The organism is Micromonospora sp. NPDC005163, assembly GCF_053599835.1.
In genome coordinates this window covers 56,036-113,706 of record NZ_JBSFYP010000018.1, presented here as the reverse complement: position 1 = coordinate 113,706, position 57,671 = coordinate 56,036, and the positions used below count along the sequence as shown (strand labels likewise).

Genomic DNA, 57,671 nt, shown 5'->3' with positions numbered 1-57,671 from the left:
CGCTCAGCGACGTGATGAAGTCCGACCTCGCACCCGAGCACGGTCCGGCCCGCGCGGTCAACGGCGTCACCCGCCGACTGGCCGACACCACCGCCGCCGCGGAGAAGCTGAGCTTCCGCGCCGAGATCGGCCTGCACGAGGGGCTTCAGGGGCTGGTCGACTGGTGGCGGGCCGAGAAGTGAGCAGCACCCGGATCCCGGTGATGATCCCCCGCCTCGGTGAGGAGGAGGCGCAGGCCGCCGCCGACGCCGTACGGTCGGGCTGGGTGGCCCAGGGGCCCCGGGTGGCTCGGTTCGAGCAGGAGTTCGCAGCCCTGGTCGGCGCCGGCCACGGCGTGGCCGTCAGCTCGTGCACGACCGCACTTCATCTGGCGCTGGTGGTGCTGGAGATCGGCCCGGGCGACGAGGTGATCGTGCCATCGTTCTCGTTCATCGCCACCGCCAACGCGGTGCGCTACGTCGGCGCCACCCCGGTCTTCGCCGACGTCGACGTCCGCACCGGCAACCTGACGGTGGCGACGATCGACGCGGTGCGCACCGCCCGGACCCGGGCGGTGATCGCGGTGCACCAGGGCGGCGTGCCGTTCGACGTCGCCGCGCTGCGGAACGCCACCGGCCGCTGGGGGCTGCCGCTGATCGAGGACGCGGCCTGCGCCGCCGGGTCGACGGCGTACGGACGGCCGGTCGGCGCCGGCGCGACGATCTCGGCCTGGTCGTTCCATCCCCGCAAGTTGCTGACGACGGGCGAGGGTGGCATGGTCACCGTGGACGATCCGGAGTGGGCGGCCCGGCTGCGCCGGTTGCGGGAACACGGCATGAACGTCTCCGCGGCCGACCGCCACGCCAGCTCCCAGCCGGTCATCGAGGCCTACCTGGAGACCGCCTTCAACTACCGAATGACCGACATCCAGGCGGCGATCGGTCTCGTGCAGCTCGGCCGCCTCGCGGATCTGGTGGCTCACCGGCGCGCGCTGGCGGCCCGCTACCACGAGCTGCTGGCGGACCTCAAGGGTCTGGCCCCGGTCCGCGACCCCGAGTACGGCGAGACCAACTTCCAGTCGTTCTGGCTGCTGATCGACCCGGAGTACGGGACCGGCCGCGACGAGGTGCTCGCCGAGCTGGCCGCCGCCGGAGTGTCGGCCCGACGCGGCATCATGGCCGCCCACCTGGAGCCGGCCTACGCCGACGTGTCGCCCGCGCCGCTGCCGGTGACCGAGCGGCTGACCCGCGACTCGCTCATCCTGCCGCTGCACCACGCGCTGACCGAGGACGACCAGGACCACATCGTCGCCGTGCTCCGCAAGCTGGCCGCCCGCTAGGTCGGGCCGTCACGGGGCGACCGAACCCGGGGCAGGCGGGCGCGTACCACCACGCCCGCCCCGGGTGGTCACCACCTATGCGGGTCTGGGGACCAGCTGCGCCGTCGGGGCGCCGTCGATCGTGCCCACGACGTTGTTCGTCCAGTCGGCGAAGGTGACGTAGCATCCGGACCCGCACCGGCTCGTGTAGCCCCAGTGCGTCGGCCCGAATACGTTGTCGCGCAGTCGCAGCCCCTCACCGTCCTGGGCGTACAGCCCGAAGGCGCCGAGCGAGATGAAACTGTCGTGGACCTGGTAGTTGCGCAGCCGGGAGCCGCCCGAACTCTGGGTGAACAGCACGGCGGTGATGGCCTGCCAGTAGTTGGGGATCTCCGCGCCGGTGTAGGCGTTGACGCCCGGCTCGAGCCGGCTGTGGCTGATCTCCAGCGGACCGGTGCCGCCATAGGGGAAGACGCCCCCGGTGTGGGCCTGGGAGGGGTCGGCCAGGTGGGCGATGTAGTTGTCGTGGAGCCAGCTGTACTCGATGGTGGTATCCGCCCCGCAGAGGCACATGCCGCCGGTGTTCGCCACGTCGACGCGGCTGAGCTGGATCGTGCAGGTGGGGCAGTCGTTGATCGCGTGATCGGTCAACGGTGCACTCTTCATGCCCAGGCCCACCGGTTCGGGCCGGATGGTCGTGTTGCTGATGTTGAGGCGAAGGCTGCCCGAGGAATTCGCGTTGACCAGGATGGCCCGATTGGCGGAACCCGGTGGCGGCGCGATGATGGAGTTCGTGATGTTGACGGTGCCGTGACAGTTCGTGCCGATGTAGATGAAGGCATGGAAGTACTTGTGGTCGAGATTCACGGTGCCGTTGCACTCGTACAGGTCCCACTCCTTGCTCCCGGTGTCGTGCGGGAACACCTCCTGGTAGCCGGCCGGCACCGGCAGGCGGGCATCGGACTGGCGGTACCTGCCGACCCCGGGTGCGCCCACCGAGAAGCGCTGGGGGTACCTGCCGCCACCGGTGCTGTCGGGGTTGCCGGTGACGGTCGGAGTCGGTGCGGGCGGGGTGGAGCTGGGCGTCGGCGCCGCGGTCGGGGTGGGACTCGGCGAGGTGGGGCGGGGGGATGCCGTCGTGGGTCGAGGGGTAGGACTGGACGTGGCGGGAGCGCCGGGATTGAAGACGACGTCGACCCAGTAGTTGGTGGCCCGGTAGCCCCGGTTCGGGAATCCGCCCGCGCCGTACCGGTACACGCCGTTGGCGCCCTGCGACCCGTCGGCCGGCGCGCGCAACGGGCCCCGGCTGCGATCTGCGGCGAAGTAACGGTCGTCGGCCGAGTACTGCCCCACGTTGGTGTGGTACGACACCACGTACAGCGCATTGGCCTTGACGGCCACCGAGGCCGAGAAGGCGGCGTACTGCCATCCGGACGGGCTCTCGTTGGTGAACCGCACGGTGGCGAGCCTGGTGCCGTTGATCGCCCAGAGGCTGCCCGTGTGCACGCCGGTGTTCCTCCTCGACTTGTAGAACCGGACGCCGAGGACGCTGCCGTCCTGGGTCGCGGTGAATTTCACCCCCAGTTCCACGGCCTGTCTGTCCGGGTCGGTAACCGTGCCCGGTACTGCTGAGCTGCTCCACAGCGAGTACGTTCCGGAGGGTGCCGCCGCGGGCTCCGCGCCGCCCGGGCTGGTCGCGTAGCGACCAGCCAGCGCCGTCCCAGAGATCGCCACCGCGCCGGCAACGGCTAGCACGATGACCGCTCGCGAATTCCTGACCATGTGGTTCCCTTCTCCACAAGTGGTGTCACTCGACGCGGGGCGGGCGAACGCCGGTACGGAAGATGCGGTGTCGCGGACGTCGACGGCTGGTGCGTCCGACGCGATCCAGCCACAGCCCCAGGTGAGACTCCTCGCGTCGTCTGCCCTGGCCAGCGGCGGACGCGCGCGGGGGCCCGCCGCACGGTTCACGGGGGCGGCGAAGGCGTTGGGCTCAGCACCGCGTTCGCCGGGCGATCCGGGAGGATGCTCGCCTGACAACCCCTGCACGGGACACACCAACACAACGATCGAAATGCCGCTAAGTCACCGGTATCGACGTTGGACCATGGGTGACCTGCGCGGACGGCGTGAGCGAGGGGCTCCTCCCGGTGTCGGGAGGAGCGGGCTCCGCTGTCGGGTCACGGTGCGCCGCACGTCGGCGGGCAGGTGACCTCAGGTGACGGGCTGCGGCGCGGTGGCGACCACGAGGTTGGTCAGGAAGGCCACCGTGGCAGGGGCGCACTCCCGCCGCCCCGCCAGCAACTCGTCCAGCCATGCGTCCCGGACGATGCCGGTGGTCCGAAGCGGTGCGAGGACGTCCGGCTCGCTGCGCCAGTGCTCGACCACGAGCGCCGCCACCTCGGCCGCGCCCAGCTGCGCCCGGCCGGAATGGCGCAGCCGCTGCCGTACCTTGCCGGACAGCTTCCGCGCGGTGACCCGGGCCGCCGCCGCGCGGTCACGGATGCCGCGTTGCCCCAACCGGGCGGGAACCAGCCCGGAATCCAGCGGCACCGCGGCCAGTTCGGCATCGAGCCGGTGGATGAGCTGCCCGGTCAGCAGGCCGCTCCCCTTCTGGTCGGGCGACACGGAGTGCGCCAACTGGATGAAGCGGCGATCGAACATCGGGTTGATGAAGAAGCGGTTGACGGCCGCGACCGAGCCATGCGCTCCCGCCCATCGCTGCATGCGCTGGTAGAGATAGAAGTAGTCGGTGGCCTGCAGCCATTGCGGCGGAGCGCCGTCGAAGGATGCCGTGATCCGTTCGAGCGCGTCGGTGCGCGCGGCGGCCACGAAGCCCGGTTCGAGTGCGCGGGCGTCGACGGCCTCGTTCGCGTAGAGGCGCCAGTTCGCCAACTGGCCGATCAGGTGGGGCGAGGTGGTCGCGTCGCGGGGCTGGCCGAAGTAGTAGAACCCGCGGCAGGCTTCCCCGCCGAGGCCGGAGAGGCGATGCCCCTGCTCGAGGTGGCCCTCGGCGAGGAGCAACGGGGCCAGGGCCAGCGGGCTGGCCATGCAGTCCAGCGCCGCCGCCGCTTGTAGCGCCGCGGAGTGCGCCGCGGCCGGCGTGACCGGTGGCTGCTCGTCCAGCCAGTGGACATGCAGATCCAGCCCACCCAGCGCGCTCAGCCGCTGGGCCAGCGTGGCGTCCGAGCCGCCCCGCACATCCAGGGTGAGCGCGCGCAGCCCTCGGCGAGTCTCCGGGGACAGCGCCGCGAGCAGGACGCGGGTGTCCTGGCCACCGGTCAACTGGAGCACGGTGCTGGGATGGTCAGCGAGGTAGGCCCCGAGGAACTCCCGCAGCATCCCGGCCATCTCGTCGGCGACCTCGGGCAGGGACGGTGCCGGGCCGTCCAGGGCGAGCGACTGCTCCACGTAGCGGTGCGTCTCCACCCGGCCCGCGTCCAGCACCGCCAAGCATCCGGCGGGCACCTTCTCGACCTGCGCGAAGACCGTGCCGAGCCCCACCTGCCAGCCCACCAGGCCCTGCAGGCCGAGCGCGCCGTGGTCCAGCCCCGCCCCGGCCAGCGCGCCGAGCGCGAGCGCACTCGTCGACACCGCGGCCACACCATCGCCCTGCCACCAGAAGAGCTGCCGGAAGCCGAGCCAGTCCGTGGCCGCCACGATCGGCTCGCCGGGCCCGGAGCGGTGCGCCGCGGCGAACGGGGGCACCAGCGCGGCGAGCGCGGCGCCGTCCGCCTTCGTGCCCCGGCCCAACTGCTCGGCCAACTCGGCGGTGGCGACATCGGCGGTCCGGGTACGAGCCGCCCGGCCCAGGCGCAGTGTGAAGGCGTTGCCGCTGTCGTCGACCCGATCGCCCGGGTCCGCGCCCTGGAAGGCGAGCCAGCCGTCCTCGGTGGACAGTATCCGCGCGTCGGCACCGAGGCGGGTGAGAGCGTCGGCCCGGGACGCCTCCTCGGTCGCGGTCAGCCTGCCCGGGGCGTACGAGACGGCGAGGAACGACTTCATCTCGGCAGCACCGTGGGCGGCGTTGCGATCTCACCTTGGGCAGACATGGCGGCCAGCGTAATCTCCGTCAACACCCAAGGAAAGCAGTACCAATACGGCAAAGGCCATATGGGGTAACAGATTTCCGGCATGTCGGTGTCGACTTCCCGACCAAGGAAAAAAGCTACCCTGCTCCCCCGCCGTGGTTGACTTTCGCCGTGGTGGCCGGAATCCGGGCGAGGCAGACCCTCGCCGCTGCCTGTGCGTCGGCGGACAACAGCTTCGGCTTTCTCCGGCTGATGTTCGCCTTCGCCGTGCTCGTGTCCCATTCACTGCCGCTCGGCTTCGGCGCGGACGACCCGGGCGCCGGCCGCACGAACGGCCAGACGGCGCTCGGCGAGATCGGAATCCTGGGCTTCTTCGTCATCTCCGGCTTTCTCATCACCCGCAGCGGCACCCGGGTTCCGGTGCTTCGATACCTCTGGCACCGTGGCCTCCGGATCCTTCCGGGCCTGTGGGTGTGCCTCGTGGTGACGGCCTTCGTCTTCGCCCCGATCGTGTCCCTGTGGGAGCGCGGCACGCTCCACGGCCTCTTCGCCGCCTCCGACGGACCGTTCCAGTACGTCGTCAGCAACGCCTTCATCGCGATCGGGCAGTACGGCATCTCCGGCCTGCTGCTGGACACCCCGTACGGGCAGCGCACCGGCACGTCGGTCTTCGACGGCTCGCTCTGGAGCCTCATCTACGAGGTGCTCTGCTACCTCCTGGTCGCCGGGTTGGCGGCCGTCGGTGTGCTGCGCCGGGCCCGGTGGCTCGTGACGATCCTCGCGCTGGCCGGGGCCGGCGTCCTGCTGCACGACCTGCTCCGGGCACCGGAGATCCCGGGGCCGCAGGGCGTGCACGGCCCGGTCTTCGGGGTCAGCGGGCTGGACAGCTACTCCCTCGTCTACCTGACCTACGTCTTCCTCCTGGGCGCCGTGTGCCAGCTCTACCGGGAGCGGCTCGTCCTGCACGACGGCCTCGCCGTCGCCGCCGCCGCGGTCGTGCTCGCCACCACTCAGTTCGGCGCGTTCGCGGTGCTGGGCTACCCCGCCTTCGCCTACCTCGTCCTGTGGCTGGCGGTCCGCCTGCCGCGCTGGACCCGCCGGGTCGGCCGCCGGCACGACTACTCCTACGGCTGCTACATCTACGCCTTCCCGGTCCAGCAACTCCTGGCCCTGGTGGGCGTGCCGCGGCTCGGCCTGGTTCCCTACGTCGCGATCTGCACCGTCGCCACGGTCGCGCTCGCCGTTGGATCCTGGCACCTGGTGGAGCGGCCGGCGATGGCGCTGAAGGCCTGGTCGCCACGCCGTCGTGACACCACGACGGAGGTCCCCCAACGAGCGCCGGAGCCGGCGACCGGGAAGGTCCCCGCCGCGGTCGGGGCGGAGGAGGCGACTACCGCACGACCGCCGGCGACCAGGCATCGCGGATGAACAACTCGGCAATCCCACCGCCGTCCGCGCGCACGACCCAGAGGTCGCTCGTCGACGGTCCCTCCCCGCTGCGCGGCAGGCCGTAGATCACCCGGCGGTCGTCGAGCCACTCGATCTGGTCGTCCACGCTGCGCTGCTCGGACAGGATGGTCGACCTGGCGGTGGCGAGGTCGTACACCGCGATCCGCCAGTGCCCCGGCGCCTGGCCGGCCCGCGTCTTGACCGCGATCCGGGTGCCGTCCGGCGAGAGCGAGGGGCACTCCGCGTCCTTTCGAAGCGCGACGAGTCGCTGTTCGCGAAGGCTGCCCCGGACCAGCCAGGTCCGGCCGCCCGACGCCGCCGTCGCGTAGAAGGTGTCCCCGTCGGCGAACGTGACCCCCCAGAGATTGCGGTCCGCGGTCGTCACCCTCCTGCCGTCGACGATCAGCTGGAAGTGCTCGATGTTGGTGGAATGCCCGTCGGCAACCCTGGTCACGAGAGTCTCGGTGGAGAACTGGCCGGGGGTGGAGTAGCTGTGCCCAGCGACGAAGGTGGTCGTCGCCACGAGCGACCCGTCACGCGACAGCCGGGTGCGGCTCGGCACGCCGGAGAGCGGCAGCTCGCGGATGACCCTCCAGTCGGGACCGAGAACCTGGGCGCGGTACGTGGTGACCAGGCCGGGCCTGGCGTACAGGCACACCGCCTCGCCGCGCCGGGCGTAGACGCGGTCGCAGGCGGCCGGGGTGAACGTTCGGGGCCCGGCCGGGTCGCTGAGCGGGACCACCGCCACCCGGCCGTAGTCGTTACCGGCCGCGGTGCTGCGGAAAGCGACATGGGCGTCGGCGGTCACCGCCGTGAGGTCCGGACCGGTGGGCATCTGCGGCGCCGTCGCCACGACCTGGCTCTGCTCCCGACGGACGGAGTAGATGTAGCCGACCGTGCCGAGCAGGGTGACCAGGACGATGACGGCCAGGGTCCAGAGGCGTACCCGCCCGCTCATCGCTGATCCTCCGCCGCCGCGTCGACGCCGGGCACCGCCACGGGATCGAGGCGGTCCTGCCCCGACAGCAGCAAAGCGGCCATCACCACTCCCGTCATCAACAGGCCGGCCAACAGACAGAGTGCCGCCTGGCGGCCCAACAGCTGCCACAGACTGCCGAAGGCGAGCGCGCCGGCGAACCGTGCGATCACGACGACGGTCTGGGCGGCGGCGATACCGCTCCCCCGCGCGTCGCTGGCCACTCTGCGGCTGACCAGCGCGGCGAGCACGCCGTCGGTCGCGGCGTAGAACGTACCCAGCAGAACCAGGGCCGTAGCCGTCACCCCCAGGCCGCCCAGCGGCGCGGCGGCGACCAGGTACGCGACGAGCAGCGCCAGGTGGCCCCCGACGAAGACGCGCGAGCGCCCGACCCGGTCGGCGAGGCGGCCCAGCGGGATCGCCAAGGCGAGATAGGCGACGTTCGTGCCGACGAACAGCAGCGGGAAATAGCTCGCCGCGAACTGGTCGCGATCCTGCAGGGACAGGTAGACGAACCCGTCGCCGATCGTGAACAGGCCCAGCACGCCGGCGGCGATCAGCGGACGCCGGAGCCGGGGACCGGTCAGTTCCCGGAGCACCCGCCGTACCGGCAGGGCCGCCGTCGGTCGGCGGCGCCGGTCCGGCACGAAGAGGACCATGACGGCGACGCCCAGCACGGCGAACGCGAACGACGCGACGAATACCGCCGAGTAGCCCCCTGGCAGGAACCACAGCAGCGAGAACGCCACCAATGGGCCGGCGGCCGCTCCGATGGTGTCCAGGGTCCGGTGGACGCCGAACGAGCGGCCCAGCGTGCGCGGATCCGACGCATCCGCGATGAGCGCGTCCCGTGGCGCCGTACGCAGCCCCTTGCCCAGCCGATCCGCGGTCACCACCGCGGTGACCGCGCCGAGCCCGTGCGCGGGCAGCATGGCCAGCCGGCTCGCCGCCGAGAGGACGTAGCCGGCGGTGGCGACCCACTTCGGCCGGTCGGACCGGTCGCCGACATACCCGCCGAGGATTCTGACCAGCGCGCTGGCGCCCTGGTAGAGCCCGTCGACCAGGCCGTACGCCAGCACACCGAGCCCGAGCTCGGCGGTGAGATAGACCGGCAGCACCGCAGCGACCATCTCCGACGAGACGTCGGTGAGCAGGCTGACGACGCCGAGCAGCACCACGGTGGCGCCGACCCGGGGCAGCCTGCTGCCGCGCTCGCCGGCCGGATCCGCGCCTGGGCGGTCCCGGACCGATACGTACATGGCGGGGTCGCGTCAGGCCACTGACCGCAGCGCGGCCGCGAGCGCGCGCGCGACGGTTGCCTGCTGGTCGGCGGTGATCTGCGGGAACAGCGGCAGGGACAGGATCTCGGTGGCCGCCCGCTCGGCATGCGGGAAGCTGCCCGGACCGTACGGCAGGTCCGCGAACGCCGGCGTCAGGTGGACCGGACAGGGGTAGTGGATGCCCGCGCCCACGCCGGCCTCGTTCAGCCGCCGCAGGACCTCGTCGCGGCGCCCGGCGCCCCCGGGGATCCGCACCACGTAGAGGTGCCACACGTGCTCGTTCCCGGCGAAAACGACGGGACGCGTCACGTCAAGGGACGCGAGCAGTTCGTCGTAGCGAGCAGCCGCGGCCCGGCGGGCGTCGTTCCACGCGGCCAGGCGGGTCAGCTTGGCCCGCAGCACCACCGCCTGCAGCGCGTCGAGCCGGCTGTTGACCCCGATCAACTCGTGGACGTACTTCGCCAGGCCGCCGTGACTGCCCAGGGTGCGTACCACCGTGGCCAGGCCGGCGTCGTCCGTCAGCACCGCCCCGGCATCACCGTACGCCCCCAGATTCTTGCCCGGGTAGAAGCTGGTGGCCGCGACGCCGCCGGTGCCGGCTCCGGCGCCGGTGCGGGTGGCACCCTGGCACTGCGCGGCGTCCTCCACGATCGCGACGCCGCGGCCGGCGAGTCCGGCGCGGAGCCGCTCGACCGGGGCGAGCTGCCCGTAGAGGTGGACGGGGACCACCGCCCGGGTGGCCGGGCCGACGGCGGCCAGGGCGGCGTCGACGTCGACGAGGTAGGTCGCCGGGTCGATGTCGACGAGCACGACGCGAGCCCCGATCCGGGCCACGGCCTCGGCGGTCGCGACGAACGTGTTCGCCGGCAGCACCACCTCGTCCCCGGCCCGCACGCCGGTCGCCCGCAGGGCCAGCTCGACTGCGTCCGTGCCGTTGGCAACCCCGACGCAATGCTGGACGCCCGAGAACGTAGCGAACTCCCGCTCGAAGGCCGCGACCTCCTCGCCGCCGACGAACGCCGTGTTCTCGATGACGCGCTTGAAGCCGGTGCTGACCTCCTCGGCCACTTCGACGTGGGCGGCCCGCAGGTCGACGAGTGGAATCATCTGGCGCTACTCCATCTGCCGCGATCGCGGCGGGCAGGGGTCGATCAGCGACCGGGCGGACCCGACGGTGACCGGACGGCCCGGAGCCTCGGTCGGCAACCGGTCGGTGCGGGTGACGATCGGTGCGGCTGGCGTTCGTACCGGCCGACCCGGCAGGCAAGCTACCAAGCGATGCGGGCGGCGGAAGGACCGTGACGGGTATCCGGCAGAACGGTTCTCGTCACGCCCCAGGCCATACCGACTGGGCTAGTGTGCCAGCGACGGCGGCGCGGCGAAGCCGCCGCACGGCCACGGGCAGTTGTCCATTCAGTCGGATTCCCGAGATCCCCGTCGACACGGGATGGATAAAGGTTTCTCCCGTCGAATGGACGAAGCCCGGTAACGTGGCTGCGGCAGGCCCGGGTCATTGTGCCCCATGGCACGGAGCGTGCCGTGCGGAAAAGGAAGGCGGACAGTGTCGACGGCAACCACATGGCGCGGCGTGAATCTCGCCGAACCTGATCTCCGGCCGGCGGCTGGTGCTGATGGCATCGCCTCTCCGTACGTTCCTGGTCCTGTCGACGAACGGCTCAGCGGATTACCCGGCGAATCCGACGAGCGTCGGCTCTACCGGCGCATGCGCTTTATCCGCCGCTTCGAGGAAACCCTGCTCTCGCTCTTTGAAGAGGGCGTCCTAAATGGCACGACACACGCGTGCATCGGTCAGGAGGCCGACGCGGTGGCGGTGATGGAGCACCTGGTCGAGGAGGACCACGTGTTCAGCAACCACCGGTGCCACGGTCACTACCTCGCCCGCACCGGCGACGCGCTCGGGCTGCTCGCCGAGATCATGGGCAAGGAGGCCGGGATGTGTCGGGGCATCGGCGGTAGCCAGCACATCTGCGCGCCCGGCTTCAAGTCCAACGGCGTCCAGGGCGGCATCGTCCCGGCCGCCGCCGGGATCGCCCTCGCCGGCCAGCTCGACGGCAGCCGCCGGGTGAGCGTTGTGTTCATCGGCGACGGCACCCTGGGCGAGGGGTCGCTCTACGAGACGTTGAACATCGCCGCGCTCTGGCGGCTGCCGCTCCTCGTGGTCTGCGAGGACAATCAGTGGGCGCAGAGCACGCCGATCGAGGCCAACCTGGCGGGCAGCATGCCGGGCCGGTTCGAGGCCTTCGGCATCCCGGTACGCGAGATCGACAGCACCGACGTGCTGGAGTTGCGCGCGGCCGCCGGGGCGGAGGTCGACGCGGTCCGCGGCGGAGCCGGTCCCCGGGTCCTGCTGATCCACACCTACCGGCTGTGCCACCACTCCAAGAGCGACGACGAACGTCCCGCCGAGGAGATCGCCGCCCGGTGGGCCGTCGAGCCGTTGCTGGTCCACGGTCGACGGCTGCGCGACGACGAACGGCGGATCGTCGACGGCGAGGTGGAGACCGCGCTGGCCCAGGTGGTCGCGACCGCGAGGGCGCTGCGGTGATCTTCGCCAAGGAGTTGAACGAGACGTTGCGCGCCTGCCTCACCGCCGACCCCCGGGTGCTCGTGCTCGGTGAGGACATCGCCGACCCGTACGGCGGAGCGTTCAAGGTGACCCGCGGGCTCTCCACCGCCTTCCCGGACCGGGTCCGCACGACGCCGATCAGCGAGGGGGCAATTGCCGGGATCTCCGCCGGGCTGGCCCTGGCCGGCTACCGGCCCATCGCCGAGATCATGTTCGGGGACTTCCTCACCCTCGTCTTCGATCAGGTGGTCAACCACATCGCCAAGTACCAGGCGATGTACGCCGGCCAGGCGACCTGCCCGGTCATCATGCGCGCCCCCTCCGGCGGCCACCGGGGATACGGTCCGACGCACAGCCAGAGCCTGGAAAAGCACTTCCTCGGCGTGCCGCATCTGCGGGTGGTCGCCGCGTCGCTGCTGCACGATCCCCGGACGGTCTTCGACGAGTTCCTCAGCCAGGACAGCCCGGTCCTCTACGTGGAGCACAAGCTGCTCTACCCGCAGCACCTGACCGTGCCCGAGGACGGTCGGTGGGGCGACCTGCTGGCGACGCGGGACGCCAGCCCCGGCATGCTGCCGACGGTGTGCCTCTCCGCGGTGCCCCGCGAGGAGTGCGCGGTGACCGTGCTGGCCTACGGATACCAGGCCATGCTCGCCGCGAAGGTGGTCGAACGGCTCGCCGTCGAGGAAGAGATCTTCGTCGAGCTGCTGGTGCCCGCTCAGCTCGCACCGATGGACTGGGCGCCGGTCGAGCGCTCCGTCGGCGTCACCGGACGGCTGGTCACCGTGGAGGAGGGCAGCCGCCGTTGGTCGTGGGGCACCGAGGCGGCCGCGACGATCTCCCGCCGGCTGTTCCGGGAGCTGCGTTCCCCCGTCGACGTCGTGGCCAGCGAGCCCACCGTCATCCCGTCGGCCAAGGGCAAGGAGAGCCGGGTCCTGGTTGGCGAGGGCCGGATCGAGGCGGCGCTGCGCGCCGCGGCCGGCTGAGTTCAGGGCCTGTTGAGGAGAGAGTGTGAAGCCGGTAATCGTTCCGACCAGCGACGTCAACAGTGAGCACGGCGTGCTCGTGGCCTGGTTCGTCGACGACGGGGCCAAGGTGGAGGCGGACACCCTGCTCGCCGAGATCGAGACCAGCAAGGCGGTGCTCGAGGTCGTCGCCCCCGAGGCCGGCATCGTCCTGCAGTTGGCCGAGCGACTGCAGGAGGTCCCCCTCGCCGAGCCGATCGCCATGCTCTTCGAGACGTCGGCCGACCTCGCCGAGTACGTGCGGGAGCGGGAGACCCGGGCGGCGGCCGCGGCGGCGGCTCCGGCACCCGTCCGGGCGAGCGTCAAGGCCGTGCGGCGGGCTGCGGAACTCGGCGTCGACCTGGCCACCCTCCAGCTCGGACGGCTGATCACCGTCAAGGACGTGGAGGGGGCCGCCCGGGAGACCCGTGTCGGGCCCGACGACCTCCCGGCACCGCTGGGGGCCGAGCCCAGGGTGCAGCGCATCCTGCTCATCGGCGGGGCGCTGGGTGCCACTCAGGTCCTCGACATCCTGGCCGGATCCGCGACGCAGCGGGCCGTAGCCATCGTGGACGACGACCGGCAGCGGTGGGGCGCAGACGTGCACGGCGTGCCGATCGTCGGCGGAACGGACCGGCTCGCCGCGCTCTTCGCCGAGGGCGCCTACGACGCCGCGATCATCGCCATCGGCACGTCGGTGGAGACCCGACGTCGCTTCCGGGAGGTCTGCGCGGAGGCCGGGATCCCCCTGGCGAACGCCATCGATCCCACCGCCAAGATCGCCACCGACGTGGTCCTCGGCCAGGGGAACATCATCTGCGCCTTCGCGCACCTCGGCACCGGGGTGCGGATGGGCGACAACAACTTCCTCTCCGCCTACAACTCGTTCGACCACCACAGCCGGATCGGCTCCGACAACGCCACCGGCCCGTCCTGTGTCTCGTCGGGGAAGGTGACGGTCGGCGACCGGGTACGCCTCGGGATAGGCATCTTCATCGAGCCGGACGTCGTCCTGGGTGACGGGGTGGTGGTCGCGTCCGGCGCGGTCATCGTCCGATCGGTGCCGGCCGAGCACGCCGTCAAGACGAAGGTCGTCACGACGACGGTGGTGCCGCAGCGACGGCCCGGGCGGTAGCACCGCCCGGGCCGGGTTGGTCCGTCAGATGCCGCGCCGCTTCCACGACTGCCACCAGAGCCACTCCCGGCCCTTGGCGGCGACCGCGGTGAGCACCAGCGGCTGAAGGTACGGCATGACGGCCGGCCCGATCCGCTTCCGCAGGCGCAGGCCGCGGTACTCCGGCAGCGCGCGGTACTCCGGCCAGCAATCCGCGGCGAACGCGATCAGCTCGCCCTCCGGCACGCTCGCGGTGCGCCCCCGGTCGTAGGCCCGCACCGCGCGCCGCAGGGCGTGGCGGGCAAGGCGCCGGCGCACCATCGCGTCGAGCCGGTGGGCGTCGGGCAGCAGATCGCCGCAGCGCCGCATCACCGCGTCGTACGCGGTCCTACGCTGGCGCAGGTCGTCCAGTTGGCCGGCGTAGTCCGTCTGCGACATGTTCGCGCCGTGCAGGCGGTAGTACGCCTGGTCCGCCCCGCGCACATAGCCGACGTCGGCGTGCGCGGCCAGCCGCATCCACATCTCGATGTCGCCGGCGTGCGGCAGTTCGGGATCGTAGCCGCCCACCTTGCGCTGCAGATCCGTACGCACCACGACTTCGGGCGAGGTGATGCAGCCGGTGGCCTCGCGAAACCGTCGCTCCAGCCACCAGTGCCCCGGCCAGACGGTGTGGCCCAGGTCCCGGGTGCGGGCCGGCGGCGGCGGACCGGGGTGGGTGAAATGCAACGGGTGCCCGTAGACGAAGCCGACGTTCGGGTTGGCGTCCAGCACGCCTGCCGCCCGAGTCAGGGCGCCCGGCGTCAGGAGGTCGTCGGCGGAGAGCAGCACGGCGTAGTCGCCGTCGGCCCACTCCAGCAAGCCCTCGTTGTAGGTGGCGATGTGGCCACGGTTGGTCTCGTGGACCCGGACCTCGACCCGTGGGTCCGCCGCCGCGATGGCACGCGCCTTCGTCGCCGAGTCGTCCGGCGAGGCGTCATCGATGATGAGCACGCGTACGTCGACGTCAGGCTGGTTTTCGAGCACACTGCTCACGCATGCCTGGAGATAGTCCCCGTACCGGTAGCACGGAATGACCACACTGACCGTACTCACTGACACCCTTCCGTTGGCCCGTCCGCGCCCGGTGCCGCGGGCCCGCACCGGTACCGGTGCGGGCCTGCGGCCGTTCACGGAGTCGTCGTGAAAACCACATCAACCCAGTAGTTCGCCGCATTCCAGCTGGAGGTCGGGAAGGCGACACCGGAACCGGCTCGGAAGAGGCCGTTCCCGCCGTTCGGTGAGTCGGCGATCGCCGTCAGCGGGTAGGACACCGTCGGTTGGGTGAACTGGTTACCCGTGTAGGCGTAGCGACCCACATCCGTGTGGTACGAGACCACGTACGGTGTGTTGGCCGTGATGGCGACCGGCTGGTTGAACAGCAGCGTCTGCCAGCCGGTGCTGCTCTCGTTCGTGAAGGTCCCGGTGGCGAGCTGCGCGCCGGTGTTCGACCAGAGGGTGCCGGTGTGCGTGCCGGTGTTGGCACTGCCCTTGTAGAACCGCACGCCCGTCACGTAGCCGTCGAGTGCCGAGGTGATCCGCATGCCCAGCTCCAGGGAGTTCACCTCGGAGGCGTTGGGGATCGCCGGTACCACGGAGTCGTTCCAGACCGAGCAGGGGCAGCTGACCGACGTGCCGGTGGTGAAGGTCCAGGTGTACGGCGCCGCCATTGTGTTGCCCCAGGCGTCGGTCGCCCGCACCGAGGCGGTGTAGGTGGTCGACGGGGTCAGGGCGTGCTGCGGCTGGACGGTCAGCTTGCGCGTGGTGTTGTCGTAGCGGAAGCCCGCCGGGACGGAACCGCCACTCGAGGTGAGCGAGTACTCGATGCTCTGCGGGTCAACGTCGTGGCTGAAGGTCGCGGTCGGCGTGGCATTGAGCCCGACATCGGACGCGCCCGCCGCCGGGGTCTTCGCGGTGATCGTCGGTGGCGCGGTCTCGGCCCCCACCGTGTCGACGAGGACGTCGACCCAGTAGTTCGTGTTGTTCCAGCTCAGGTTCGGGAAGCCCCCGCCCGAGCCGTACCGGTAGACGCCGTTCGCGCCGTCCACCCCCGACTGCAGCAACCGGACGGCCGTCAACCCCGCGCCCTGGTTGGCGAAGTAGTTGCTGGTGTACGAGTAGTGCCCGGTGGGCGTGTAGTACGACGCCACGTAGGTGGTGTTGGCGGCCACCGGCACGGGGTTGGCGAAGGTCAGGGTTTGCCAACCGCTCGCGGTTTCGCCGGTGAACGTCCCGGAGGCGAGCAGCTGGCCCGAGGCGGTCCAGAGCTTGCCGAGGTGGGTGCCGGTGTTGGTGCTGGCCTTGTAGAACTTGACGCCGGTCACCAGGCTCGGCGCGCCGACCCGGAACTTCACCCCGAGCTCGTTCGGCGAGGTGTCGAAGGAGTCGACTCCGGTCGGCACGGCGGTGGCCGGGAACGCCGTGCAGGGGCACTGCTGCGGTCCGACGGTCACGCTCCGGGTGGTGACCGCCCCGATGTTCAAGCTGTCGTCGGAGGCCCGCACCATGATCTGTGCGGTGCCCTGGGTGCTCGGCGTCCACGTGTAGGACCAGGTTCCCTGCCCGGTGGCCGCCGCCCAGGTGTTGCCGCCGTCCGTGGAGACCTCCACGCGGCCCAGTTGGCCGCCGCCGACCTCCGTCGCGGTCCCGGTGACGGTCACCGGCGTGAGGACCGCCAGGGTGCTACCGGCCGCCGGCGCGGTGATGGTCACCGCCGGTCCGGTGGCGTCGGTGGACCTGACGGCGGCGAAGAGGTTGGCCTGCCGGGTCAGCGGCTGGGCGTCCATGTCGGCGAGGAGGTTGACGGTCGCCTGCTGCATGCGCTGGTCCTCGGTGGAGGGCAGCATCGTGTGAAGGCTGCTCAACCCCCACGACCACTGCACCGTGCCCGCGCCGAAGACCAACGCGCCGGAGGACTGGTCGCGATAGGCCACCAGGCTGTGCGTGGCCGTGCCGTTCCCGTAGTCGTTCCCCTCGTCTAGCAGCAAGGTGCCGTCGGTGATGGCCAGCGTCGTCGACGAGAACGCCACCGCGCCCGGCGGGCGGACCGAATTCTCGACGTCGGAGTCCCACTCGTAGCCGAGCGTGCCGACGGGGAACGTGGCCACCTGCCCGGGCGCCAGGTTGTTGATGGACGGGATGTTCCGCCAGAGGCGAAGGTTCCGGTACGCGGCCGGGACGGTGATCGCGTCGTTGCGGTAGCCGTTGACGGTGAAAATGGTTCCGGTCAGCTGGTTGGGCGGGGTGGCGCCGCCGGAGCCGGCGCCCACCGAGTCGACCCAGGTGCCGGTCCACTGCCCGCTCGGGTCCGCGATCCCGTTCGGCGGGTTCTGCCGCATCTTGGTCATCTTGTAGCAGACGAGGGTGCGGTTGTCCCCGCCGCCGCTGGCAACCGACGGCTCCAGCCGGGTGCGCCAAAAGATTTCGTTGCCGCTGAAGAAGGCCAGGTTGACGCCGGCCTCGCGGGCGGCGACCACATTGTTCCACTGGGCCTGGTTCCAGTACTCGTCATGCCCGGAGGACATGAAGACCCGGTGGTCGAGCAGGCTCGCCGGCTTGGTGCTCACGTCGATGCTCGAGGCGTAACTGACGTCGTACCCGTTGCGCTCGAGCCAGTAGATCATCGGGTACTCGGCCGAGAGGACGCCGTTGTCCCCGGCGATCCGCATGGGACGGTTGTAGCTCACCTTGTAGGCCCGGCCGTCGTACGCCGGCCCGCCCCCGCCGTAGAGGTCCTGACCGCCCCAGTCGTTGTACGCCTGCCAGGTCTGGTCCGAGGTCTGCACCAGGATGTCGGAGTGGTTCGCCGGATCCACGACAACGAACGGCACGTGCGCGAAGCCCGCGCCGTTGGGCTGGTCGAGCGTCGCGAGATAGACCCCGGAGACGGCGTTCGACGGCACCGTCCAGGTCACGTTGGTGGTCCAGTTGCCGCAGTCCACCAGTCCGGTGCCCGCGTCGTGCAGGCACGCCGGCTGGGTCCGGGCGGGGAAACTGCTCGTCGGTGAGGTCGGCATCCTCCGCGCACCGTCACCGCCGTAGTAGCCGAGCCGGTAGATGTCGACCTCGAAGGTGGTCGGGGACTGCACCTTCAACTGGAGCGTCTCGCCCGGCTGCACACTCATCCGGGTGCCGAATCCCTCGATATCGCCCCAGGCACTTTCGCCGTACCAGTCGTCAAGCGGTGTGCCCAGTTTCGAGTTCTCACAGACAACAGGGTTGGAGCCGGTGCCACAAGGATCGGACACGGCTGAACTCGCTGACGCGGGAATCAGCACCAAGGCTGCTCCCGTGGCGGCCGCTACCGCGGCCCGAAACACCCGAGACCTCATTACAGATCGCCTGCTTCTCAAAGGAGGGCCGCCGGACGCTACTGAGCGTACGTAAGCGCCGGGGAGATACCAGATCTGCAGGTGTCGCGCCGCGACACCATTCGGTCAGTATCGCGCCGAGTCTCGGCGGATGATCGTTCCCGACGCGCAGCCACTCGGCTCGCCACGCGCAGCCGACCGGACGGAATCCGGTCAGGACGGTCGGGGCACCGCCTTACCGGTGGGCGTACCGTCAATCGAACCCACGACATTGTTGAACCACTCCGCATACGTGACCGAGCAGTCCGCACCGCATTGGCTGGTGTGCCCCCAATGGGTGGGGCCGAAGACATTGTCGCGCAGCCGCAGGCCGATCCCGTCCTGGGCGTACAGGCCGAATGCGCCGAGCGAGATGAAGCTGTCCCGCACCAGGTAATCCCGCAAAGTGGAGGTGCCCTCACTCTGCGTGAACAACACTGCGGTAATCGCCTTCCAGTAGCCCGGCACCTCCTTTCCGGTGAAGGCGTCGACCCCCGGTTCCAGGCGGCTGTTGCTGATGGTCACCGGTCCACTGCCGCCGTACGGGAAGACGCCCCCGGTGTGCGCCTGGGACGGGTCGGCGAGGTGGGCGATGTAGTTGTCGTGGAGCCAGCTCCGCTCGATGGTGACGTTGGCTCCGCACAGGCACATGCCGCCGGTGTTCGCCACGTCCACCCCGCTGATCCGGATCGTGCAGGTGGCACAGTCGTTGATCGCGTGATCGGTCAGCGCGGCGTTCTGCTGCCCGCCGGCGACCGGCTCCGGCCGGATGGTCGTGTTCCTGATGTTCAGCGTGAGGCGGCCGGCAGAGTTGGCGTTGACCAGGATGGCCCGGTTGGCCGAGCCCGGCGGCGGGGCAATTATCGAGTTCGTGATGTTGACCGTGCCGTGGCAGTCGGTGCCGATGTAGATGAAGGCACGGAAGTAGATCCGGTCCAGGTTGACCGTGCCCTTGCAGTCGTACAGGTCCCATTCCTTGCTGGCCCCGTCGTGCGGTTCGTACACCCGGTAGCCGCGTGGCACGGGCAGCTGGGCGTCCGACTGCCGGTAACGCCCGACGCCCGGTGCGCCGACTGAGAAGCGAGCGGGATAGCGGCCACCACCGGTGGGGTCGGCTGCCCGCGCCGTGGCGGAGGCAGGTGCGGATCCCGCCGCGGTGGGGGTCGGCGCGGGAGTGGCCGGCGTGGTGCGGGTCGGCGCGGACGTGGCCCCGGCAGCGGTGGCCGCCTGGCACCGCGCCGGGATCGCGCAGCCGGTCGGCTCGGCCACGCCGCGTTCCAGTGCCACCACCGTGACGGCGGCCCCGACCAGGAGCGCGCCGGCCGCCGCCAGGACCGGCCAACGCCTGCCGGTGCTACGCCTCTTCCCGGGCATCGACACCCGACCTCCCTCCGGCACGCCCGACCTAGGTCCGTTCCCAGGCCGTCCAGTAGCTGTTCGGGTTGATCACGTAGTCGACCGTCGGCTCGGGGATGTGCTCCACCCGGTGGCGCCGGCTGAACCGGTAGATCAGCTCCCAGTCCTCCTTCGGCGCCACGGTGGAACTGCGGCGCAGCCGGCTGAACACCAGGTCCGACGACCGTCTCGCCACGAAGGGGTTGGAATCCAAAAAGCACTTCTCCCAGGCGAGCTTGCGGTCGAACGCCACGGAGAGGATGTCGCGCTGGAGCCCGTCCGGCGTCACCCGGCGCATCGCGGTGTAGACCCCGTCCGGCCGTGGGCGCGACGGGTCGTCGTCCTGCAGCCGAGCGAGCGCGGTCTGCAGGTGATGCGGATGCCAGGCGTTGTCGTCGTCGAGGAACGCCACGAACCGGGAATCCGCCAGGCCCATCCCGATGTTGCGGCTGATCCCCAGCACGTTGATGTTGCGGCGCAGGCTGACCACGTGCAGGCGGGGGTCGGCCGGCAGTTCGGGGATCTGGCCGCCGCCGTCGTCGACCACGATGACGACGTGGTCGGTCACGGTCTGGGCCAGCACCGACTCCACCGCCCGCCGCAATCCATCCGGCCGTTTGTAGGTCAACACGATCGTCGCCACCAGGGCCCGGGGCTTGACGCCGCCGGGCAGCGTGGCCAGCAACCGGGCGATCTCGGACCGTTCGAACCGGTAGAGCCCGACCGCGGTGTGCCCGAGCAGCACCTTGTTGCGCAACTCCTCGAGAGGCAGCCAGCCAAAGGTGGCGCGCAGGCGCCGCTTCACCCAACTCATCTATGAGTCTCCACTCAGCTCCGTGTGACCGTCGCCAACGGCTTTTCACCGTGAGGCTCCGCCTCGCGGCCGGGTTGCGACCGGTCCGCCCGGCCGCTTCGCAGCAGCGGCCGGACGAAGGGCAGATAGACCGCCACTGCGGCCAGCCCGATGATTGCCAGCGGGAGGAAGCCGCCGCCGAGGACGAGGTGCATCCCCCAGGCCAGGGCGCCCACCGCCACCCCGCCGAGCGCCGGCCGGACGCAGGCGCGCAGCATCAGCGCGGGCCGGATGCCCAACCGGGACAGCACCACGACGAAAACCGGCGTGACGAGCAGACCGGCCACCACCACCTGCCCGGCGGCCACGCCCGCGATGCCGAGCCGGTGGGCGAACAACAGGAGCACCGGAGTCAGGCTGAACAGCCACCAGGCCTGCATCAGCATCAGGGTCTTGCGCACCCGGGTGGCCAGGCAGTCGTACGCCAGGTCGACGGCGACCCGGATCAGGCCCAGCCCCACCAGGAACTGCAGCGCCACCGCCGCCCCGGCCCACTGGTCGCCGTACACCAGGCGGACGACCGGGTCGGCGAGCACCCCCAGCAGCACGCAGCAGGGCACGGCGGCGGCCAGCACCATGGCCAGCGCCCGCTGGAAGCCGGCGGCGAACGCCTCCGGCGAATCCGCGAGGCGGGAGAAACCGGCGTACGACACCCGGCGGACGGTGTCCGACACGATCCGGACCGGCCAGCTCGACATGTTGAAGGCCATCGCGTACAGGCCGAGCGCGGCCGGACCGAGCACCGAGCCGACGACGACGGAGTCGACGTTGACGATGCCGAGGGTGAGCAGACTCGCCGACGCCAGGGGAAGCCCGAACCGCAGCAACCGGACGGCCTGCGTCCGGTCCCAGCCGAATCGCAGCATGTCGGGGGCACAGAGCGCGAACCCGACCAGCGCCACCATGTTGCCCGCGAGCGAGCCCCACGCGAAGGCTATCGCCCCCATCCCGGCGGCGGCCAGGGCGATCGTGACGGCGGTGTTCACGAGGAAGTTGGCGACGTCGACAACGGTGCGCCGGAACTGCTGGAACTCCCGGTTCAGCTTGCCGATCGGCACACAGGCGATGCCGTCGATGACCACGGTGAGGCAGAGCAGCCGCAGCATCGCCGTCGCCTCTGGCGACCCCAGCAGGCGCGCCACCGTCGGCGCCGTGACGAAGAGCACGAGATAGAAGGCGCTGCTGGAGATAGTCGACAACGTCAGGACGGTCGGCGCGAACCGCTTGATGTCGCCGTTCCAGCGCACGAGGGCCAGGCTGACGCCCATCTCGTTCAGGGAGAGCAGCATCGCCAGGACCAGCGACCCGACGGCGTACAGCCCCCACTCGTACGGCCCGAAGAACAGCCGCGCCAGCACGACGCCGGTCGCGAACGTGCCCCCTCGACGTACGATGGTGTTGATCATGCTCCATCGGGTCGCCGCGGCGACCTTCTGGTTCAGGTCCGTCACAGAGCCGGGTCTCCCCTCTTGAACTCCTCGGAGCGGGCGATGCCGAGGTACGCGCCCGAAAGACCGAGAAACAGGAACGACGTCCCGGCCACCATCGGGAAGCTAAGCGTGTCGAAGGTAAAGGTCACCACCAGCATCACGAATCCGACAGCTACGAAGGCCTGGCCGGTCTCCCGGCGGGCCGGATCGGTGAACCGCCGCCGGCCGGCGCCGCCGCAGTGCAGCGTGGTGACGTAGACGAGAACGATGCTCACCACGCCGACGACGCCCATCTCCAACAGGGCAAGCAAATACTGGTTGTCGGTGTAGCGGTACATCAGCGGCAGGAAGGTGCCGAAACCCCGGCCCGTCCAGAGTCGCTCGACGATGTAGGCGTTGACGCCCGCGCTCGTCGCGGTGCGGGACTGGGTGCTGTTGTCGCCGCCGTTCAACATCGCGGTGAAGAGGCCCATGATCGTCACGAAGAGGCCCGGCAGCGCCAGCCTCGCCACGGCCAGCGACGGCAGCACGGTGGCGAACGTCCACCCGATCCGCCGCGCGTTCCAGGTCGGCAGGAGCACGAGCAGCACCACGCCCAGACCCACCACGGAGGTCCGGGAGACGGTGGTGATGGCGCCCATCGCGATCAGCACGACCGGCAACCAGCGGCGCATCGCCTTGCGCTCACCCCCGTGGAATGCCTGCTGGAGGGCGAACGGCAGCGCCAGGGCCATGACGGCGGCGAGTTCGAGGGTGTTCGCGGCGGTCGCGGTGGGCCGGACGAAGGCACCCCTGGTGACCAGTTCCTGGGCGCCGCTCGACATCCCCGGGATCTGGATCCAGGCGGTCAGGCTCGTCCCCAGCACGAACTCGCCCAGGGCGACGACCGCGATGACGGTGCAGCACCGCACGAAGACCCGCAACAGCCGGTCGAGGTGGTCGTAGTTCCGGATCGACGTGGCGAGGAGCACGATGGACGTCCACACCAGGAGCTGGATCAGCCCCCGATCGGCGGCGCTCACCTCCAGCGGCTCCGCGTCCCGTCGGGCGGCGGCGACGTAGCTGAGCAGCACGGCCACCGCGACGCCGAAGAGAGCGAGCCGGGGCGCCCGGGTGAACGGCGCCGGCCGAGCCCGCCGCATCAGCCAACTGGCCAGAAACCACACCAGGCCGACGAGGACGAACAGGCTCGCCACCGTCCCGGTTGCCCCGATGCCAGGGAAGACCAACCGGGACGGCACGAGCATCAGGAAAACGACGTAGAGGGTCAGCAGCGAATGGGGTCCGAGGCTGGCGAGGCGCTGCTGGGAGAGGTAGACCCGGCTGGCTCGCCGCGGCGCCGGGACCGCGGCGGAAAAACTAGGTTCCGTTAAGCCGGTCGACATTCTGGCCTCTGTGGTGGGACCTCTCCGAGGACCGGTACGTGGTGGACGGCGGCCCCGACGGCGAGGCTTTCCACGCCCCGCTCTCCGGCCGCGGAGCCGGCCCCGTCCCGGGCCGCCTGAGGATCACCGTCTCGTCGGCTCCGACGCGATTGCCGCGACCCTCGACGCCGTTCGTGGCCACCGCGGGCTTTCCCTGGGCGGCACGGTCGTCCCGCTCGGGGTTCGGCGGCCGCTGCGGGGGCCGGGCCGGGGCCGGTCGGCCGGGCACGTTGGCGGAGCCGCCGGCAGCGACCGGGGCGGGCGCGGCGGCGGCGGCCAGCTCCTGGCGTCGCTGGCGGGACCGCGCCAGGCTCTCCACCACGAACGTCAGCAGCAGGGCGAGCGCGGCGGTGCCGCCACCGGCCGCGATCACCAACTTGAGCTTGTCCTTGAGCTGCGGTTCGGGCTTCTGTGGCGGGATGATCTCGGTCATCCGGATCATGTCCCGCTCCTTGACGTCGTTCTCCGACTGGATCTTCGCCAGCTTGGCCTCGGCGTACCGCGCGATCGTCGCGGTCGAGGCGAGCAGGTGGGCCTGGTCCGTGCCGGTGATGGTGAAGGTCAGGAAGGGTCCCTGCGCGCCCTCGGCCAGCCCGACCTCGAAGTCCTCGGTCACCCCCATCTTGAGCAGCTCCGCCTGGGCATCGGTGGATTGGAGGCTGCGACCGAGGAAGTCGGCGGTGGCGACCAGGGAACCGTTGAAGTTGAGGAACGGGTTGTCGTTGTGCTCGCCCGGCGTGGCTGCATCGGTCGCGACCGGCGAGCTGAGCAGGCTGACGGTGGTGGTCGACTGGTACGAGGTCGGCACCAGCACGAAGGCGGCAATGCCGAGCCCGACCGCCAGGACCATCATCGGCAGGAGGATGTACCAGCGGGCGCGAGCCACCGAGAGGATCTCGCCTAGGTCCACGACGCCCCTCCAACTTCTCTAGGACGTCAGTCGTCGGTAATTGAAAGAGCATTCCTCGACACCGGGGACGGTTCCGCGCCGAAGGTCGAAGTCAAGCTATACAGACCGGAGGCACGACGGCTACCGCCGATCCGGTCGAGTTGCTTGCTGCATTCGTCCATGCCCCGTGGCATCCTCCACGCCTGAGTCGTCACACAGCATAAGCGGCGAGCGGACCAGAAAGGACCCGAAGGGCGTGTATATGTCTGATGTCTTGGCGACGCTGCGTCGGCGGTGGTATCTCGTCGCCACCGGCCTGGTGGTCACCGCGCTGGCCGGCCTGGGCGCGCCCCAGGTCACGCCGCGTTACCTCGCCTCGGAGGTCGTCGTGATGCAGCCGCCGGTCTCGCCCTACGCGCCCAACCCGATGACCGGGCTCTACCCGTCGATTTCGATCACCGGAGCGGCGGTGGCGCAGCGGCTGAGCACGCCCGACGCGAAGGCGCGCCTGCGGACGGCGGGAGTGACCGGTCCGTACGCCTTCCAGCCCCGCAACACCGGCACCAACCAGGAGCCCCGGTACGTGATCGGCTCGATGACCATGACGACGATCGCATCCGACGAGGAGAGTGGGCTGCGCGCGCTCGCCGTGCTCAGGGACGCCTTCGAGCAGGAGCTCAAGAGCTTGCAGGACCGGTGGAAGGTGGCTCGGCAACTGCGCATCACCACCGCCGTCCTCGTCCCGCCGAGCGCGACGTTGCAGCCCCACTCGCCGTCACGGGCCCTGGTCGGCGCCGGGCTGCTCGGCGTCATCGCGACCCTGGCGGTGACCCTCTGGACCGACGAATTTCTCCGCCGCCGCAGCACGCGCCGATCGGTGAACGTGACCCGGTGACCGATCGTCCGCATCAGAGTTGCCGACGTTGCCGCAGGTCAGGGCCAGGAAACGGGCACATTCGGTGAGTCCTCTGTAAACATCCCGACACGCCGGGCGACCCAACGGTTGATTGTTTACTCAATCAGCGGCGGGGAGCGTACGCAGGGAATCAGCTCGAACGTGAACCGAGGTGACCCGGACGTGATCAATTCCCGGCCCCACATCACCATCCTCGTGGCCAACCTTCCCGCCGAACGCGATCGCCGAGTCATCAGGGAATGCCTGAGCCTCGAGGCAGATGGCTTCGACGTCACCGTCATCGCGCCACGTGGCGACAAAAGCCTGCGCACTTTGCCGGGCAGTCGGAGCACTCGGCTACGCCCCTATCCAACCTTTGTCTACGGCCACGGGGTACTTTCGTACGGCGTCGAATTCGCCTGGTCGTTCCTCTGGATCGCCGTCCGCCTGCTGGCCGAGGTGCTCGGTGGACGGGCGCACGCGGTGCAGGTGTGCAACCCGCCCGATGTCTACTGGCCGCTGGCGCTGCTGCTGCGGGCCCTGGGCCGCCCTTGGGTCTTCGACCACCACGACCTATGCCCCGAGGTCTACGCGTCCCGCGTCGGCACCCCGAACAAGTGGGCCTTCCGGGTTCTCCGGGCCTTCGAGTGGCTGACCCTGCATACGGCCACCGAGGTCGTGGCCACCAACGAGTCGTTCAGGGACAACGCCGTACGGCGTGGCGTCTCGCCGGCACGGGTGACGGTGGTCCGCAACGGTCCGACCCGGGGGGAGGTCGCCGAGCCGGGCGAAACCACCGACCCGGCGGATGGCCGCCAGGCCGACCAGAAGGTGGTCTATCTCGGTGTCTTCGGACCACAGGACAACGTGGAGGGAGCCGTGCTGGCCGCCGAGCAGTTGATCCGTCGCCGCGGGCGTACCGGCTGGCGCATGGTGCTCGCCGGCGACGGCGAGAGCATGCCGGCGCTGACCAGGCTCGCCACGGACCGGGGCCTGACGGACGTCGTGGAGTTCACCGGTTGGCTCGACGGCGTGGCCGTCGACGAACTGCTGCGCACCGCGACGGTCGCGATCCAGCCCGACCTGCCGACCCGGATGAACGAACTGTCCACCATGGCCAAGACCGTCGAGTACCTCGGCCGTGGTGTGCCGGTCGTGGCGGTGGACCTCCTCGAGACCCGTCGCAGCGTGGGTGAGGCCGGCGCCTACGTCCCCACCGGTGCACCGGAGGAGTTCGCCGAGGCCATCGACGAGCTGCTGGACGATCCGGCTCGCCGGGCGCAGATGCGGGCCGTCGGGCTGGCCCGCTTCCGGGAGACCCTCGCCTGGGAGCACCAGGCCGACGCCTACGTCGCGGTGTGGCGCCGGCTCCTCGCCAAGCGACTCCCCGACGGCGTTGCCACGCCCGCCTCCCCCGCCGGCGCGGTGGCCGGACCGGCCACGCGGGCGGGCGACGCGGCGCCGGCCGAGCACCACCCGTCGGCGGCGACCGAGGACCGGGTAACCACGCGGTGACCAGCATCGTCATCGCCGCCCACAACGAGCGCGCCGTCATCGGCCGCTGCCTCGATGCCCTGCTGGCCGAGGCCGCGCCCGGCGAGTTCGAAGTCACCGTCGTCGCCAACGGCTGCACCGATGAGACCGCCGCCATCGCCGCCGCGCGACCGGGGGTACGGGTCGTCGAACTCGCCGAGGCCGGCAAGCCGGCCGCCCTGAACGCGGGGGACGAGGCCACGCGCGGATTCCCGCGCATCTATCTCGACGCCGACATCGTGCTCTCCACACAGGGGGTACGGGCCGTCGCCGCGGCGCTTGACGGACCGCACCTGGCCGCGACGGTCCGCCGGGAGCTCGACCTAACCGGCCGGCCGATACTGGTGCGCGCCTACTTCAGCGTCCACCGCCGTTTGCCGGTCTTCCGGGACGGTCTCTTCGGGCGCGGCGTGATCGGACTGTCCGAGGCCGGTCGGCATCGCTTTGACCGGTTCCCGGCGCTCGTGGCCGACGACCTCTTCCTCGACTCCTTGTTCGGGGCAGCCGAGAAACGGCAGGTCGACACGGTGAGCTCACGGGTGGCGACCCCGCGGCGCACCGGGGACCTGGTGCGCCGGCTAAGCCGGGTCCGCAGAGGCAACTCGGCCATGCGTGCCGCCGCCGGCCAGGGCCAGGTCGGGGCGCGCGTCCACCCCGCGGCCCGCCTCTCCTGGCTCCGTGACGTGGTCATCCCCCGGCCCTGGCTCGCCCCGGCGGCGCTCTGCTATGTGGCGATCACGGTCCTCGCCGCGCTGTCCGCCCGGAGCCACGCTGAAGGCGCGGCCGGTTGGGGGCGCGACGACTCGTCCCGACAGGAAGAGGCGCATGCCCCAGTCCGACGGTAGGCACGTGCCGACCGGCACCACGGTCAACATCTGCTTCCACGGCATCGGCGAGCCGCGCCGGGACCTCGAGCCCGGCGAGGAGCGCTACTGGATCCGGCCGGACCAGTTCCACGCCATCCTGGACGACCTGCTCAGCTGGCCGTCGGCGCGGATCAGCTTCGACGACGGCAACCTCTCCGACGTGCGGATCGGTCTGCCCGGGCTCACCGCCCGCGGCCTGTCGGCCGAGTTCTTCGTCCTGGCGGGGCGGCTCGGGACGGCCGGCAGCCTGGACGCAGACGACGTACGGGAACTGCAGGGTCACGGCATGACGATCGGCACGCACGGATTGCACCACCGCTCGTGGCGCGGAATGGACGAGCAGACCACGTACGACGAGCTCGTGACGGCCCGGTACCGTCTCGTCGAGGTGGTCGAGCAGGACATCACGACGGCCGCCTGCCCGCTCGGGCAGTACGACCGGCGGGCGCTCGGCGAGCTCCGGCGGCTGGGCTACACCGCAGTCTTCACCAGTGATCGCCGGCCGGCCAGGCGAGCGGCATGGCTCCAGCCGAGATTCAGCGTCCGCCGCGACGACACGCCCGCCACTCTGCGGGCTGCCGTCGGGGCCAGCCGAGGCTGGCCCCGACGGATCCGGGGCGAGCTGGTGAGCGTGGCCAAGCGCTGGCGGTAGCCGGCGTCACCCGGCGGAGTGCACGGTCGCCGGCCCCGGCACCTCCCGGATCTTCGCGGGCCTGAGCAGGTCCCGCGCTGCTGCCCGGCTGGTCTGCCGACCGAGCAGGGCGCGGCTGGCCTCACGAGCCAGGAGCACGAACCAGTAGACCGCGGTAGACGCCAGGCCGTGCCGACGGCGGTAGAGGCGTACCCGATTGAGCGTGAGCAGCGCCCACAGCTTCGGCGAGTGCCGGGAGTCACCCTCCAGGTGCACGGCGCGGGCACCGGGTACGAAGCGCGTGACGAGACCCGCGTCCCGGGCCCGCAGGGCGAAGTGGGTCTCCTCCGAGTAGAGGAAGAAGGACTCGTCCCACGGGCCACACCGCTGCCAACACTCTCGACTGATCAGCAGCGTGGAACCCTCGGCCCAGTCGGTGACCGTCTCCCGGGCGTACCGGCGATCGTCGGTCACCACCTCGCCGATCACGGCATAGCGGCCGGCTCTCCGAGCCCCGAGAATGGCGTCCCCGAGGGCCCGCAGGATGGTGGGTTCGCGGCGCAGCGTCGTGATGAGCGCGCCGACACCATCCACGATATGCGGCACCGCTATGCCGGTGCCGTTCGTGCCGAGGGCGGCCAGCAGGGTCTCGACGCAGCCTGGCCGGAGCCGGACGTCGGGGTTGAGCACGAGCACCGCCGCGTGCGGCGGCGCCGCGGCCACGGCCGCGTTGATACCGGCGGCGTAGCCCGCGTTGCGTCCCATCTCGACCACGGTCGCTTCGGGCGCCAGGCGACGCAGGGCCGCCACGGTGCCGTCGGCGGAGGCGTTGTCGGCGACCGTGAGGTGCCAGGACAACCCGCCCAGCCCCGGGCCCAGTGCCGCGAGGAGATCAGGCAGCAGCCGCTCGCTGTTGTAGGTCACCACAACGACGGCAACCCTCACCTCGGTAACGCTCATCAAGTGCTCCCATCCATGAAATGCCGGGTGTCACCGCTCGTGCAGCCTGGCGCGGAGACCGCGCAGGATTCGGCCCGTCCCGCCGCTGCGGAGTCGAGCCCCGACGGCGCCGGTGCGCACCGAGCGCGCCAGCGCGAATTGTGCCCGCCGGGCGCCGGCCACCGCCCACGACCGGCCGACGCGTCCCTCGGCCACCGGCACCTCGTCATTTGACAGCCGGCTCTTGTAGAGCGCCTCGGACTTGCCGAGGTCGATGTGCTCGATCCCATCGGCCGCACCGGCCTCGGCCATGCGGAGGCAGAGCAGGATGCCGGCGGAGTGCCGCGCCAGGTCGACGTCGTACGCGGGGAACCAGTAGGCGAGCACCGACCGGCTCCGCAGCCCGAGGTGGGCGGCGACGGGCTGGTCTCCGGCGTAGAGCGTGGAGACGACGGCCCGGCAGCCGGCCGCGGAGGACTGGGACAACTCCGTGAGCACCGCCTGGATCCACGGCGTCCGGAACCGGTCGTACTGCTGCGTCCGGCGGTACTGGTCCGACTTCCAGCGCCGCAGCGCGAGCATCACGCCCTCGCTGCGGTCCTCCCACTCGAACCGCTCCTCGCCGAGCTCGCGCACCATGCGGCGCTGCTTGCGCAGCGCCTGCCGAATCAGGTTCCCGTCGGTCATCCGGTCGTCGACGTAGCTCTGGTAGCCCTTCGACAGGTCGATGATGGGAGACCCGGCCACCCGAGCCTGGTACGGCGCGAAGGGTGCCTGATCGGCCAGCAGATGGTCGAACTCCCACACGGCCAGCCCGCACGCCTTCAACAGCCGGACCGGGTCCCAGTCCAGGCCGGGACGGTGCACCAGGCCTTGACAGTCGGAGATGCCGGAGCCGATCGGCACTCCGATGACCCGATGCCTCACCTCATACGGGAAGAAGCCGACGATCTTCGGGCCGTCCTGCAGCACCGCCACCCGGGCAGTGGGGCGGCTACGACCGACCGCGAGGGCGAATTCCGGGGCGAGGAAGGGATTCTGCAGCCTCGGCTGGGACTCCTGCATCTGCCGCCACTCGGTGACCTCGGCCGGGCCGAGGTCACTCGGACGGACAACGGAGATCTGCATCGGTCGCCTTTCCCGGGACAACGCTGTTTTCGCCGCGGTTCATCGTGCCCGCTCCCGACGCAAAGGTGAACCGGGGCCGGTGTCGGTTAGCCGTCTGCGCATGTGGACCTGTGGTGGCCCGTCGGCACCGTTCGGACGGCCGGGCCCAGCCGTCGGTACGCTCCGGCGCTTCACGGGCGGCCAAGGGCCCGGTACTCCCAACCCGCCGCTTGCCATCGGGCCGGGTCCAGGGCGTGCCGGCCGTCGGCGATACGCGGCCTCGCCACCACCGTACGCAGCGCCGCCGGGTCGATTTCCCGGAACTGCGACCACTCGGTCAGCAGCACCACCACGTCCGCGCCGGTCGCCACATCGAAGGCGCTGTCACCGTATTCGAGCGCCGGATACGCCCGGCGCGCGTTGGCCATGGCCACCGGGTCGAAGACCCGCACCCGTGCCCCCGCCCGGTGCAGGGCGCTCGCGACGTCGAGCGCGGGCGCGTCCCGGATGTCGTCAGAGTTCGGCTTGAACGCCGCGCCCAGGGCCGCCACCCGGACCCCGCGCAGGTCCCCGCCGGCAAGATCGCGTACCAGGTCCACCATGCGTTCCCGGCTGCGCTGGTTGATCCCGTCCACCTCGCCCAGGAAGGCCACCGCCCGCCCCACGCCCAACTCCTCGGCCCGGTGCATGAACGCGCGGATGTCCTTGGGCAGGCACCCGCCACCGAAGCCCAGCCCCGGACGCAGGAACCGGCTGCCAATCCGCTCGTCGAGTCCCAGGGCCGTGGCCAGGTCGTGGACGTCCGCGCCGCTGGCCTCGCACACCTCTGCCATGGCGTTGATGTACGAGATCTTGGTGGCCAAGAAGCCGTTCGCCGCGACCTTGACCAGCTCCGCGGTCTGCGGATCCGTCACCAGCACCGGGCAGCCCTGGTCGACCATCGGAGCGAACACCTCGCGCAGGCGTCGCTCGGCCCACCGGGAGGAAACGCCGAACACCAACCGGTCGGGACGCATCGTGTCGTCGACGGCGAAGCCCTCACGGAGGAACTCGGGGTTCCAGGCCAGCTCCACGGCATCGCCGGCCGGCGAGACGGCGTGCATCAGGTCGGTGAGCCGGGCAGCGGTGCCGACCGGAACCGTGGACTTGCCGACGACCAGCGCACGTCGGTGCAGGCCACGGGCCAACGTGATCAGCGCCGCCTCGACATGCCGCAGGTCAGCCGCGTACGAACCGGCCCCCTGCGGGGTCCCTACGCAGAGGAAATGGACGTCGCCGAAGTCGGCCGCCTCGGCCAGGGACGTGGTGAAGCGCAACCGCCCCGAATCCAGCGCCTTCGCCAGCAACTCGGGCAGCCCGGGTTCGAAGAAGGGCACCTCGCCCGCGGCCAGCCGCTCGATCTTGTTCGCGTCGACGTCGACGCCGAGCACCTGGTAGCCGAGCGCGGCCATGCACACCGCGTGGGTGGCCCCCAGGTAGCCGGTGCCGATGACGGTGAGCTTGGGGGCAGTGCAACCCACCGGTTCGATGCACCCGGTGTCCATGGTTTCCTCCAGACGGATCAGGACGCGACCGACAGCGCGTGCGCCAGTCGTGCGATGACGGGGTGCGGCGCGGTCAGTAGGCTCCGGAGCTCCGGACGACGGCGCTCAGCGTGCGGACCAGGATCACCAGGTCCATGGTCAGCGACCAGTTCTCCACGTACGACAGGTCGAGTCGGATGGACTCCTCCCAGGACAGGTCCGACCGGCCGGAAACCTGCCACAGCCCGGTCAGGCCGGGCTTGACGACCAGACGCCGGCGCATGTCCGACGGATAGTTGGCCACCTCACCCGGCAGCGGCGGCCGCGGTCCGACCAGCGACATGTCGCCCCTGAGCACGTTGACGAGCTGCGGGACCTCGTCCAGCGAGAGCCGGCGCAGCCAGCGCCCGACCCGGGTCACCCGGGGGTCCTGGCGCATCTTGAACAGCTCCCCGTCGGTCTCGTTGCGGTCGAGCAGTTCCGCCAGGCGTTCCTCGGCGTTCACGTACATGGTCCGGAACTTGTAGATGCGGAACGGCCGGCCGTTCTTGCCCACCCGCACCTGACGGAAGATGGCGGGCCCGCCGGCACCCGGGCTCATCCGGACCAGCACGGCGATCGCGAGCAGCACCGGGGCGGCGACGATCAGCAGCAGGAACGCCGACACCCGGTCGAAGACCGCCTTGACGACCCGCCGGCCGCCCTTCAACCGAGGGTGCTCGACGTGCAGCATCGGCAGGCCGTCGACGGGTCGGACGGTGGTGCGGTCGCCGGCCACGTCCACGAGGTTGCTGGCGACGATCAGGTCGACCTCGTCGCGTTCGAGTTGCCATCCCAACCGGCGCAGGGCGGATCCCGCCATCTCGGGACAGGAGAGCACGACGATCGTGTCCGCGCCCGCGCCCGTGACGGCCGCCGGAACGTCCGCGAAGGTGCCGAGGATCGGCGGCAGCCCGCTGGCGCGTGGCTCCGCGATTGCCACCGGCAGATGCGGGAGACAGGCGCCGACCACGCCGAGCCCGTGGTAGCACTCGCGGCGCAGCCTCCTGGTCATCTCCGCGACGGCGGTTTCGTGCCCGACCAGGATCACCCGGTGCAGCCGCTCACCGCGGGCCCACGACCGGTGAAGCTGCTGGCGGACCAGGTAGCGCATCGCGACGCCGGCGACGGTGACCAGTGGCATTGCGATGATCACGTAGCCTCTGGCGAGTCGGAAGTCGAACGCGAGGGAGACGACCGCCAACATGGCGGTAACGGCGAGACCGGTTTGGAAGACCCGGACGTACTCATCATTTCCTACGAATAGATGGCGCGATTCATACGCTCGGTTGAGGGTGAGCGCCAGCACCCAGGCGAACGGCAGCGCAAGGGTGAGCCAGAGATGACCACGGTTGTACGGCTCCGCCGTCGCCGGGCCGAATCTAAGGCTCAGCGCCACCCCGGCCGACCCGGCACTGGCCGCGAGGTCGACGAGGCAGAGTGTGGCCACGTAACGGGACTGCCATCCAGTCCGCAGTGGATTGACCGAATGGCCTATCGGCGCCCACTCACCCTGCCGCCTAGTCGTGTCGTCAATGACCTGCGCGATTTCTACCAATGCACACCGCCCCACGTACACGGGCCGACCAGCCACACCCCTGCGGCTCGTCGTCCGGCTCGAGTTGGTGGTACCCGCGAAGACTATGCGTCCGGGATCCCCTTCCCAGAGGCGTAGGCGGGACCGACTGAGGTGAGCATGCTGACCACGGACTCAATGCGCCAGCATCGTGTTCGGCATTTCTGAGCCAAAGTCGAATTGCCGACTACGCACGCGCTGACTGGCGGCCGACCGCATACCGAACCGGCGTTTCACAATGGCCGTCCAGTTGCCCTGGTCAACCGAACGAGGCGGCGGTGACACTTTCGGACGTTGTCAGAATCGTTCGGTTTCCGGTCCCCAGGTGACCCTTCGCGGCCGGTAGCCTCGCGCCATGCGCGGAATACTTCTCGCCGGCGGCACCGGAACGCGGCTGTGGCCGATCACCCGTGCAGTGTCCAAGCAACTCATGCCAATCTTCGACAAGCCGATGATCTACTACCCCCTGTCCACATTGATCATGGCGGGCGTACGCGAGATCTTGATGATCACCACACCCGAGGATCAGGACCAGTTCCGTCGCGTGTTCGGTGACGGGGCCCAACTGGGGCTGCGGCTGGAGTACGCCGTACAGCCACGCCCGCAGGGAATCGCGCAGGCCTTCCTCGTCGGCGCCGACTTCATCGGCGCCGAATCCGTGGCCCTGGTGCTCGGCGACAACATCTTCCACGGCGTCGGGCTCGGCCGGCAGCTCGCCGGTCACGGAGACCTCGTCGGCGGTCGGATCTTCGCCTACCAGGTGGCTGACCCCGGGGCGTACGGAGTGGTCGACTTCGACGCCGACGGCAGAGTGCTCTCGATCGAGGAGAAGCCGGCGGGGCCGAAGTCCCGCTACGCCGTGCCCGGGCTGTACTTCTACGACAACCGGGTGGTCGACTTCGCCCGCAAGCTCACGCCCAGCGCCCGTGGCGAGCTGGAGATCACAGCGCTGAACGAGATCTACCGAGAGCTGGGCGAGCTGTCCGTGACAGTGCTGGACCGGGGCACCGCCTGGCTGGACACCGGCACCTTCACGTCAATGATGCAGGCCGCCGAGTTCGTCCGGGTCATCGAGGAGCGCCAGGGCATGAAGATCGGGTGCGTCGAGGAGGTCGTCTGGCGGGCAGGCCTGATCGACGACGACCAGCTGCGGACGCTGGCCGAGCCACTGTCCAGGAGTGGATACGGCGACTACCTGCTCGGCCTGCTGGACCAGCACCACCGCCGGGAGGTACGCCGATGAAGATCCGGCCGTTGAGCATCGACGGGGCCTGGGAGATCAGCCCGCAGCAGCACGGCGATCCGCGCGGGTTGTTCCTGGAGTGGTACCGCTCCGACCGGCTCGCCGCCGTGGTCGGCCATCCGCTGCGGCTCGCCCAGGCCAACCTCTCGATCTCCGCGCACGGCGTCGTCCGTGGCATCCACTTCGCCGACGTGCCCCCCGGCCAGGCCAAGTACGTGACGTGCGTCCGGGGGGCGGTCATCGACGTGGTGGTGGACGTCCGAATGGGCTCGCCGACGTTCGGGCGGTGGGAGGCGGTCCGTCTCGACGACGACGACCGTCGCGCGGTCTACCTAAGCGAGGGCCTGGGACACGGCTTCTGCGCGCTGACCGACGATGCCACCCTCAGCTACCTCTGCTCCACCAGGTACAACCCAGCCGCCGAGCACGCCGTGCACCCGCTCGACCCGGAGCTGGCGATCAGCTGGCCGACCGAGGCGCCGCTGCTGTCGGCGCGGGATGCCACGGCGCCGACCCTGGCCGAAGCGCGGGCAGCGGGCCAGCTCCCGGACTACCCGACCTGCCGGTCCCAGCTGGCCGGCCGGACCTCCGGTACGACGCCCGCCTCGACGGAAGGAAGTCACCCGTGAGAATCCTGGTCACCGGCGGAGTCGGATTCATCGGGTCGGAGTACGTGCGCATGCTGTTGGCCGCGCCGGGCAGCACCGGCCCGAGGGACCCGCAGGTCGAGCCGACCGCCGTCACGGTGCTGGACAAGCTGACCTACTCCGGAAACCCGCAGAACCTGGCGCCGGTGCGGGATGACCGACGGCTGCGGCTCGTGCCGGGTGACATCTGTGACAGTGCCCTCGTCGACGAGGTCGTCGCCGACCATGACGTGATCGTCCACTTCGCCGCCGAGTCCCACGTGGACCGTTCCATCGAGGGCGCCGCGCCGTTCGTCGTCACCAACGTGCTCGGCACCCAGACCCTGCTCGACGCCGCACTGCGGCACGGCACGCAGCGGTTCGTGCACGTCTCCACCGACGAGGTGTACGGCTCCATTGACGAGGGCTCCTGGACAGAGACCTGGCCGCTGTCGCCGAACTCCCCGTACTCGGCTTCCAAGGCCGGCTCCGACCTGCTCGCCCTGTCCTACCACCGCACCCACGGCATGGACGTGGTGGTCACCCGCTGCTCCAACAACTACGGGCCGTACCAGTTCCCCGAGAAGATCATCCCGCTGTTCGTCACCAACCTGCTCGACGGCGGCACGGTGCCGCTCTACGGCGACGGCGGGAACATCCGCGACTGGCTGCACGTGCACGACCACTGCCGAGGCATCGCGCTGGTCCAGCACAAGGGCCGTGCGGGTGAGGTGTACAACATCGGCGGCGGCACCGAGCTGACCAACAAGGAACTCACCGGCCGGCTGCTGCAGGCGTGCGGCGCCGGCTGGGACCGGGTCGTACCGGTCGTCGATCGCAAGGGCCACGACCGCCGCTACTCGCTGGACATCACCAAGATCAGCGAAGAGCTAGGGTACGCCCCCAGCATCGACCTCGAGCGCGGTCTGGCGCAGACCGTGCGCTGGTACCGGGACAACCGGGCCTGGTGGGCGCCGCTGAAGGCGGCCAACAGGCCGGCCGTCGCCGCGTGAGTCGCCTGCTGGTCACCGGCGCCGGCGGCATGCTGGGGCGGGATCTGCTGGCCGCGCTGCGGCCGCGGGACGACCTGTCGGTCACCGCCACCACCCGCGCCGACCTCGACATCGCCGACCCGGACGCGGTGCGGGACGCCGTCGCCGGGCACGACCTCGTGATCAACACCGCGGCGTGGACCGACGTCGACGGGGCCGAAGCCCGGGAGCAGGCCGCCACCGCCGTCAACGGCGACGCGGTCGCCAACCTGGCCAGCGCCTGCGCCGCGACCGGGGCGCGGATGATCCACATCTCCACCGACTACGTCTTCCGAGGCGACGCCACCGAGCCGTACCCGGAGGACGCCCCGACCTGTCCGGTCAACGCGTACGGGCGCAGCAAACTCGTCGGAGAGCTCGCCGTGACCCGGTTGCTCCCCGACGCCGGCTACGTCGTGCGCACCGCCTGGCTCTACGGCGCGCACGGGCCCAACTTCGTCGCGACCATGCTGCGGCTCGCCGGGGAACGCGAGCGGCTCGACGTGGTGAACGACCAGCGGGGGCAACCCACCTGGTCATACCGGCTGGCGGAGCAGCTCGTCGCGCTGACCGGCGCGGCGCTGACCGGCCACGCCGCCCCCGGCGTCTACCACGGCACCGCCTCGGGCGAGACGACCTGGTACGGCCTGGCACGCGCCGTGTTCGACCTGCGCGGCCTCGACCCGGACCGCATCCGGCCGACAACCAGCGACGGTTACCGGCGGTCCGCGCCCCGTCCGGCGTACAGCGTCCTGGGCCACGACCGCTGGCGTGCGGCGAACCTGCGGCCGCTGGCGGACTGGCGCTCGGCCCTGGCTGAGGCATTGGCCACCGGTCGGACCCGTTAGGCGGGCAGCTCCAGCAAATACTCCTCGACCTCGGCGCCGCGGCCGTTGGCGTACCCGTGGTCCTCGCCAACCACCACGAAGCCGCACTTGCCGAGCACGGCGAGGGATGCGGCGTTGTCCTTGGCGGCGCGGGCGTGCACCGGCCGCTGCGGCAGCTCGCGCAGCAGCGCGGCCAGGGCCGCGGTGGCGTCGCCCCGCCCCCAGCGGGCCGGGTCGATCCAGTAGGTGACCTCGGTGCGCTCGCCGTCCGGGAAGGCGCTCACGTGGCCGACCACCGCGCCGTCGACCTCTGCGGTGCGGACCAGGATCTCCGGGTCGGTGAGCACCCGCGCCCAGTGCCGGGCGAACTCCCGGTGGTCGGCCGGGTCCGCCGGGCCGAACGCGGCCACGTCCGGTCCGGGCGCCAGCGCCGGAGCAGGCGCTCATCGAGGCGAGCGGCCAGGCCGGGCTGCTGGTGGTCGGCTCGCGGGGGCGGGGCGGCTTCGCCGGTCTGCTGCTCGGCTCGGTGAGCCAGGCGGTGGTGCAGCACGCCAACTGCCCGGTGCTGGTCGTCCACCGCCACGAGAGGTGACCGCAGCCCGCCGGGGTGGACGCCCCGGCGGGTGCGGCGGTGGTCAGGACTCGGTGCGGTTGAGCAGCTGCTCGAAGCTGGTGGTGAGGGCGAACGGATCGGCGGGGCCGGCCGCCGGCGGGCGTTGCCGGACCTGCTCGGCCAGCTCGCGACCGGCGCGGTCGATGCGGGCCCGCAGCGCGCCGTCCGCGCTGCCGGCGGACCAGTCCTCCGGGGCGGCGAAGACCGCGGTGGGCATCACCACGGCGTGCAGGTAGCTGAACATGGGCCGCACGGCGTGCTCCAGGGAGAGCGAGTGCCGGGCGGTGCCACCGGTGGCACCGATCAGCACCGGCCGGCCGATCCTGCCCCGGGCGGTCATGAGCGCAGGAGCTCAGCATCAGCCGCCGCCGACGTGGCGGAGGACGGCCAGGACGCGGCGGTTGTCGCTCTCCGAGGACGGCAGACCGAGTTTCGCGAAGATGTTCGCCACGTGCTTCTCCACGACTCCGGAGGTGATGACAAGAGCCGCCGCGATTCCGGCGTTGGATCGTCCCTCGGCCATCAGCGACAGCACCTCGCGCTCGCGGGGGGTCAGCGACGCCACCCCGGCCGTGTGCTGCCCGGCCCGCATCAGGTGGCCGACCACCTCCGGATCCAGCGCGGTGCCGCCGGATGCCACGCGGGTCAGCGCGTCCACGAAATCGGCGACGTCGGCGACTCGGTCCTTGAGCAGGTATCCGACGCCGGTCGGCCGGTCGGCGAGCAGGCGGGTCGCGTAGCGGGTCTCCACGTACTGGGAGAACATCAACACACCGACGTCGGGATGGTCGCGTCGGATGTCGATCGCGGCGCGCAGTCCCTCGTCGGTGTGCGTCGGTGGCATCCGGATGTCGATGATGGCTACGTTCGGCATGCTGGTGGCGATCGCGGACCGCAACGCATCCGCGTCGGCCACCGCCGCGCACACCTCGAAACCGCGGTCGGTGAGCAGCCGGACCAGCCCTTCGCGCATCATCGCGGCATCCTCCGCGATCACCACCCGCATGTCGTCGCCTCCGTTCACACGTGTGTGGGCAGCTGGATCTCGACCCGGGTCGGACCACCGGTCGGACTGTGTACACGCATCCGGCCGTCCACGACGGCGATGCGGCGGGCCAGGCCGGACAGGCCGGGGCCGTCCGGGTTCGCCCCGCCGATGCCGTCGTCCGTGACGGTCAACATCAGTTGCTCGCCGGATCGGACGACGCCGAGCCCGATACGGGTCGCCCGGCTGTGTTTGGCCGCGTTCGCGAGCAGTTCGGAGGCGCAGAAGTAGGCGACGGTCTCGATCGCGGGCGCCGGGCGGTCGGGCAGCTCGACGTTCACCGCGACCGGGATGGCGCTGCTCGTCGCGAGCGTCGCCAGCGCGTCGCCGAGACCGTTGTCGAGGACCGGCGGGTGGATCCCACGCACCAGGTCGCGCAGGTCGGCGAGGGCATCCTTCGCTCCGCGGTGGGCGAGCGCGACCAGTTCGCGGGCCTGTGGGAGGTCGGGTGGCGGGCCGTCGACACCGAGCTTCTCGGTCGCCATGCCGAGGTTCATCGCCAGCGTGGCCAGCCGGATCTGCGCGCCGTCGTGCAGGTCCCGTTCCAGCCTGCGCATCATCGCGGCCGCGTCGTCGATCGCGCGGGCCCGGGTGACCTGCAGTTCGCGTACCCGCTCGGCGAGCCGACGCGGACCGAGCAGCCGTCGCATCGCGGCAAGGTCCAGGTTCGTACCGGCCCGCATCAACCACGGTGCGACCAGCAGCATGGCGAGGCCGGCCGCGGCGATGAGGAACGTTCCGGTGAACGTCCGCGTACCGATGGCGCCGAACGGCGTCAGCGCCCACACCGGTCCGAGGCGCGTTCCGGCCGGGTGGTTGCGAAACAGCGGCCACCACACCGGGTAGCTGAGGTTGACCAGGCCGAACACGTAGCAGAACGCGCCGTAGCCCTCCGGGATGGCCAGTGGCACCTTGAGCAGGCCGTAACCGACGGCGCGCCAGCCCGGTCCGTCGGAGACCACGGCGCTGATCCGCTTCGAGGGCCGGGGCGGCGGCGCGTCCACGTGCACGTCGAGCAGCCGGCCGGCGAGTGAGCGATGCACGGCTGCCATCGCGCGCCCGATCGGGGCGGCCAGCACGACCAGGAGCACGATGGTGACCGGAAACAGGACCAGGAACATCGGTGCGACGGCAGGTGCGGGCTGTTTGGACATGGCTCCGGTCGCCCAGAGGATGAGGACGCCCAGGGCCGGCACGATCGCCGGCACGCTCAGCACCGCGGCCGCGCTGAGCACGCCGACGACGCAGAACACCGCCCGACGCAGGGCCAGTGTGGTGAACGGAGCACGCAGCGCGGTCATCAGCCCCATTGTCGCTCGTCACGCGTCGCGATGGCGGAGCAGGACGCCGCCGCACAGAATCGCCACCGCCGCGTACCCGCACATGAGCAGCGCGCTGATCCAGCTGGAGAACAGCCCGGGTACCGGCGAGGTCACCGCGATCGAGTTGAGCAGCATCAACAGCGGGACGAAGCGGCCGACCTGGATTCCGCTCTCACCGAACAGGCCGGCCACGATCATCGGCACGAACATCAGACCGAACAGCGTGCCGATCGCGGCGCCGGAGTGCCGCACGATCGTCCCGATGCCGACCCCGATCAGCGCGGTGACGCCCAGGTAGACGCCGGTCAACACGACCGCGCGTAGGATCGCCGGGTCTGCGAGGGATGCGGCCGGGATGGCGGTGCCGCGGATCGCGAGCTGCCCGCCCAGATAGCCGGCGAAGCTCGCGACCAGGCCGACGGTGAGGGCCGCGCCGCCGCACACGGCGACCTTCGCGGCCAGGACGATCCGACGCCGCGGGACGGCGGCGAACGTCGAGCGGATCATCCCGTTGCCGTATTCGCCGGTCACCACCAGGACGCCGAGCGCTCCGAGGAGCAGTTGGGCCACGATGGCGCCGCCGAGGCTGTTGTTCAGGATCTGGGCGGCGGTGGCGACCGGGGTGTGCGATCGGTACCCGAGTCCCACCCCGACCCCGGCCGCGGCCATCGAGACCACCGCGGCGATCGCCAACCACCACGTCGACCGGACGCTGCTCAGCTTGATCCGCTCCATCCGGACCGCGTGCCGGAATCCGTACCTGTTCATGACGCTCCCACTCCGCGATAGTCGGTGGCCTGTGCGGTGAGCCGGAAGAACGCGTCCTCCAGGCTGTCGTCGCCGGCGGCGAGTTCGGCGACGGTCGTCTCGGCCAGCAGCCGGCCGCGACCGATGACCACCAGCCGGTCGGCGGTCAGCGCCATCTCGGCGATCAGGTGGCTGGACACGAACACCGTCCGGCCTTCGGCGGCGAGTCCGCGCAGCAGGTCCCGGATCCAGCGGATGCCCTCCGGATCCAGCCCGTTGACCGGCTCGTCGAGCAGGAGGACGCCCGGGTCGCCGAGCAGGGCCACGGCGACGCCGAGCCGCTGGCGCATGCCGAGCGAGTACGTACCGGCACGCCGCGCTGCCGCGTCGGACATCCCGACGATGCGCAACACCTGCTCGACGCGGGAGCCGGAGATGTCGTTGCTCGCGGCCAGCGCGGTCAGGTGCGCGCGGGCGCTGCGGCCGGGATGGAAGGCCCCGGCATCGAGGAGCGCGCCGACCGTCTTCAACGGCCAGTTCAGGTCCGGGTACCGGACCCCGCCGATCAGTGCCTCGCCGTGGTTCGGGGCATCCAGGCCGAGGATCATCCGCATCGTCGTCGACTTGCCGGATCCGTTCGGGCCGAGGAAGCCGGTCACCACCCCCGGTTGCACCCGGATGCTCAGCCCGTCGACGGCGACCCGGCCGCCGTAGCGTTTCGTCAGCTCACGTAGTTCGATCATAGGAACGACGCTAGGCAACGCCGACGGCGGTCAGAAGCCGGAAACCATCCGACTCCGTCTGGAGGTTTTCCGCCCCCATCAGGCTAGGCCGGTTCGGCCCCCGATGGCACGGGCAGGTCCAGGACGTACGAGTCGCCGTCGGGGCGGAAGCCGAGCCGGTGGTAGTAGGGGGCGACCATCCCAGGCGGGCTGACCACGCGGTGGAAGCCGCGTTCGGTGAAGAGGCGACTGCGCCGGTAGACGAACTCGCCGGGCGTGAAGTCGCGGAACTTCGGGGTCACGTAGTCCAGGTCTATCTGGGCGACCCCGGGGGCCTCGGCGTGCGACAGCACCACCCCGACCACCTCGTCGGCGGTGACCACCAGGAACGCGGAGCGTCCCGGGGCATCCGGGTTCCAGCGAAAGTCGGGATTGAACCGGGCGATGTCCGGCCCGTGCACCCGCAGTGTGTGCGCCAGGAACTGGTCGCCGACGCCAACCTCCACCACCTGGTAGGTCTGCTCGTCGTGCCGGGTGGCCAGCATCCCGCGCAGGTACCAGATGTTGATCACCGCGAGCACGATGTTCAGCCCGACCATCGGCCAGACCTCGATCGCGGCGTTGTAACCGATCAGCACGAGGCAGCCGACGAGGTTGAGCCCGCGCAGCCGCAGGATGCGTGACTGCAGCAGAGACCAGACCAGCACCGCAGAGCCGGCCCAGCCGACCAGATCCAACCAGTTCACCTGGTGAGACTACAAGTGCGCGAGTACGGGCCAAAGCTGCAAACCCGGTAGTCGTGGTCAGAGCCTCCACGACGATCCTTTCCGAGGAGGCTCTGACCACTGCTGGCGGATTGGTTGGCTATCTCATAGGCGCGGGTCCTCCTGGACCTTCAGGGCGTTGAGGATCGGGTCGCCCTCGCCGATCTCGCGGCGAAGCTCGACCTTCAGATCGCCACCGGCGTGCTCGACGGTGACCGCGTTCACGTCCGCGGTCAGCGCACCCGCCCTCGCCTGCACGTCGTGGTCGTGGAGCACGGCTTTGCCGTCGACCAGAACATCGAAGGCACGCTTGCCGGCCTTGACCTTCTCGATCTCCGCGAAGTCGAGGCCGATTCGGTACTTCCCGGCGGGCGCGTTCTTGAACACGTAGCTGAACGTCTCGCCGGTCCGCTGGGTGCGGAACAGCGCGTCGTCCTCCGTGCCGGCGATGTCGGCCTTGGTGGCACGCGCCTTGCCGCCGACGTAGCCCCACGGCCGCGAGCCGACCTCCTGGTCGGGCGACCAGACGAAGCCGTCGGCACCGACGTACCCGGATCCGCCCACGTCGACGCCCTTCCAGTAGGCGGAGGTCGCCAGGCGGACCGGCTTGAGCTGAGCTTCGCCCTTGCCGGCGTTCGACGCCACGAGCACGTCCCCGACGAGCACGCCGGGCTCGACGTCGGCGTTGTCGGCCGTCGCCGTGACCGTGGTGGACTCGCCGACCGCGAGCTTGACCGTGCCGGTTGCGGCCGCGCCCGTGAGGGTCAGCCACGGAAGGTCGGCGGCCTCGTGCCCGCCGTCGCCGGTGCGTTTCTGCTCGCTGATCCGCACCTCGAGCGGGGCGGAGCCGGTGTTGGTCACGGTCACGTCGGCCGTCGCCTTCTGGTCCGGGCCGACGAGCCAGTCGAGGTCACCTCCGGTGACGGTGGCGACGCCCGCGGTCAACGCCGTGTCGATCACCTCGGCCTGATCCTTCTTGGCGATGGTCACCGGGCGGCTGGCGGTGACATAGTTCGGCACCGAGACCTCCACGGTGTTCTCGCCGACCAGCGCCTGGGCCTTCCACCGGCCCTTTGCGTCGGCCGTGATGACCCGGTCACCGCTCGGCCCTCTGAGCGTGACGATCGCGCCCTCGATCGGCTTGCCGTCGTTCGCGTCGGTGACCGTGCCCTCGATCGTGCCCGACGCCGGGAGGGTGTACTCCAGCCCCAGGCCAGCCTTCAGAACGGGCTGGTTGAAGGAGTACTGGCTCGCGGGGTTGCGCGTCAGGCTCTCCAGGCCGACCGTCGCCGACGACCCGCGGGTGACGGGGTTGTCGCCGCCGACGCCGTCGCCGTACCCGATCTGGATCCGTCCGTCCTCGATCAGGGTGACCGAGAAGCTCACGCGAGCCGTCTGGTCGCTGTAGAAGGTGGCGTTGCGCCACTCGATGACCTCAGCGGCCAGCCCGTCCACCTCGGTTTTGCCGAAGTAGATGTCCGCCTGGTCGTCGACGACCAGGTCGTCCCAGAGCGGATAGATCGCGTCGAAGGCGTATGGCGACGGCAGCTCCGTGTTGTTCCCCACGGCGCTGGCCTGGTCGAAGATCAGCTGGCCGTTCGTCGTCACGCACACGCCGTCCCAGGCCGTGTCGTAGAACGGGAACAGGAAGCTCGAGTCGAACCACAGCACGCCGCAGACGTCATCGCCGTGCCACCCGGACACCTCCGTGCCCTGGCGGTAGAGCCCGTCGGTCACCTTCATCGAGTACGAGCGACCGGCGGGGGCCACCGGCACGGGGCCCGGCTCCGGCTGCTCGGGCTGGGGCTCCGGCTCCGCCTTGTCTGCGCGCGGGTCGAGCGTCACACGCAGCGCGGCAATGGTCGGGGCCCGTAGGCCCTTCGAGCCCCGCAGCTCCACGGTCAGCGGACCGCCCTCGTGCTTCACGACGGCGGTGCGCCAGTCGGCGGCGTTCGGCCCCACGGCCGCGGCCGGGTCGTACGCGTACTCCGTCAGCGTTCCGTCCACGAGGACGTCGAACACCCGCTTGCCCTTGGCCACCTTCTCGATCTCGGCGAACCCGAGATCGATCGCGTAGGTGCCCTTGGGCGCGTCGGGGAAGCTGTAGAACAGCTGCTTGTCCGGCGTGGTGCGCTGCGACTGGAACAGGGCGTCGTCCGTCGTGCCTTCGATCCCGGCCTTCGTGGAGGTGACCTTCGTCTTCCCCTCGTAGCCCCACGCCTTCTTGCCGGCGGCCTGGTCGCCGGACCAGGTGTAGCCGGAGCCGTCGGTGAACTCTGAGCCGCCGGCGTTGATGCCGACCTGGTACTTCGTGGTCGTGAGCGTCACGGGGACGTAGGTCTTGGACTGGCGTCCGGAGTCGGACCTCACCACGATGTTCGCGCCGAGGACTCCGGGCGTGGCGTCCTTTGAGGAGATCGAGACCTTGACGGTCGTCGACTCACCCGGGGCAAGGGTGCCGCCGGTCGAGGAGAGCGACAGCCACGGCAGGTCGGTGATCAGGTCGTCCTCGACGTCGACCAGCACGACGTCGTCGGCGACCTGGTCCGCGGCCCACAGCGCCCCGGTCGAGTCGGTCTCGAGGCCGCCGCCCTGGCTCACCTTCTGGCCCGGGAACCACCACGCGTTCACCAGCGAGCAGTCGTCGGGGTCGACCTGCAGCAGGCGGGTGGGCCTGTTCGAGGTGAGGTCGGTGTACCAGATGGTGTCGGACGCCTGGTTGTAGGCCAGGCCCATCACCTCGGGCAGCGGCGGCGCGCAGAAGGACAGCAGCGCACCCGCATTGTCGTGCGACGTCCCGGCGACCGTGCCGATCATGCCGTTCGCCCGGCCGCCGACGTAGAACACGTCCTCCGTCGGGTTGTAGGCGAGTCCGGTCAGCTGCAGCGTGGACCAGTCACCCTTGATCTGCCGGGTCTCCTTCCCGGTCTCCCGGTCGAAGCAGTGGATGTAGCTGGCCGGGCTGTCCTCCATCTGGCACATGTCACCGGTCTTGGTGTCGAGCGCCATGTCGAACGCCCGGTACGCGGGGTTCCACGACGCGTCGAAGACCTTCCCGGTCGGCTTGCCCGTCACCTTGTAGGCGGTGTTGGTCCGCGCGTTGTAGTCGTGGACCCAGACGTCGCCGTCGTACCCGACGCCGGAGGGCTCCTTCTCAGCGATCGTGCCCGGGATGGCGATCCGGGTGATGACGTCCCCGCCGGAGGTCGGGCCGACCTTGCCGGCCGCCTGTGCTTCCGCGGCCTTCGCCGTCGCAGCCTTGCCGTCGACGTTCGACGGCTTCATGCCGCTCGCACCGGCCTTCCACGTGGTGAGGTCGATCGTGCTGTCCGCACCCTTCCCGGTGCGCCCGGTGGCGCCGGCGTCGTCAAGGTCAGGGTGGCGCGCGGCCTCGCCCAGGTTGTACGTGAGTGGGGCGGAACCGTTGTTGGTCAGCGTCAGCGAGCCCACACCGTTCTGGTCGGTACCCAACAGCGCGTCGAGGCCGTCAGCCTTCAGGCCGGCGACACCCGTGGTCAGACGCGCGTCGATCTTGGCCTTCGCGTAGAGCTTGTCGAGGGAGAAGGGGTATGCCGCGGTCGTGTAGTTCGGCGCGTCGACCGTCATGGTGTAGTCGCCAACCGGAAGCTGGCGATGCACGATGCCGGTGCCGTTGGTCGTGACGGTCTCGACGAGCCCATTCTTGTTCGTGAAAGAGACCTTGGCCCCGGCCACCGGCAGCCCGTCGTTCTGGTCAACGACGGTCGCGTCGAGGTACCCGAAGTCAGGCATGTCGTAGGTGACGATCATCTCGTCGTGCAGCACCGGGGCGCTGTCGGAGAACCGGATGCCGTCGACGCCGGCCCAGCCCTGCATGCCGGTGATGGCGTGCGCGCCGGCGGTCACCAGGTCGTTGGTCCCGATGCCGTCGCCGTACCCGAAGATCACCGTGCCGGAGCGGGTGAGCGTGGCCGAATAGTTGACCGGCTCCGTGTACTCCGACCGGGTCGGATAGGCCCAGAGTTTGGCGTTGCGGAACTCGACGACGAACGCGTCCTCGCCGTTGACCTTGGTGGCTGCCGTGAAGACTCCCCCGCCGGGGGCGAACTCGACGGGGGTCTGGACGTAGAACGGGAAGATGCCCGCACCGCCGCTGCCGGGTCCGGTGCCGGTGTCCGGGGAGATCACGCCGCGCAGGCTGATACCGAGGGTGTCGTGGCTGCCGTTGTAGAGCGCGATCGGGAACGGCAGCTTCACCGTCGCCCACACGCCGCTGGTGAACGCGACCGGGTCGGTGCCGCGCAGGTACTCGCCTTCGGAGACGGCGCAGCTGTAGCCGCCCTTGTCGACGACGAGCCCGACGGGGATCTCGCGCGACTCGTTCTGCGCGCCGACGGTCAGCGGGACGGTCGTGGGCGAGTAGCAGGCGTTGGGCTTGATGTTCAGCGTGTACCCGCCCTCGGGGACAGCGGCGATCGTGAACGCGCCGTTGGCATCCGTGCGTACCGGCTTCAGCGGCGTGTCCTTGACAGAGACGTCGGCGTTCGGGACGGGCTGTTTCTTGTCGTCGACGACCCTGCCGCTGATGTCGTGCTTCGCGGCGGCCGTGAGCGGCAGCTTGACGGAGGTGTCCTGGCCGAGGGAGATCGTGACGTTGGCGGTCGCGGTCAGGTAGCCGAAGACCTTGGTGCTGAGCTGGTAGTCGCCGACCGGGAGGTTTGTCGTGAACCGGCCGTCCTTGTCGGTTCCGATCGACCGGCTGAACGGTCCGCTGATCGTCACCTCGGCGGCGGGGACCGGGGCGCCGTTGGCGGTGACGACACCGGTGAGGGTGCCGCCCTGCCGGGGCGCGAGCTCGAGCAGGCGGACGAGGTCGAGCCGGCCTTCGCCGTACTTGTTGTTGAAGGCGGCGGTGCCGCCGCACTCGGTGTCATCGACGTCGACGGCCGACTCGGCGAGCAGGCGGCGGGTCTCCTCGACCTGTCCGATGAGGGTCGGGTCATAGCTCCACAGCGCCGCGACGGCGCCAGCGAGGTGGGGAGCCGCCATCGATGTGCCGGACATCTCGGTGTAGCTGTTGTTCGGGTAGGACGACTGGACGGCGACGCCCGGAGCGGAGATCTCGGGCTTGATCCGGCCACCTTCACCCTCGCCCTTGCGGGAGAACGACGCGAGCGTGCCGCTCGAGTCGTACGCGCCGACGGAGTAGGCACTCTCGGCGGAGCCGGGCGAGGAGACGGTGTCGCAGGCCGCGTACGGCGTGGTGTTGCCCGATGACCAGGCGCTGAAGATGCCCGCGGCGCTCCAGGCCTCGTCGATGGCCTGGAAGAAGTCGTCGAAGTTGTGCTCGACGGTCTGGCCCCACGAGTTGTTGATGACGTGGGGGCGCTTGGACGGGTCAGGGTTGTTCCCCTGGACGTCGGTCGGGGCGAGCAACCACCAGCCGGACTGGAGCAACGACTCGACGCCGTTGCTGTCGCAGCAGCCGTTTGTCGCGATCCACTGCGCGTCCGGCGCGACGCCGACGTGGTTGGTGCCGTCGTCGCCGACCATGGTGCCCATGGTGTGCGTGCCGTGTCCGTTGTCGTCGCACGGTGCGCCGGTGCACGTGCCCCGGGTGGCCATCCAGTTGTAGTTGTGGTCGACGGTGCCGTCGGGCTTCGTGCCGCGGTACTGGTGCATCAGAGCGGGGTGGTCGAATTGGACGCCCGAGTCGAGGTTGGACACGGTGATGCCCGCACCGGTGGCTCCCATGGCCCAGGCCTGGGGGGCGTGGATGGCGTCCAGACCCCACGTGGCGGTGCCTGCCTCGGCGGCGGCCTTCGGGGCGGCGGGGCGGGCAGCCTGGTCAGCTGGGCTCTTCTCGTCCACGGGCTCGACCAGCGCGACCTGTGGCGACGCGTGGATCTTGGCGACCTGCCCGACCGAGGCGACGTCGAGCGCGAGCTTCTGCGTGCCGCCCTTGACGAGCACGGCGTTGACGAGCGGGTAGGACGTGTACTTCACGCCCGCCGCGTCGAGCTCGGCGGAGACGGACGCCGCGGAGGCCTTGGCCGAGGCCTTCAGCGCGTCGTAGACGAACTGACCGCGAGTGGTCCAGTCGGCGATCTTCTTCGCCGGCGCGAGGTCGGCCTTGGTGTCGAACGTGATCCAGAAGTCGGACGCCGGCTCCGTGCGGAAGCGGTCCTTCAGGTTCGACGCGATCTTGTTGGCGGCCGCGCCGGGATCCGGCTCAGCGGCGGACGCCGGTGATGGCTGGATCATGCTCAGGCCGACCGCTACGGCCAGCGAAGCCGCGAGGGCTTTGAGTCTCATATGGGTCCTTTGACCTACAGGGGTTGATAGGGGTCGTGGTTCTTGTGGTCGTCGGCACCGTCGGCACCGTCGGCGTCGGGGGCGTCGGGGGCGCTGACGCGCGGCTCGCGGGACAGCTCGGGTGGTGGCTGGTGCTCGATGGCGGAGTCGTCACGCGCGACAGGTCGCTCAGGCATGCATTGCCGTAGGGCTATGGATCATGGAGTCATGCTCGGGGGGGACGAGTGTCCGTCGCTATCCAGTGGATACGTCAATTTTCACGACGGGTCGTCGAGGGAGTCCTCTTCTGCGAACACTCCGGCCTCCACTGCCTTGACCGCGAGCGCGGTCCGGGAGGTCACCTTCAACTTGCGCATCGCCGCACGCAGCTGTTGATCCACCGTGGCCGGTGACTTGGCCAGAATCCGGCTGATCTCCCGGTTGGTCATGCCGGCGACAACCAGTCGGACCACGTCGAGCTCACGAGGTGAGAGCCGGTCGCCGTACCCCCGTCGACCGCCGCGCCACAATCGCGGGACCTCGGCGCCGTGTTCGCGAAGCCGCTGTGCGACACGGTCCGCATCGCCGCGGGCTCCGAGCCTGAACAGTTGCTCGTACTGTGCGGCCAGCAGCTCTCGGCCCTGTTCGATCTGGCCTTGCGCCACGAGTGCCTCGGCTTGACGCTCGCGGGCGAGCATGGCGTCGTAGGGGCGCGGCAACGCGTTCCAGGCGCGCGCCGCCCGGTCGTATGCCGTCGCCGCGCGGGCGTGGTCTCCGGCTGCGGCGAACAGCAGAGCACGGCATACGGTGAGGGCGGCGCGAGGCGCAGGCGCCGTACGGCCACGCAGTCCTCTGGCGAACTGGTCGCCCAGGCGTGCAGCGGCCTTCAGGTCGCCCGCGGCGAGGTGCGCCTCAATCCGGGCGGGGACGAGGTCCGTGGCCCAGACCCAGATGCCTTTTCTCCGGACGGTGTCCATCGGCTCGTTCGTGATCTGCAGCGCCCGGCCGCTGTTTCCGTCCGTCAGCCACAGTCTGGCCAGCGCAGCGGCGGCCTCCATCGTGTCGTCGGCTGCGCCGAGACGGGCAGACTCCTCGAGGACCAGCCGGAACTGCTCCTCCGCAGCGCGCCGCCGTCCGGCTGCGGCTGCCAGCCGGGCCGCGAGGCGAATGCTGCCGAGGTAGTACGCCGGCCGGTCTCGGTCGGCATCGGCGAGTGCCGCGCTTCGCTCCGCGAGACCCTCCCACCGGCCGGTGAGCCACGCCAGGTTGGCCTGTTCGAGTCGGACGTTGTGTTGCAGCCGGAACGCCTGCTCGGCCTCGGCAAGGCGCATGGCCACGGCGAGGTGTTTTTCCGCGTCGGCGTACCGACCCCAGATCAGTGCGCCGGTCCCGACATTTGCGTGGATGCGGGCCACGTCGAGACGCTCCGCCGAGGTCGCGCCGTCGATGGGCAGGTCAGCGACGACGTCCCAGGCCTCCTCGTCGCCGAGCATGAGCAATGCAGCGGCTTGGTTGCCGGCCAGGTTCAGCCGCTCTGCGGGAGAATCGAATTCGGCGGTCAGCTCAGCGGCGCGATCCAGCCAACGCCGATGGGTCGACGCCGGCCACGGTCCCGCATAGGCCCATCCTAGATAGGTCATTGCCCGAGCCGCCTCGACCGGGTCATGGTCGAGGTTGGCCACCGCTTGCTCGAGCTCGCTGAGTGCGGCCTGCGCCTCACCCCCGGTGATCAGGAGCCGACCCAGGGGGTTGCGGATCTCGGCCTGCTGGCGGGCGGAGAGACCGGGGGTCTCCAGCACCGAGCGCAAGGTACGGATCACGCGGTGGTAGACCTCGTCGACCGGTTCACGACGGCCCAGTGCGGCAACTCCGGCGATGCGCGCGACTCGTGCCCGATCCGTCGGCGGCAACACGGCCCACGACAACAGATCGACCAGCAAGTCGACCGCCTTGGTGTGGTCACCCGAGGCCATGGCCAGCTCGGCACCCTGCTCGGCGTACCGCGCCCAGGACTGCGTCTCGCCCGCCTCACGGAAGTGGTGGGCAAGGCGTGCGACAGGCGGCGGATGGATGTCCTCCAAGGCCCGGCCGGCCAGCAGGTGGAAGTGTCTGCGGTCGGTCAACGGGATCGCTTCGTAGACAGCCGTGGCGGCCAGCACATGCCGGAATCGCCACTGGCCGCGGTCGTCTCCGTCCAGGACGCCGGCGCTGGCCGACTCCGCGATAGCGCCGCGACACGCAGCTGGTGACAGACCGGCGGTCACCGCGATCGTGGCCACCGATGTCCGCTCAGCCAACGTCGCCGCCGCTCGCAACACCTGCTGCGCCGTCGGCGACAGACGGCCCACCCGCTCCCGGGTGGAGTCGCGCACCGTTGGCGGCACCTGTAGCTCGCGCAGCTTCAGCCGGACCCACTGTCCGTCGCGGAAGACCAGGTCGGCGCGGTCGCACATGAGGCGAACCGACTCCTCCAGCGCCAGAGGAACGCCACCGGTCCGCTCGTGCATGAACGTCGTGAACTCCTGCGATATCGGGTTGCCGTCCAACATCGAGGACACCAGCGCTGCCGTGTCGTTGGGTCGCATCGGCGCCAGGGCGATCCTCAGCTGGGTCACGCCAGCAGGCAACCGGGACGTCAGCCGCAGCAACAGCGATCCGACGTCCACCTCCTCCGGCCGATAGGAGATCACGAGGCTCGGCCCGTCCGATTGCTGTCGGGAGGTGACGAACAGCAGGAACTCCAAGGTCACCTCGTCGGCCCAGTGCGCGTCCTCGAGCACGAGAACGTCGACACGCAGGGCCCGCAGCAGCTCGTCCAGGGCGCGGAACAGGCGATGCCGTGCCGCCTTCGCATCGTCCAAGGGCGGCAGTGCGGGCGGCAGGTCCGAGGACCATTCAGGGAACAGGGGCCGTAACGCACCCGCAAGCTCGGTGAGCCGCAATCGCGACACCGGGCGGTCGATCCCACGGAACGCGTCGACGATCGGCCCCAACGTCAGCGACTCGCGAAGCGGTGGGCACACCGAGACCAAGGCAGTGCGCTGGTCCGGCGCGGCCAACCACTCTCGCAGCAGTCGGCTCTTCCCGATCCCCGCCTCGCCCTCTACCAGCACGATCGCCGGTGGCCGGGCCAAGGCGGCCCTGAGCGCCGCCAGCTCCCGATCACGACCCACGAAATCCGGCGTAGAAACCGTCGGTGAAGCCCGGTCGTCCTCGGGCGAGGGGTCGAGCATGCGTGATGATCTCGCTTTTCGATGCTCGTGCGCAAGTAGCATCGCGGCGACTGAAGGCCCTCGCGCTCGACCTGTGCGGCACCCCGCCGCACCCACACCTGTTCGCCAGCCTGCCCGACACCGGACGTCAGACGCTTCCCACCACCGCCGGATACAGGCCGGACCTATCGGGAGCTGACGCGGCAGGGCGCAGGCCTCACCGAGGCCCGGCGCCGCCGCGGCAAGACCGACGCCATCGATGCCGAAACAGCAGCTCGAGCAGTCCTTTCCGGCAGAGCTACCGCCCTCGCCAAGGCAGGCGACGGCCATGTCGAGCGGATACGGCTGTTCAAGCTGGCCAAAGCCTCGGCCACCAAATCACGAGCGCAGGCCATCAACCAGCTCAAAGCCGTCCTCGTTGACGCCGACCCGGCGCTGTGCGACTCGATGACCGGGCTCAGTAGCCCCAAGCTCATCCGCCGATGCGCCGACCTGGACCCGGGCCAGCCGGACATCACGATCATCACCGAGTGGCTCTGACCGGCTTATGCAACACGCCTTAGTGCCCACCCTGCTCAGGGGCGTCGGCGGGCAGCTCCAGCAGCCACTCCGCGACCTCGGCGCCGCGGCCGTTGGCGTACCCCGAGTCCTCGCCGACCACCACGAAGCCGCACTTGCGGAGCACCGCGAGCGACGCGGCGTTGTCCTTGGCGGCGCGGGCCCACACCGGCCGGGGCAGCTCGCGCAGCAGGGCGGCCAGGGCTGCGGTGGCGTAACCCCGACCCCAGCGGGTCGGGTCGATCCAGTAGCTGACCTCGGTGCGGTCACCCACCGGGAAGGCGGTGACGTGGCCGACCACCTCGCCGGCGACCTCGACGGTGCGGACCCGGTTCGCCGGGTCGGTGAGCACCCGCGCCCAGTGCCGGGCGAACTCGCGGTGGTCGGACGGGTCGACGGGGCCGAACGCGGCCATCCGGTTGGCCTCCGGATCCTGCTGGTGCAGGAAGAACTCGACGAGGTCGTCCTCGCGGACCGGGCGCAGCTGCACGTCGGAGGTCATCGGCCGAGGGTACGCGGCGGGACCTCCGGCCCGCCGACCGTACCGTCCGGCGGGGGTACCTGCGGACCGGTGCGTCTACTGACTCGGGTAGCCGTACAGCTCCAGCAGCCGGCCCCGCGACGCCTGGAGGCGGTCCACCACGACGGCCATGAACCGGAGGGTGACCTGCCGAGCCAGGGCATCATCGGATTCGATCAGCCGCCGAACACCCTCAGCCGCGAACTCGAGCGTCGTGGTGCGGCGCACCGCGACCGCGCCGAACTGCCACCGGTACGGCGGGAAGATCCAGGACCAGCCGAGCACTCCGCCCGCGCCGATGGGCTCGATGCCGACGTCGCCCCGACCGGGCACCGGGAAGTCCAGCGCCACCTCTCCACCGGAGATCAGCCAGAACCGTTCGGCCGGCTGTCCGGCGCGGAACACCCGGTGCCCGGGGTGCCACACCACCGGTCGGGCGTACCCGGTGAGTCTCGGCAGCCACTCCTGCGGCAGGCCGGCCAGGAAGGGATGCTCCCGGAGCAGATCCAGTGGGGTCATGGTGCGGTCCCTTCCGTCGCGGCGATCGGTCCCTGCTCCATCCGACTCCTTTCGGGTACACCGCGCGAGGGCCATTGGTCCCGGGCCCCACGGGCGCAACGCCTCTGCCGTGCGTGATTCCGCGGCGGGAGGGTGGGACGAGGCGGGATCCTTCCGCTGTTCCCTCGTCCGCGCCGGCCCCTTCCCGGCCGGCGCGGACCCACGCCGGACCGGGCGTGACACCGCGTCCTGCGCCGGCCAGACGGCGCGTCCCGGCACCGCGGCGGTGGTGCGCGGTCGACAATGACCTGACCGACCCTGGGAGTGCCGATGAACCGACCTGTCGTGGTGGGTGTGGACGGATCGCCGTCCAGCCTCGTCGCCGCCGAGCACGCGGCCCGCGCCGCCCTGCTCCGGGCCCGGCCGCTGCTTCTGGTGCACGGCTACCTGCACCCACTCGGGTACGGCGTGCCGCTCAACCCGTACGACCTCGGGGTGCCGGCGCCCTCCGAGGAGGCGCAGAAGATGTTGGAGCGGACGGCGGCCGACCTGACCGACCGCTGGCCCGGCCTCACCGTCGAGGTGCGCCAGATCGCCGGCGGCCCCGGCGCGACGATGGTCGAGGAATCCCGCCGGGCCGAGCTCGTGGTGGTGGGCAGCCGAGGGATTGGCGGGTTCGCCGGCCTGCTGCTCGGGTCGGTCGGCGCGCAGGTGGCCGCGCACGCGCACTGCCCGGTGCTGGTCGTGCGCCCGGATGAGCAGCCGATCCCGATGGACGCGCCGGTGCTGGTCGGCGTGGACGGGTCGGAGTCGTCCCGGCTCGCGGTGGGGTACGGCGCCGACGAGGCGGCACGTCGCGAGGTCCCGCTGGTGCTGGTGCATGTCAGCCCGGCGGCCGGCGACCGGTCGGTGCCGGACGGGGTGGAGGAGTCTCAGGCCGCGTACCAGGCCGAGGCGGTGCGGCTGCTGGCCGACGCCTCCCTCACCGTTCGGGCGGAGCATCCTGGCCTGCTGGTGCGAGAACATCCGGTCCGGGCGGCCGGGCCGGCCCAGGGGCTCATCGAGGCGAGCGGCACCGCGTCGCTGCTGGTCGTGGGCACCCGGGGCCGGCACGGATTCATCGGAATGCTGCTCGGCTCGGTCAGCCAGGCGGCGATCCAGCACGCGCACTGCCCGGCGCTGGTGGCGCACCCGTACGACCGGGCGGGGTGACCGGGGCGTCGTCGGCCCGGCCGAGCATCTGCAGGAAGTCGGTGGTGAGAGCGAACGGGTCGGCCGGGCCGGTGGCCGGTAGTCGACGCTCGACCTGGTCGGCCAACTCCCCGGCCGCACGTCTGATCCGGGCCCGCAGCGCGCCGTCGGCGGTGCCGTCGGACCAGTCCTCCGGGGCGGCGAAGACCGCCGTGGGGACCACGACCGCCCGCAGGTAGCTGAACATCGGGCGGACGGCGTGCTCCAGCGCCAACGAGTGCCGGGCGGTGCCGCCGGTGGCCCCGATCAACACCGGCCGGTCGACCAGCGACTCGGCGTCCAGCACGTCGAAGAAGGACTTGAACAACCCGTTGTACGACGCGCTGAAGATCGGGGTCACGGCGATGATCCCGTCAGCACCGGTCACCGCGTCGATGGCCCCGCGCAGTGCGGTCGGCGGGAAACCGGTGAGCATGTTGTTCACCACGTCGTGGGCGTACTCCCGCAGGTCGACGACGCGCAGCTCCACCTCGGAGCCGCGCCGGACCAACTCGTCGCGGGTGGCCGCGGCGAGCTGGTCGGCGAGCAGCCGGGTCGACGAGGGCTGGCTCAGCCCCGCGGAGACCACGGCCAGGGTGCGGTGGGTCATCGCGCCACCTCCGGCGCCTTGCCCGTCACGTCGTCGACGGCGTGGACGGTTTTGTCCTTGGCGCCGCCCGCCGTGGCGACCAGCGACGCGTGCGTGGGCGCCTCCGGCACGTGCGCCGGACGCAGCGCGGCGAACTCCTTGCGCAGCACCGGCACGACCTCCTCGCCGAGCAGGTCGAGCTGCTCCAGGACCGTCTTGAGGGGCAGCCCGGCGTGGTCCATCAGGAACAGCTGCCGCTGATAGTCGCCGACGTACTCCCGGAAGCCCAGCGTGCGGTCGATGACCTGCTGCGGGCTGCCCACGGTCAGCGGGGTCTCCCGGGTGAACTCCTCCATCGACGGCCCGTGGCCGTAGACCGGGGCGTTGTCGAAGTACGGACGGAACTCCCGGACCGCGTCCTGCGAGTTGCGCCGCATGAACACCTGCCCGCCGAGGCCGACGATGGCCTGGTCGGCGGAGCCGTGGCCGTAGTGCGCGTACCGCTCGCGGTAGAGCTCGATCATCCGCTGGGTGTGCTCCTTGGGCCAGAAGATGTGGTTGGCGAAGAAGCCGTCACCGTAGTACGCGGCCTGCTCGGCGATCTCCGGGCTGCGGATCGAGCCGTGCCAGACGAACGGGGGCACCCCGTCGAGCGGGCGCGGCGTCGAGGTGAACGACTGCAGCGGAGTGCGATGGCGCCCCTTCCAGTCGACCACGTCCTCGCGCCACAGCCGGCGCAGCAGGTCGTAGTTCTCGATCGCCAGCGGAATGCCGGCGCGGATGTCCTTGCCGAACCACGGGTAGACCGGGCCGGTGTTGCCACGGCCCATCATCAGGTCCACCCGGCCGTCGGCGAGGTGCTGGAGCATCGCGTAGTCCTCGGCGATCTTCACCGGGTCGTTCGTCGTGATCAGCGTCGTCGCGGTCGACAGCAGCAGCCGCTCGGTACGCGCCGCGATGTAACCGAGCATGGTGGTCGGCGACGAGGGCACGAACGGCGGGTTGTGGTGCTCGCCGGTGGCGAAGACGTCCAGACCGACCTCTTCGGCCTTCAACGCGATGGCGACCATCGCCTTGATCCGCTCATGCTCGGTCGGCTCCCGACCGGTGGTCGGGTCGACCGTGACGTCGCCGACGGTAAAGACTCCGAACTGCATGACCAGCTCCTCGCGTGACTACCGGGTCCGTCGTGGTACCCGAACATTGCGCACAACTTATTTGACGGCGCAACTATTCCGCTGGCGGACGGTTCCCCGGTGGCGCCGGTCACGTCCGCGGCCGGTCACGCCGCCCGGAACGTGACGGAAGGTGTCAGTCACTCGGGGACGGCATGACCGAACGCGCCGGGGGGGCCACCAGCCGCACTCGGATCCTGATGTGCCGCACGCCGGTGGAGACGTCGGCGGCGTACGTGGGGTTCGAGCGGTTGACCGGCTCGCTCGCCGGCCGGGTCGGCGGTTTCGTGCTGCACCACGGTCCAGGCCAGGGCCAAGCCGTCGCCGTCGCCGCCTGGCCTGGACCGTGGTGCCGGACTCGGGCACCGGCGAGCTGCGTGGCCTGCGCGGCGGCGGGCAGATCATCGGTGGCCCGGACGGCGGCCACGCCTGCCTGCTCGACTACGACCTGACCTGACCGCCGCCCGGCCGGCTCAGCCGCCGGCGACCGAGGGCAGCACCTGCACCTCGGCGTCATCGCCGACCGGGGTGGCCAGCCCGCCGGAGTGCCGGCAATCCTCCCCGTCGACGTAGACGTTGACGTAGCGACGCAACTCGCCGCGCTCGTCGCGGATTCGCCGGGCCAGCCGCGGGTGGTCGGCGGCCAGTTCGTCGAGGACCGCCCCCAGCGTCCCGGCCGCGGTGACGCTCAACCGGCTGGCGCCGCCGGCCTCGCCGCGCAGCGGACCGGGCAGCAGCACGGTGACCACCTCACACCGCCGCGGCCCGGACGCTGAGCACGTCGGGCAGGTGCGCCGCCACCAACGACCAGGAGTCGCCCTCGTCGCGACTCGCGTAGACCTCGCCGGAGCGGGTGCCGAAGTAGACCCCGCCCGGGGTGGCGTCGTCGGCGCACATCGCGTCGCGCAGCACCGCCGGGTAGAACGGGCCCTCGGGCAGCCCCACCGACAGCGGCTCCCACTTGCCACCGGCGTCCGCGGAGCGGAACACCCGGCAGCGGTGGTCGGTGGGGAACCGCTCGCTGTCGGCTACCAGCGGGAACGTCCACACCGTCCCGGCACGCCCGGGGTGGGACACCATCGCGAAGCCGAAGTCGCTGGGGAGCCCGTCGGCGATCGAGGACCAGGTGCGGCCGTCGTCGTCGGAGCGGTAGACGCCGTGGTGGTTCTGCGCGTATAGCCGCTCGGGGTTGCCGGCGTCCCGCGCGACCTTGTGGACACACTGGCCGAACTCCGGCCACTCGTCGGGCATGAAGTAGGCGCGGATGCCGGTGTTGCCCGGCGCCCAGCTCGCCCCGGCGTCCTCCGAGCGGTAGACCCCGCCGGTGGACATCGCGACCAGCAGCCGAGCCGGGTCACGCGGGTGGGGCAGCACGGTGTGCACGGCCTGGCCGCCGAAGCCGGCCCCCCACTCAGGGCGGTGCGGATGGTCCCAGAGCGACCGGACCAGCTCG

Annotated in this window: 48 protein-coding genes and 3 pseudogenes (2 of these 51 running past the window's edge); 19 read left to right on the top strand and 32 right to left on the bottom strand. The window is 70.7% G+C overall.

From position 1 onward, the window contains the following. Both ACWD6N_RS15175 and ACWD6N_RS15170 read left to right on the top strand, forming a co-directional pair. Positions 1-182: the 3' portion of an NAD-dependent epimerase/dehydratase family protein gene (locus ACWD6N_RS15175; RefSeq protein WP_450004920.1), read on the top strand. It extends 784 nt beyond the left edge of the window; the window shows 182 of its 966 coding nt (coding positions 785-966); its start codon lies off the left edge, out of view; its stop codon occupies positions 180-182. Beyond that, positions 179-1,318, top strand: coding sequence for a DegT/DnrJ/EryC1/StrS family aminotransferase (locus tag ACWD6N_RS15170; protein WP_244298828.1), 1,140 nt, complete (start codon positions 179-181; stop codon positions 1,316-1,318). Before ACWD6N_RS15175 ends, ACWD6N_RS15170 begins: the two co-directional genes overlap by 4 nt. 75 nt (positions 1,319-1,393) lie before the next feature. Here the strand turns inward: ACWD6N_RS15170 and ACWD6N_RS15165 are convergent, their stop codons facing one another. Together ACWD6N_RS15165 and ACWD6N_RS15160 are read right to left on the bottom strand one after the other, a co-directional pair. Next, positions 1,394-3,079, bottom strand: coding sequence for a DUF4082 domain-containing protein (locus ACWD6N_RS15165; protein ID WP_387325549.1), 1,686 nt, complete (start codon positions 3,077-3,079; stop codon positions 1,394-1,396). A gap of 432 nt (positions 3,080-3,511) precedes the next feature. After that, positions 3,512-5,302, bottom strand: coding sequence for a hypothetical protein (locus ACWD6N_RS15160; protein WP_449938850.1), 1,791 nt, complete (start codon positions 5,300-5,302; stop codon positions 3,512-3,514). 197 nt (positions 5,303-5,499) lie between these two features. On the opposite strand from ACWD6N_RS15160, the gene ACWD6N_RS15155 reads away from it, so the two are divergent. Beyond that, positions 5,500-6,756: an acyltransferase family protein gene (locus ACWD6N_RS15155; protein WP_387325555.1), complete on the top strand. Its 1,257-nt coding sequence runs from the start codon at positions 5,500-5,502 to the stop codon at positions 6,754-6,756. Here ACWD6N_RS15155 and ACWD6N_RS15150 read toward each other — a convergent pair. From ACWD6N_RS15150 to ACWD6N_RS15140, 3 genes are read right to left on the bottom strand one after another with little or no spacing between them, the layout of a single operon-like run. Next, positions 6,719-7,735, bottom strand: coding sequence for a TolB-like translocation protein (locus tag ACWD6N_RS15150; RefSeq protein WP_387325558.1), 1,017 nt, complete (start codon positions 7,733-7,735; stop codon positions 6,719-6,721). The genes ACWD6N_RS15155 and ACWD6N_RS15150 overlap by 38 nt on opposite strands. Continuing rightward, positions 7,732-9,012 (bottom strand): MFS transporter, encoded by a 1,281-nt coding sequence (locus ACWD6N_RS15145; protein WP_387325560.1) that lies wholly within the window; start codon positions 9,010-9,012, stop codon positions 7,732-7,734. The genes ACWD6N_RS15150 and ACWD6N_RS15145 overlap by 4 nt, the downstream gene beginning before the upstream one ends. Positions 9,013-9,024: 12 nt before the next feature. Next, on the bottom strand, positions 9,025-10,140 hold the full coding sequence (locus tag ACWD6N_RS15140) for a DegT/DnrJ/EryC1/StrS family aminotransferase (protein WP_387325563.1): 1,116 nt from the start codon (positions 10,138-10,140) through the stop codon (positions 9,025-9,027). Positions 10,141-10,594: 454 nt separating this feature from the next. Here ACWD6N_RS15140 and ACWD6N_RS15135 point away from each other — a divergent pair, with 454 nt between their 5' ends. From ACWD6N_RS15135 to ACWD6N_RS15125, 3 genes are read left to right on the top strand one after another with little or no spacing between them, the layout of a single operon-like run. Beyond that, complete coding sequence (locus tag ACWD6N_RS15135; protein ID WP_450004919.1) at positions 10,595-11,599, top strand: thiamine pyrophosphate-dependent dehydrogenase E1 component subunit alpha; 1,005 nt, start codon at positions 10,595-10,597, stop codon at positions 11,597-11,599. Then, positions 11,596-12,606, top strand: a complete 1,011-nt coding sequence (locus tag ACWD6N_RS15130; protein ID WP_387325569.1) for an alpha-ketoacid dehydrogenase subunit beta — start codon at positions 11,596-11,598, stop codon at positions 12,604-12,606. Before ACWD6N_RS15135 ends, ACWD6N_RS15130 begins: the two co-directional genes overlap by 4 nt. Positions 12,607-12,631: 25 nt before the next feature. Continuing rightward, entirely contained in the window at positions 12,632-13,759 is a 1,128-nt protein-coding gene (locus ACWD6N_RS15125) for a biotin/lipoyl-containing protein (protein WP_387325572.1), read from the top strand. Between the two features lie 24 nt (positions 13,760-13,783). Here the strand turns inward: ACWD6N_RS15125 and ACWD6N_RS15120 are convergent, their stop codons facing one another. The 7 genes from ACWD6N_RS15120 to ACWD6N_RS15090 all read right to left on the bottom strand — a co-directional run bounded on the left by ACWD6N_RS15120 (position 13,784) and on the right by ACWD6N_RS15090 (position 24,135). Beyond that, positions 13,784-14,830 (bottom strand): glycosyltransferase family 2 protein, encoded by a 1,047-nt coding sequence (locus ACWD6N_RS15120; protein ID WP_387325574.1) that lies wholly within the window; start codon positions 14,828-14,830, stop codon positions 13,784-13,786. A 74-nt stretch (positions 14,831-14,904) separates the two neighbouring features. Then, positions 14,905-17,898 carry a N,N-dimethylformamidase beta subunit family domain-containing protein gene (locus tag ACWD6N_RS15115; protein WP_387325577.1) on the bottom strand — a complete coding sequence of 998 codons (2,994 nt, stop codon included), beginning with the start codon at positions 17,896-17,898 and terminating at the stop codon, positions 14,905-14,907. A 399-nt stretch (positions 17,899-18,297) separates the two neighbouring features. Beyond that, positions 18,298-19,503 carry a hypothetical protein gene (locus ACWD6N_RS15110; protein ID WP_387325580.1) on the bottom strand — a complete coding sequence of 402 codons (1,206 nt, stop codon included), beginning with the start codon at positions 19,501-19,503 and terminating at the stop codon, positions 18,298-18,300. Between the two features lie 25 nt (positions 19,504-19,528). Beyond that, complete coding sequence (locus tag ACWD6N_RS15105) at positions 19,529-20,332, bottom strand: glycosyltransferase family 2 protein (protein WP_354964308.1); 804 nt, start codon at positions 20,330-20,332, stop codon at positions 19,529-19,531. A gap of 14 nt (positions 20,333-20,346) precedes the next feature. Next, entirely contained in the window at positions 20,347-21,822 is a 1,476-nt protein-coding gene (locus tag ACWD6N_RS15100; protein ID WP_354964307.1) for an oligosaccharide flippase family protein, read from the bottom strand. Beyond that, positions 21,819-23,186, bottom strand: coding sequence for an O-antigen ligase family protein (locus ACWD6N_RS15095; RefSeq protein ID WP_354964306.1), 1,368 nt, complete (start codon positions 23,184-23,186; stop codon positions 21,819-21,821). The genes ACWD6N_RS15100 and ACWD6N_RS15095 overlap by 4 nt, the downstream gene beginning before the upstream one ends. Then, positions 23,161-24,135 carry a YveK family protein gene (locus tag ACWD6N_RS15090; protein WP_387325585.1) on the bottom strand — a complete coding sequence of 325 codons (975 nt, stop codon included), beginning with the start codon at positions 24,133-24,135 and terminating at the stop codon, positions 23,161-23,163. The genes ACWD6N_RS15095 and ACWD6N_RS15090 overlap by 26 nt, the downstream gene beginning before the upstream one ends. Before the next feature lie 241 nt (positions 24,136-24,376). Here ACWD6N_RS15090 and ACWD6N_RS15085 point away from each other — a divergent pair, with 241 nt between their 5' ends. The 4 genes from ACWD6N_RS15085 (at position 24,377) to ACWD6N_RS15070 (ending at position 28,060) form a co-directional block, all read left to right on the top strand. After that, on the top strand, positions 24,377-25,009 hold the full coding sequence (locus ACWD6N_RS15085; RefSeq protein WP_387325588.1) for a hypothetical protein: 633 nt from the start codon (positions 24,377-24,379) through the stop codon (positions 25,007-25,009). Between the two features lie 183 nt (positions 25,010-25,192). Continuing rightward, positions 25,193-26,524, top strand: coding sequence for a glycosyltransferase family 4 protein (locus tag ACWD6N_RS15080; RefSeq protein WP_387325591.1), 1,332 nt, complete (start codon positions 25,193-25,195; stop codon positions 26,522-26,524). Further along, a complete protein-coding gene (locus tag ACWD6N_RS15075) occupies positions 26,521-27,387 on the top strand; it encodes a glycosyltransferase (RefSeq protein WP_387325594.1) in 867 nt (288 codons plus the stop codon). Before ACWD6N_RS15080 ends, ACWD6N_RS15075 begins: the two co-directional genes overlap by 4 nt. Continuing rightward, positions 27,368-28,060, top strand: coding sequence for a polysaccharide deacetylase family protein (locus ACWD6N_RS15070; protein WP_354964301.1), 693 nt, complete (start codon positions 27,368-27,370; stop codon positions 28,058-28,060). Before ACWD6N_RS15075 ends, ACWD6N_RS15070 begins: the two co-directional genes overlap by 20 nt. A 6-nt stretch (positions 28,061-28,066) precedes the next feature. Here ACWD6N_RS15070 and ACWD6N_RS15065 read toward each other — a convergent pair whose 3' ends face one another. From ACWD6N_RS15065 to ACWD6N_RS15050, 4 genes are all read right to left on the bottom strand, one after another. Next, entirely contained in the window at positions 28,067-28,999 is a 933-nt protein-coding gene (locus tag ACWD6N_RS15065; RefSeq protein WP_354964300.1) for a glycosyltransferase family 2 protein, read from the bottom strand. Positions 29,000-29,029: 30 nt separating this feature from the next. Beyond that, positions 29,030-30,106 carry a GNAT family N-acetyltransferase gene (locus ACWD6N_RS15060; protein ID WP_387325598.1) on the bottom strand — a complete coding sequence of 359 codons (1,077 nt, stop codon included), beginning with the start codon at positions 30,104-30,106 and terminating at the stop codon, positions 29,030-29,032. Positions 30,107-30,276: 170 nt separating this feature from the next. Then, positions 30,277-31,629 carry a UDP-glucose dehydrogenase family protein gene (locus ACWD6N_RS15055; protein ID WP_354964298.1) on the bottom strand — a complete coding sequence of 451 codons (1,353 nt, stop codon included), beginning with the start codon at positions 31,627-31,629 and terminating at the stop codon, positions 30,277-30,279. A gap of 73 nt (positions 31,630-31,702) precedes the next feature. Then, positions 31,703-33,097, bottom strand: coding sequence for a sugar transferase (locus ACWD6N_RS15050; protein WP_387325601.1), 1,395 nt, complete (start codon positions 33,095-33,097; stop codon positions 31,703-31,705). Between the two features lie 481 nt (positions 33,098-33,578). Between ACWD6N_RS15050 and rfbA the strand changes: the two genes are divergently transcribed. From rfbA to rfbD, 4 genes are read left to right on the top strand one after another with little or no spacing between them, the layout of a single operon-like run. Next, positions 33,579-34,466, top strand: a complete 888-nt coding sequence (gene rfbA / locus ACWD6N_RS15045; protein ID WP_354964296.1) for a glucose-1-phosphate thymidylyltransferase RfbA — start codon at positions 33,579-33,581, stop codon at positions 34,464-34,466. Continuing rightward, positions 34,463-35,095, top strand: coding sequence for a dTDP-4-dehydrorhamnose 3,5-epimerase (gene rfbC / locus ACWD6N_RS15040; RefSeq protein ID WP_354964295.1), 633 nt, complete (start codon positions 34,463-34,465; stop codon positions 35,093-35,095). The genes rfbA and rfbC overlap by 4 nt, the downstream gene beginning before the upstream one ends. Next, the gene (gene rfbB, locus ACWD6N_RS15035; RefSeq protein WP_354964294.1) at positions 35,092-36,105 is read left to right on the top strand and encodes a dTDP-glucose 4,6-dehydratase; all 1,014 of its coding nucleotides are present in this window, start codon (positions 35,092-35,094) and stop codon (positions 36,103-36,105) included. Before rfbC ends, rfbB begins: the two co-directional genes overlap by 4 nt. Then, positions 36,102-36,971 (top strand): dTDP-4-dehydrorhamnose reductase, encoded by an 870-nt coding sequence (rfbD, locus tag ACWD6N_RS15030; RefSeq protein ID WP_387325604.1) that lies wholly within the window; start codon positions 36,102-36,104, stop codon positions 36,969-36,971. Before rfbB ends, rfbD begins: the two co-directional genes overlap by 4 nt. Here rfbD and ACWD6N_RS15025 read toward each other — a convergent pair. After that, positions 36,968-37,360 carry a GNAT family N-acetyltransferase gene (locus ACWD6N_RS15025; protein ID WP_387325607.1) on the bottom strand — a complete coding sequence of 131 codons (393 nt, stop codon included), beginning with the start codon at positions 37,358-37,360 and terminating at the stop codon, positions 36,968-36,970. The genes rfbD and ACWD6N_RS15025 overlap by 4 nt on opposite strands. On the opposite strand from ACWD6N_RS15025, the pseudogene ACWD6N_RS15020 reads away from it, so the two are divergent. Then, positions 37,342-37,542, top strand: a pseudogene (locus ACWD6N_RS15020) (universal stress protein); the annotation flags it as partial. The gene ACWD6N_RS15025 and the pseudogene ACWD6N_RS15020 overlap by 19 nt on opposite strands. A gap of 43 nt (positions 37,543-37,585) precedes the next feature. Here the strand turns inward: ACWD6N_RS15020 and ACWD6N_RS15015 are convergent. The 9 genes from ACWD6N_RS15015 to ACWD6N_RS14975 all read right to left on the bottom strand — a co-directional run bounded on the left by ACWD6N_RS15015 (position 37,586) and on the right by ACWD6N_RS14975 (position 51,669). Then, the gene (locus ACWD6N_RS15015; protein ID WP_354964291.1) at positions 37,586-37,903 is read right to left on the bottom strand and encodes an NAD(P)H-dependent oxidoreductase; all 318 of its coding nucleotides are present in this window, start codon (positions 37,901-37,903) and stop codon (positions 37,586-37,588) included. An 18-nt stretch (positions 37,904-37,921) separates the two neighbouring features. Beyond that, complete coding sequence (locus ACWD6N_RS15010; RefSeq protein WP_354964290.1) at positions 37,922-38,569, bottom strand: response regulator transcription factor; 648 nt, start codon at positions 38,567-38,569, stop codon at positions 37,922-37,924. A gap of 14 nt (positions 38,570-38,583) precedes the next feature. After that, positions 38,584-39,909, bottom strand: a complete 1,326-nt coding sequence (locus ACWD6N_RS15005; RefSeq protein WP_354964289.1) for a sensor histidine kinase — start codon at positions 39,907-39,909, stop codon at positions 38,584-38,586. 18 nt (positions 39,910-39,927) lie between these two features. Further along, complete coding sequence (locus ACWD6N_RS15000; protein WP_387325611.1) at positions 39,928-40,698, bottom strand: ABC-2 transporter permease; 771 nt, start codon at positions 40,696-40,698, stop codon at positions 39,928-39,930. Next, positions 40,695-41,420, bottom strand: a complete 726-nt coding sequence (locus tag ACWD6N_RS14995; RefSeq protein WP_387325614.1) for an ABC transporter ATP-binding protein — start codon at positions 41,418-41,420, stop codon at positions 40,695-40,697. The genes ACWD6N_RS15000 and ACWD6N_RS14995 overlap by 4 nt, the downstream gene beginning before the upstream one ends. 83 nt (positions 41,421-41,503) lie before the next feature. Continuing rightward, positions 41,504-42,145: a hypothetical protein gene (locus ACWD6N_RS14990; RefSeq protein ID WP_387325617.1), complete on the bottom strand. Its 642-nt coding sequence runs from the start codon at positions 42,143-42,145 to the stop codon at positions 41,504-41,506. Positions 42,146-42,268: 123 nt separating this feature from the next. Continuing rightward, positions 42,269-48,457 (bottom strand): S8 family serine peptidase, encoded by a 6,189-nt coding sequence (locus tag ACWD6N_RS14985; protein ID WP_450004918.1) that lies wholly within the window; start codon positions 48,455-48,457, stop codon positions 42,269-42,271. A 14-nt stretch (positions 48,458-48,471) separates the two neighbouring features. After that, positions 48,472-48,633, bottom strand: a complete 162-nt coding sequence (locus ACWD6N_RS14980) for a hypothetical protein (RefSeq protein WP_354964284.1) — start codon at positions 48,631-48,633, stop codon at positions 48,472-48,474. An 81-nt stretch (positions 48,634-48,714) separates the two neighbouring features. Next, positions 48,715-51,669 carry an ATP-binding protein gene (locus ACWD6N_RS14975; RefSeq protein WP_354964283.1) on the bottom strand — a complete coding sequence of 985 codons (2,955 nt, stop codon included), beginning with the start codon at positions 51,667-51,669 and terminating at the stop codon, positions 48,715-48,717. Between the two features lie 174 nt (positions 51,670-51,843). Between ACWD6N_RS14975 and ACWD6N_RS14970 the strand changes: the two are divergent. Then, positions 51,844-52,011, top strand: a pseudogene (locus ACWD6N_RS14970) (hypothetical protein); the annotation flags it as partial. Between the two features lie 196 nt (positions 52,012-52,207). Here the strand turns inward: ACWD6N_RS14970 and ACWD6N_RS14965 are convergent. Further along, complete coding sequence (locus tag ACWD6N_RS14965; protein WP_354964282.1) at positions 52,208-52,708, bottom strand: GNAT family N-acetyltransferase; 501 nt, start codon at positions 52,706-52,708, stop codon at positions 52,208-52,210. A gap of 75 nt (positions 52,709-52,783) precedes the next feature. Then, positions 52,784-53,245 carry a cyclic nucleotide-binding domain-containing protein gene (locus tag ACWD6N_RS14960; RefSeq protein ID WP_354964281.1) on the bottom strand — a complete coding sequence of 154 codons (462 nt, stop codon included), beginning with the start codon at positions 53,243-53,245 and terminating at the stop codon, positions 52,784-52,786. Positions 53,246-53,554: 309 nt separating this feature from the next. On the opposite strand from ACWD6N_RS14960, the gene ACWD6N_RS14955 reads away from it, so the two are divergent. Then, positions 53,555-54,436 (top strand): universal stress protein, encoded by an 882-nt coding sequence (locus tag ACWD6N_RS14955; RefSeq protein ID WP_450004917.1) that lies wholly within the window; start codon positions 53,555-53,557, stop codon positions 54,434-54,436. On the opposite strand, the gene ACWD6N_RS14950 is transcribed toward ACWD6N_RS14955, so the two are convergent. Then, entirely contained in the window at positions 54,366-55,064 is a 699-nt protein-coding gene (locus ACWD6N_RS14950) for an FMN reductase (protein WP_387325627.1), read from the bottom strand. The genes ACWD6N_RS14955 and ACWD6N_RS14950 overlap by 71 nt on opposite strands. Next, positions 55,061-56,200: an LLM class flavin-dependent oxidoreductase gene (locus ACWD6N_RS14945; protein ID WP_354964278.1), complete on the bottom strand. Its 1,140-nt coding sequence runs from the start codon at positions 56,198-56,200 to the stop codon at positions 55,061-55,063. Before ACWD6N_RS14945 ends, ACWD6N_RS14950 begins: the two co-directional genes overlap by 4 nt. Positions 56,201-56,373: 173 nt before the next feature. Here ACWD6N_RS14945 and ACWD6N_RS14940 point away from each other — a divergent pair. Continuing rightward, positions 56,374-56,505 (top strand): annotated as a pseudogene (locus ACWD6N_RS14940) (DUF3224 domain-containing protein); the annotation flags it as partial. Between the two features lie 47 nt (positions 56,506-56,552). Further along, positions 56,553-56,675: a DUF3224 domain-containing protein gene (locus tag ACWD6N_RS14935; RefSeq protein ID WP_354964340.1), complete on the top strand. Its 123-nt coding sequence runs from the start codon at positions 56,553-56,555 to the stop codon at positions 56,673-56,675. 16 nt (positions 56,676-56,691) lie between these two features. Here ACWD6N_RS14935 and ACWD6N_RS14930 read toward each other — a convergent pair whose 3' ends face one another. Then, entirely contained in the window at positions 56,692-56,958 is a 267-nt protein-coding gene (locus tag ACWD6N_RS14930; protein ID WP_354964277.1) for a ubiquitin-like small modifier protein 1, read from the bottom strand. A gap of 10 nt (positions 56,959-56,968) precedes the next feature. Then, positions 56,969-57,671, bottom strand: partial view of a WD40/YVTN/BNR-like repeat-containing protein gene (locus tag ACWD6N_RS14925; RefSeq protein ID WP_354964276.1) — the 3' portion only. It continues 383 nt past the right edge of the window; only the last 703 of its 1,086 coding nucleotides appear in the window; the start codon falls outside the window, past its right edge; its stop codon occupies positions 56,969-56,971.

Bases quoted from the DNA above. Each gene is read 5' to 3' on its own strand.
- ACWD6N_RS15165 (WP_387325549.1), bottom strand. From the start codon at position 3,079: ATGGTCAGGAATTCGCGAGCGGTCATCGTGCTAGCCGTTGCCGGCGCG.
- ACWD6N_RS15160 (WP_449938850.1), bottom strand. From the start codon at position 5,302: ATGAAGTCGTTCCTCGCCGTCTCGTACGCCCCGGGCAGGCTGACCGCG.
- ACWD6N_RS15150 (WP_387325558.1), bottom strand. From the start codon at position 7,735: ATGAGCGGGCGGGTACGCCTCTGGACCCTGGCCGTCATCGTCCTGGTC.
- ACWD6N_RS15145 (WP_387325560.1), bottom strand. From the start codon at position 9,012: ATGTACGTATCGGTCCGGGACCGCCCAGGCGCGGATCCGGCCGGCGAG.
- ACWD6N_RS15140 (WP_387325563.1), bottom strand. From the start codon at position 10,140: ATGATTCCACTCGTCGACCTGCGGGCCGCCCACGTCGAAGTGGCCGAG.
- ACWD6N_RS15115 (WP_387325577.1), bottom strand. From the start codon at position 17,898: ATGAGTGTGCAGCCGGGCGAGACGCTCCAGTTGAAGGTGCAGTCCCCG.
- ACWD6N_RS15105 (WP_354964308.1), bottom strand. From the start codon at position 20,332: ATGAGTTGGGTGAAGCGGCGCCTGCGCGCCACCTTTGGCTGGCTGCCT.
- ACWD6N_RS15095 (WP_354964306.1), bottom strand. From the start codon at position 23,186: ATGTCGACCGGCTTAACGGAACCTAGTTTTTCCGCCGCGGTCCCGGCG.
- ACWD6N_RS15085 (WP_387325588.1), top strand. From the start codon at position 24,377: ATGTCTGATGTCTTGGCGACGCTGCGTCGGCGGTGGTATCTCGTCGCC.
- ACWD6N_RS15070 (WP_354964301.1), top strand. From the start codon at position 27,368: ATGCCCCAGTCCGACGGTAGGCACGTGCCGACCGGCACCACGGTCAAC.
- ACWD6N_RS15065 (WP_354964300.1), bottom strand. From the start codon at position 28,999: ATGAGCGTTACCGAGGTGAGGGTTGCCGTCGTTGTGGTGACCTACAAC.
- ACWD6N_RS15060 (WP_387325598.1), bottom strand. From the start codon at position 30,106: ATGCAGATCTCCGTTGTCCGTCCGAGTGACCTCGGCCCGGCCGAGGTC.
- ACWD6N_RS15055 (WP_354964298.1), bottom strand. From the start codon at position 31,629: ATGGACACCGGGTGCATCGAACCGGTGGGTTGCACTGCCCCCAAGCTC.
- rfbA (WP_354964296.1), top strand. From the start codon at position 33,579: ATGCGCGGAATACTTCTCGCCGGCGGCACCGGAACGCGGCTGTGGCCG.
- rfbC (WP_354964295.1), top strand. From the start codon at position 34,463: ATGAAGATCCGGCCGTTGAGCATCGACGGGGCCTGGGAGATCAGCCCG.
- ACWD6N_RS15015 (WP_354964291.1), bottom strand. From the start codon at position 37,903: ATGACCGCCCGGGGCAGGATCGGCCGGCCGGTGCTGATCGGTGCCACC.
- ACWD6N_RS15010 (WP_354964290.1), bottom strand. From the start codon at position 38,569: ATGCGGGTGGTGATCGCGGAGGATGCCGCGATGATGCGCGAAGGGCTG.
- ACWD6N_RS15005 (WP_354964289.1), bottom strand. From the start codon at position 39,909: ATGACCGCGCTGCGTGCTCCGTTCACCACACTGGCCCTGCGTCGGGCG.
- ACWD6N_RS15000 (WP_387325611.1), bottom strand. From the start codon at position 40,698: ATGAACAGGTACGGATTCCGGCACGCGGTCCGGATGGAGCGGATCAAG.
- ACWD6N_RS14995 (WP_387325614.1), bottom strand. From the start codon at position 41,420: ATGATCGAACTACGTGAGCTGACGAAACGCTACGGCGGCCGGGTCGCC.
- ACWD6N_RS14985 (WP_450004918.1), bottom strand. From the start codon at position 48,457: ATGAGACTCAAAGCCCTCGCGGCTTCGCTGGCCGTAGCGGTCGGCCTG.
- ACWD6N_RS14980 (WP_354964284.1), bottom strand. From the start codon at position 48,633: ATGCCTGAGCGACCTGTCGCGCGTGACGACTCCGCCATCGAGCACCAG.
- ACWD6N_RS14975 (WP_354964283.1), bottom strand. From the start codon at position 51,669: ATGCTCGACCCCTCGCCCGAGGACGACCGGGCTTCACCGACGGTTTCT.
- ACWD6N_RS14965 (WP_354964282.1), bottom strand. From the start codon at position 52,708: ATGACCTCCGACGTGCAGCTGCGCCCGGTCCGCGAGGACGACCTCGTC.
- ACWD6N_RS14960 (WP_354964281.1), bottom strand. From the start codon at position 53,245: ATGACCCCACTGGATCTGCTCCGGGAGCATCCCTTCCTGGCCGGCCTG.
- ACWD6N_RS14955 (WP_450004917.1), top strand. From the start codon at position 53,555: ATGAACCGACCTGTCGTGGTGGGTGTGGACGGATCGCCGTCCAGCCTC.
- ACWD6N_RS14950 (WP_387325627.1), bottom strand. From the start codon at position 55,064: ATGACCCACCGCACCCTGGCCGTGGTCTCCGCGGGGCTGAGCCAGCCC.
- ACWD6N_RS14945 (WP_354964278.1), bottom strand. From the start codon at position 56,200: ATGCAGTTCGGAGTCTTTACCGTCGGCGACGTCACGGTCGACCCGACC.